The organism is Saccharothrix sp. BKS2, from assembly GCF_047689505.1.
In the GTDB taxonomy this organism is placed as follows: domain Bacteria; phylum Actinomycetota; class Actinomycetes; order Mycobacteriales; family Pseudonocardiaceae; genus Actinosynnema; species Actinosynnema lopnurensis.
This window is the reverse complement of the sequence record NZ_JAUQOL010000011.1, coordinates 227,328-284,998: the sequence shown is the minus strand read 5'-3', so window position 1 is coordinate 284,998 and position 57,671 is coordinate 227,328. Positions and strand designations below refer to the sequence as shown.

At 74.5% G+C, this 57,671-nt stretch carries 38 protein-coding genes (2 of these 38 cut by a window edge); 11 read left to right on the top strand and 27 right to left on the bottom strand.

Annotated elements, in window-relative coordinates; translation table 11 throughout:
• Window positions 1-208 carry the 3' end of a B12-binding domain-containing protein gene (locus Q5530_RS24435; protein ID WP_415365083.1) on the top strand. Its footprint begins 821 nt before the window's first position, so the window shows 208 of its 1,029 coding nt (coding positions 822-1,029); its start codon lies beyond the left edge, outside the window; its stop codon occupies window positions 206-208.
• Between the two features lie 54 nt (window positions 209-262).
• Here Q5530_RS24435 and Q5530_RS24430 read toward each other — a convergent pair whose 3' ends face one another.
• Together Q5530_RS24430 and Q5530_RS24425 are read right to left on the bottom strand one after the other, a co-directional pair.
• Window positions 263-679, bottom strand: a complete 417-nt coding sequence (locus Q5530_RS24430; RefSeq protein ID WP_415365082.1) for a VOC family protein — start codon at window positions 677-679, stop codon at window positions 263-265.
• Window positions 680-684: 5 nt separating this feature from the next.
• Window positions 685-1,110 (bottom strand): helix-turn-helix transcriptional regulator, encoded by a 426-nt coding sequence (locus Q5530_RS24425; protein WP_415365081.1) that lies wholly within the window; start codon window positions 1,108-1,110, stop codon window positions 685-687.
• Window positions 1,111-1,206: 96 nt separating this feature from the next.
• Between Q5530_RS24425 and Q5530_RS24420 the strand changes: the two genes are divergently transcribed.
• Entirely contained in the window at window positions 1,207-3,501 is a 2,295-nt protein-coding gene (locus Q5530_RS24420) for a catalase (protein WP_415365080.1), read from the top strand.
• A 116-nt stretch (window positions 3,502-3,617) separates the two neighbouring features.
• Here the strand turns inward: Q5530_RS24420 and Q5530_RS24415 are convergent, their stop codons facing one another.
• The 4 genes from Q5530_RS24415 to Q5530_RS24400 all read right to left on the bottom strand — a co-directional run bounded on the left by Q5530_RS24415 (window position 3,618) and on the right by Q5530_RS24400 (window position 8,314).
• A complete protein-coding gene (locus Q5530_RS24415) occupies window positions 3,618-4,304 on the bottom strand; it encodes a response regulator (RefSeq protein ID WP_415365079.1) in 687 nt (228 codons plus the stop codon).
• Window positions 4,305-4,439: 135 nt separating this feature from the next.
• Window positions 4,440-6,656 (bottom strand): PQQ-dependent sugar dehydrogenase, encoded by a 2,217-nt coding sequence (locus Q5530_RS24410; protein WP_415365078.1) that lies wholly within the window; start codon window positions 6,654-6,656, stop codon window positions 4,440-4,442.
• A 244-nt stretch (window positions 6,657-6,900) separates the two neighbouring features.
• Window positions 6,901-7,782, bottom strand: a complete 882-nt coding sequence (locus Q5530_RS24405) for a bile acid:sodium symporter family protein (protein ID WP_415365077.1) — start codon at window positions 7,780-7,782, stop codon at window positions 6,901-6,903.
• A gap of 136 nt (window positions 7,783-7,918) precedes the next feature.
• Entirely contained in the window at window positions 7,919-8,314 is a 396-nt protein-coding gene (locus Q5530_RS24400; protein ID WP_415365076.1) for a hypothetical protein, read from the bottom strand.
• Window positions 8,315-8,545: 231 nt separating this feature from the next.
• Here Q5530_RS24400 and Q5530_RS24395 point away from each other — a divergent pair, with 231 nt between their 5' ends.
• The 3 genes from Q5530_RS24395 (at window position 8,546) to Q5530_RS24385 (ending at window position 10,270) form a co-directional block, all read left to right on the top strand.
• Entirely contained in the window at window positions 8,546-8,875 is a 330-nt protein-coding gene (locus tag Q5530_RS24395; protein WP_380639182.1) for a ClpX C4-type zinc finger protein, read from the top strand.
• Complete coding sequence (locus Q5530_RS24390; RefSeq protein ID WP_415365075.1) at window positions 8,872-10,053, top strand: MFS transporter; 1,182 nt, start codon at window positions 8,872-8,874, stop codon at window positions 10,051-10,053. The genes Q5530_RS24395 and Q5530_RS24390 overlap by 4 nt, the downstream gene beginning before the upstream one ends.
• 61 nt (window positions 10,054-10,114) lie before the next feature.
• Complete coding sequence (locus Q5530_RS24385; protein ID WP_380639178.1) at window positions 10,115-10,270, top strand: hypothetical protein; 156 nt, start codon at window positions 10,115-10,117, stop codon at window positions 10,268-10,270.
• A 6-nt stretch (window positions 10,271-10,276) separates the two neighbouring features.
• Here Q5530_RS24385 and Q5530_RS24380 read toward each other — a convergent pair whose 3' ends face one another.
• From Q5530_RS24380 to Q5530_RS24335, 10 genes are all read right to left on the bottom strand, one after another.
• The gene (locus Q5530_RS24380; protein WP_415365074.1) at window positions 10,277-11,377 is read right to left on the bottom strand and encodes a calcium:proton antiporter; all 1,101 of its coding nucleotides are present in this window, start codon (window positions 11,375-11,377) and stop codon (window positions 10,277-10,279) included.
• Window positions 11,378-11,476: 99 nt separating this feature from the next.
• A complete protein-coding gene (locus Q5530_RS24375; protein WP_415365073.1) occupies window positions 11,477-12,475 on the bottom strand; it encodes a methyltransferase in 999 nt (332 codons plus the stop codon).
• A gap of 2 nt (window positions 12,476-12,477) precedes the next feature.
• Window positions 12,478-16,893: a non-ribosomal peptide synthetase gene (locus Q5530_RS24370; protein WP_415365072.1), complete on the bottom strand. Its 4,416-nt coding sequence runs from the start codon at window positions 16,891-16,893 to the stop codon at window positions 12,478-12,480.
• On the bottom strand, window positions 16,890-18,227 hold the full coding sequence (locus Q5530_RS24365) for an MFS transporter (protein ID WP_415365071.1): 1,338 nt from the start codon (window positions 18,225-18,227) through the stop codon (window positions 16,890-16,892). The genes Q5530_RS24370 and Q5530_RS24365 overlap by 4 nt, the downstream gene beginning before the upstream one ends.
• The gene (locus Q5530_RS24360; protein ID WP_415365070.1) at window positions 18,224-21,523 is read right to left on the bottom strand and encodes an amino acid adenylation domain-containing protein; all 3,300 of its coding nucleotides are present in this window, start codon (window positions 21,521-21,523) and stop codon (window positions 18,224-18,226) included. Before Q5530_RS24360 ends, Q5530_RS24365 begins: the two co-directional genes overlap by 4 nt.
• A gap of 1 nt (window position 21,524) precedes the next feature.
• Window positions 21,525-22,196: a DUF6875 domain-containing protein gene (locus Q5530_RS24355; protein ID WP_415365069.1), complete on the bottom strand. Its 672-nt coding sequence runs from the start codon at window positions 22,194-22,196 to the stop codon at window positions 21,525-21,527.
• Window positions 22,196-23,599 (bottom strand): FAD-dependent oxidoreductase, encoded by a 1,404-nt coding sequence (locus tag Q5530_RS24350; protein WP_415365068.1) that lies wholly within the window; start codon window positions 23,597-23,599, stop codon window positions 22,196-22,198. The genes Q5530_RS24355 and Q5530_RS24350 overlap by 1 nt, the downstream gene beginning before the upstream one ends.
• Entirely contained in the window at window positions 23,596-26,796 is a 3,201-nt protein-coding gene (locus Q5530_RS24345; RefSeq protein WP_415365067.1) for an amino acid adenylation domain-containing protein, read from the bottom strand. Before Q5530_RS24345 ends, Q5530_RS24350 begins: the two co-directional genes overlap by 4 nt.
• 25 nt (window positions 26,797-26,821) lie before the next feature.
• The gene (locus Q5530_RS24340) at window positions 26,822-32,620 is read right to left on the bottom strand and encodes an amino acid adenylation domain-containing protein (RefSeq protein WP_415365066.1); all 5,799 of its coding nucleotides are present in this window, start codon (window positions 32,618-32,620) and stop codon (window positions 26,822-26,824) included.
• 141 nt (window positions 32,621-32,761) lie between these two features.
• Complete coding sequence (locus Q5530_RS24335; protein WP_415365065.1) at window positions 32,762-32,977, bottom strand: MbtH family protein; 216 nt, start codon at window positions 32,975-32,977, stop codon at window positions 32,762-32,764.
• A 328-nt stretch (window positions 32,978-33,305) separates the two neighbouring features.
• Between Q5530_RS24335 and Q5530_RS24330 the strand changes: the two genes are divergently transcribed.
• Both Q5530_RS24330 and Q5530_RS24325 read left to right on the top strand, forming a co-directional pair.
• Complete coding sequence (locus tag Q5530_RS24330) at window positions 33,306-37,001, top strand: hypothetical protein (protein WP_415365064.1); 3,696 nt, start codon at window positions 33,306-33,308, stop codon at window positions 36,999-37,001.
• A gap of 58 nt (window positions 37,002-37,059) precedes the next feature.
• Window positions 37,060-40,089 (top strand): AfsR/SARP family transcriptional regulator, encoded by a 3,030-nt coding sequence (locus Q5530_RS24325; RefSeq protein ID WP_415365063.1) that lies wholly within the window; start codon window positions 37,060-37,062, stop codon window positions 40,087-40,089.
• Between the two features lie 103 nt (window positions 40,090-40,192).
• Here Q5530_RS24325 and Q5530_RS24320 read toward each other — a convergent pair whose 3' ends face one another.
• From Q5530_RS24320 to Q5530_RS24295, 6 genes are all read right to left on the bottom strand, one after another.
• Window positions 40,193-40,750: an RICIN domain-containing protein gene (locus Q5530_RS24320; RefSeq protein ID WP_415365062.1), complete on the bottom strand. Its 558-nt coding sequence runs from the start codon at window positions 40,748-40,750 to the stop codon at window positions 40,193-40,195.
• An 83-nt stretch (window positions 40,751-40,833) separates the two neighbouring features.
• Entirely contained in the window at window positions 40,834-41,628 is a 795-nt protein-coding gene (locus Q5530_RS24315; RefSeq protein WP_415365061.1) for an SDR family NAD(P)-dependent oxidoreductase, read from the bottom strand.
• A 34-nt stretch (window positions 41,629-41,662) separates the two neighbouring features.
• Window positions 41,663-43,060, bottom strand: coding sequence for a pyridoxal phosphate-dependent decarboxylase family protein (locus Q5530_RS24310; protein ID WP_415365060.1), 1,398 nt, complete (start codon window positions 43,058-43,060; stop codon window positions 41,663-41,665).
• Window positions 43,057-44,322 carry an MFS transporter gene (locus tag Q5530_RS24305; RefSeq protein ID WP_415365059.1) on the bottom strand — a complete coding sequence of 422 codons (1,266 nt, stop codon included), beginning with the start codon at window positions 44,320-44,322 and terminating at the stop codon, window positions 43,057-43,059. The genes Q5530_RS24310 and Q5530_RS24305 overlap by 4 nt, the downstream gene beginning before the upstream one ends.
• Window positions 44,323-44,388: 66 nt before the next feature.
• The gene (locus Q5530_RS24300) at window positions 44,389-45,558 is read right to left on the bottom strand and encodes an RNA polymerase sigma factor (protein ID WP_415365058.1); all 1,170 of its coding nucleotides are present in this window, start codon (window positions 45,556-45,558) and stop codon (window positions 44,389-44,391) included.
• The gene (locus Q5530_RS24295; RefSeq protein WP_415365057.1) at window positions 45,555-45,962 is read right to left on the bottom strand and encodes a YciI family protein; all 408 of its coding nucleotides are present in this window, start codon (window positions 45,960-45,962) and stop codon (window positions 45,555-45,557) included. Before Q5530_RS24295 ends, Q5530_RS24300 begins: the two co-directional genes overlap by 4 nt.
• A gap of 280 nt (window positions 45,963-46,242) precedes the next feature.
• On the opposite strand from Q5530_RS24295, the gene Q5530_RS24290 reads away from it, so the two are divergent.
• The 3 genes from Q5530_RS24290 (at window position 46,243) to Q5530_RS24280 (ending at window position 51,137) form a co-directional block, all read left to right on the top strand.
• Entirely contained in the window at window positions 46,243-48,033 is a 1,791-nt protein-coding gene (locus Q5530_RS24290; protein ID WP_415365056.1) for a DUF6055 domain-containing protein, read from the top strand.
• Window positions 48,034-48,226: 193 nt separating this feature from the next.
• Entirely contained in the window at window positions 48,227-49,093 is an 867-nt protein-coding gene (locus Q5530_RS24285) for an SDR family oxidoreductase (RefSeq protein WP_415365055.1), read from the top strand.
• A gap of 157 nt (window positions 49,094-49,250) precedes the next feature.
• Window positions 49,251-51,137 carry a hypothetical protein gene (locus tag Q5530_RS24280; protein ID WP_415365054.1) on the top strand — a complete coding sequence of 629 codons (1,887 nt, stop codon included), beginning with the start codon at window positions 49,251-49,253 and terminating at the stop codon, window positions 51,135-51,137.
• Between the two features lie 26 nt (window positions 51,138-51,163).
• Here the strand turns inward: Q5530_RS24280 and Q5530_RS24275 are convergent, their stop codons facing one another.
• From Q5530_RS24275 to Q5530_RS24255, 5 genes are read right to left on the bottom strand one after another with little or no spacing between them, the layout of a single operon-like run.
• Window positions 51,164-52,552, bottom strand: coding sequence for a cellulose binding domain-containing protein (locus Q5530_RS24275; protein WP_415365053.1), 1,389 nt, complete (start codon window positions 52,550-52,552; stop codon window positions 51,164-51,166).
• A gap of 16 nt (window positions 52,553-52,568) precedes the next feature.
• Window positions 52,569-54,065, bottom strand: coding sequence for a beta-N-acetylhexosaminidase (locus Q5530_RS24270; RefSeq protein WP_415365052.1), 1,497 nt, complete (start codon window positions 54,063-54,065; stop codon window positions 52,569-52,571).
• Window positions 54,066-54,076: 11 nt separating this feature from the next.
• Window positions 54,077-54,898, bottom strand: coding sequence for a carbohydrate ABC transporter permease (locus tag Q5530_RS24265; protein WP_415365051.1), 822 nt, complete (start codon window positions 54,896-54,898; stop codon window positions 54,077-54,079).
• Window positions 54,895-55,845, bottom strand: a complete 951-nt coding sequence (locus tag Q5530_RS24260) for a carbohydrate ABC transporter permease (protein ID WP_415365050.1) — start codon at window positions 55,843-55,845, stop codon at window positions 54,895-54,897. The genes Q5530_RS24265 and Q5530_RS24260 overlap by 4 nt, the downstream gene beginning before the upstream one ends.
• On the bottom strand, window positions 55,846-57,099 hold the full coding sequence (locus Q5530_RS24255) for an extracellular solute-binding protein (protein WP_415365049.1): 1,254 nt from the start codon (window positions 57,097-57,099) through the stop codon (window positions 55,846-55,848).
• A gap of 194 nt (window positions 57,100-57,293) precedes the next feature.
• Here Q5530_RS24255 and Q5530_RS24250 point away from each other — a divergent pair, with 194 nt between their 5' ends.
• Window positions 57,294-57,671 carry the 5' portion of a GntR family transcriptional regulator gene (locus Q5530_RS24250; protein WP_415365048.1) on the top strand. The gene runs 441 nt beyond the window's last position, so only the first 378 of its 819 coding nucleotides appear in the window; the start codon lies at window positions 57,294-57,296; its stop codon lies off the right edge, out of view.

Here is a 57,671-nt window from a genome sequence, read left to right as displayed (position 1 = left end):
CTTCGACTTCCTCGCCGCGTCGGTCTACGTGGACGACCCCGGGCTGTTCGGCGAGTTCGTCTCGTGGACCGCCGCCGCGCCGGCCGCGCGGCGGCTGCCGCCCGCCGGGACCCGGGTGGTGGTCGACGCCTGGGAACGGGTGCTGGCCGACCACCCCGGCGCCCTGCGGCACCTGGACTGCGGACGCCGGGCCCTGGCGGGGCGGTAGCGCTCCGTCGCAGGTGCCCGGCCGCGCCCGACCCCGTTCGTCAGCCGGTGCGGCTCACCCCTTCTTGGCCTGGTTGAAGCGCAGCATGTTGCCGGACGGGTCGCGGAAGGCGCAGTCGCGGACGCCGTACGGCTGGTCGATCGGCTCCTGCAACACCTCGCCGCCCGCCGCGCTGATGCGCTCGAAGGTGGCGTCGCAGTCGTCGGTGGTGAAGATGACCCCGCGCAGCAGGCCCTTGGCCAGCAGCTGCGCCATGACCTCCTTGTCGGCGGCCGAGGCGTTCGGGTTCGCGAGGGGCGGTTCGAGCACGATGTTCACGTCGGGCTGCGCCGGCGAGCCGACGGTGACCCAGCGCATCCCCTCGAACGCGACGTCGTTGCGCACCTCGAGGCCGAGCACGTCCCGGTAGAAGGCCAGCGCCTCGTCGTGGTCGTCGACGGCGATGAAGCACTGGGAGAGCGTGATTTCCATGGGGATCACGCTACGGGCGGGGTGGCGGACCTGGCTTCTCCGTTCCTGACCGGTCGGGTGAGGATCTTGGCGACGCACGCCGGGATCGCGGCGCCCTCCCGGTGGTCGCGGGCCCGGTACGCGCTCGGGGTCTCGCCGACCAGCTCGGTGAACCGCGAGCTGAACGACCCCAGCGAGGTGCAGCCGACCGCGAAGCAGACCTCCGTGACCGTCAGGTCGCCCCGCCGCAGCAGCGCCTTGGCCCGCTCGATCCGGCGCGTCATCAGGTAGCTGTACGGGGTTTCCCCGAAGGCGGCGCGGAAGCTGCGGGAGAAGTGGCCCGGCGACATCAGGGCGGCGTGGGCCAGCGCGGGCACGTCGAGCGGCTTCGCGTAGTCGCGGTCCACCATGTCGCGGGCGCGGCGCAGCCGGACGAGGTCCTCCAGGTTCACCGGGCCACCCTCTCACGCTTTCGGGTGCACCCGAACGGTGGTCGATTTCCCTTGCGGTGACGGTGTGTAGATCCACCTGGCCCGGGTAGTTGGTGGGTGACTGCCTACGAGGAGGAGCTAGTGGACGCGAGCAAGCCCGCCAAGGTCGTGAAGGACGCGTTGGACAAGGCGGTGGAGAAGGTCGCCGACCTCGTCACCCCGCCCGTACCCGGTGCGCCTGGCAGCAAGCCGCCGCAGCTCGACGAGCCGACGGAGCCGCAGGGCCCGTTGCCGCGCAAGTCCGACCAGGCGTCACCGCAGACCCGGACCGCCACCGGCGCGGAGACCGGTGCCGGGCACGAGGTGCGCGAGCAGCAGGACACCTACCTGACCACGTCCACGGGCCTGCGCCTGCACGACACGGACCACTCGCTCAAGGCGGGGGAGCGCGGACCGACGCTGCTCCAGGACCACCACCTGCGGGAGAAGATCACCCACTTCGACCACGAGCGCATCCCCGAGCGGGTGGTGCACGCGCGCGGCGCCGGCGTGCACGGCGTGTTCGTCGGCTACGGCAACGTCGACCAGGTGTGCAAGTCCGGCTTCCTCCAGCAGGGCGTGACCACGCCGGTGTTCACCCGGTTCTCGACCGTGGTCGGTTCGCGCGGCTCGGCGGACACGGTGCGCGACACCCGCGGGTTCGCCACGAAGTTCTACACGTCCGAGGGCACGTTCGACCTGGTGGCGAACAACATCCCGGTGTTCTTCATCCAGGACGGCATCAAGTTCCCGGACATCATCCACGCCGCCAAGCCGCACCCGGACCGGGAGATCCCGCAGGCGCAGAGCGCGCACGACACGTTCTGGGACTTCGTGTCCCTGCACACCGAGGCCACCCACCACGTCATGTGGCAGATGTCCGACCGGGCCGTGCCGCGCTCGTACCGGATGATGGAGGGCTTCGGCGTCCACACCTTCCGGCTGGTCAACGCCGAGGGCAAGACGTCGCTGGCGAAGTTCCACTGGAAGCCCAAGCTCGGCGTGCACTCCCTGCTGTGGGAGGAGGCGCAGATGATCGCGGGCGTCGACCCGGACTTCCACCGGCGCGACCTGTTCGACGCCATCGAGTCGGGCGCGTTCCCGCAGTGGGAGCTGGGCATCCAGGTGTTCCCGGACACCCCGGAGCAGACCTTCGAGGGCATCGACCTGCTCGACCCCACGAAGATCGTGCCCGAGGAGCTCGCGCCGGTGCAGCCGATCGGCATGCTCACGCTCAACCGCAACACCACCAACTACTTCGCCGAGACCGAGCAGGTCGCGTTCCACGTCGGGCACCTGCCGCCGGGCATCGACGTCACCGACGACCCGCTGCTGCACGCGCGCCTGTTCTCCTACCTCGACACGCAGCTCAGCCGCCTGGGCGGGCCGAACTTCAACCAGATCCCGATCAACCGCCCGCACGCGCCGGTCAACGACATGCTGCGCGACGGGTTCCACCAGCACGCCGTGCACAGCGGCGTGGCGCCGTACAAGCCGAACTCGCTCGACGGCGGCTGCCCGTTCCACGCGGGCGCGGACATGGGCGCGTTCGCGGAGGTGGCCGCGCCGATCGCGGCGGCGGTGAAGGAGCGCCGGTCGCCCGCGTCGTTCTCGGACCACTTCAGCCAGGCGCGCCTGTTCTACCGGAGCCTGAGCCCGGTGGAGCGCGAGCACGTCGTGCGGGCGTTCACCTTCGAGCTGGGCAAGTGCTACGAGCAGGCGATCAAGGAGCGCCAGCTGCTGGTGCTGGCCAACGTGGACGCCGAGCTGTGCGCCCGCGTGGCCGAGGGCCTGGGCCTGCCCGCGCCGGAGCCCACCGCGCCCCCGGCCGAGGTCGCGACCAGCCCGGCGCTGTCGCAGGTCGGCCGGACGTGGCCGGGCGACGGCCGGCTGGTCGGCATCGTGGTGGACGCCGACAACCCGGACAGCCTCGACGGCCTGCACACCCTGCGCCAGGCGATCACCTCGGCCAACATGGTCCCGCTGGTGATCGCCGCCCGCGGTGGGGTGCTGGAGGACGGCCTGGTGGCCCAGCGGACGTTCCTCACCGCGCGCTCGGTGGAGTTCGACGTGGTCCTGCTGGCCGCCGCCCCGCCGCCCGCGCCCGACGCGCTGCCGAGCCGCGACGCGAAGGCCGGCGCGCCCGCGTCCACCGTCGACCCGCGCGTGGTGCTGCTGGTGCAGGAGGCGTACCGGCACGCCAAGGTGATCGGCTCGTGGGGCACCGGCCGGACGGCGCTGGTGGAGGCCGGTTGCACCCCGGGCGAGCCCGGCGTGGTGGTCGGCGAGGACCCGGCGGCCGTGTTCGCGGAGGTCGCCGAGCTGATGGGCGCCCACCGGGTGTGGGAGCGGTTCCCCGTTTCGGTGAGCTGAACGACCCCGCGCTCCGCCCCCGCCGGGATGCCCGGCGGGGGCGGAGCCGTGTTCGGGGCGGTGCCCGACGATCGGCCGGCGTGGACCCGGTGACCGCCCGGGACCGCGGATGAGCGTCACCCGGTCGGTGGGGCGCAGTCCAGCCGGTAGCCCGTGCCGCGCACGGTGACGATCAGGGTGGGCTCGTCGGGGTCGGGTTCGACCTTGCGGCGCAGGCGGCGGATGTGCACGTCGAGCAGGCGGGTGTCGCCGAAGTAGTCGTAGCCCCACACGCGCTGGAGCAGCTGCTCGCGCGTGACGATCCGCCCGGCCGCCGACGCGAGCTCCACCAGCACCCGGAACTCCGTGCTGGTCAGGTGGACCTCCACGTCGTCGCGGCGCACCGTGCCCACCCGGGGGTGGATCTCCAGCGGGCCGCACCGCAGCACCTCGTCCTGGCGGCCGGTGCGGCGCAGCAGGGCGCGGATGCGGGCCGCGAGCACGCTGGCCACCAGCGGTTTGGTCACGTAGTCGTCGGCGCCGGCTTCGAGGCCGGCGATCACGTCGGCGGCGTCGGTGCGGGCGGTCACGATGATGATCGGCAGGTCGCCCCGGGCCCGCAGCGTGCGGCAGACCTCCAGGCCGTCCACGCCGGGCAGCATCAGGTCCAGCAGCACCACGTCCGGCTCGGCCCCGGCCAGCAGCTCCAGCGCCTGCTCACCGGACACCGCGTCCGCGACGGCGAAACCCTCGTCGGCCAGGGCCAGACCGAGGGCCTGCCTGATGTGGGCGTCGTCCTCCACCAACAGCACCGAGGGGTCCATCACCCCCGATCCTGCCAAACCGGGCGGAGATCGCGGAATCGACCACGTGGACGGGTGGGTCGGCCGCGGGCGGAGCCGCCCGCGGCCGACCGGTTCACCTCGGCACCCGCACCTCGAGCGCGGGCACCCGCACCCTCAGCACAGGCACAGCGAGTAGTTCGCCCGGTAGGTGGTCGCCGTCGCGGGCGCGGTGATGTTGTGCGTCTGCGCCCCGCCGTCGGTCCAGCTGGAGTACTGGTACCGGAAGAACAGCGGTCCGGCCTGGGGGCTCGGCGCGCTGATCGAGTTGTTCGACCCGACGATCACCGTGCGGGTGAACGGCGTGGTCTGCGCCGTGCCGCCCACGCTGAGCTGCAACCCGCTCGGGTTGGTGGTGAACGTCAGCTGGACCGTCTGCGGGTCGAGCTTCCGGGTGACGCTGGTGGTGCGCCCGGAGGAGTCCGTGGCGGTCAGCGTCAGGTCCAGGTAGGACGGGTACTCGTGGTCGGGCGCGATGAACGAGCCCGAGGCCACGCCCGACCAGTTCTGCACCACGTGCTCGTGGCACGAGCCGCTGGAGGCGCAGTGCTGGATGCTCAGCCGCCAGCTCAGCGCGGACGCGGGCAGCGCGCCGTCCTGCGGGTCGGTGGCGTGCCCGGTGAACGGCACGTTCTGCCCGACCACCCAGTTCAGCGGCGAGGTCGGGGTGTCGATCACCGGCACCGGGTCCTGCGACACCGGCGCGCCGACGGTGACCGCGACGGTGTCGGTGCCGAACGCGCCCGCCTGGTCGGTCACCCGCAGCCCGACGTTGACCACGGCCTGCGAGGCGTAGGTGCGGGTGGGCGTGGCGGAGGTGGAGTCGTCGTACTGGCCGTCACCGTCCAGGTCCCAGGCGTAGCCGAGCGTGTCGCCGGGGTCCGGGTCGGTGGAGCCGGTGCCGCTGAACTGCACGGTCAGCGGGGCGGCCCCGGACGACGGGGTGGCCGTGGCGACCGCGGTCGGCGCCTGGTTGCCGCTGGAGTAGGTGACCCGCCGCAGCTGGCCCGCGCCCAGGGCGATGTAGAACAGGTCGCCGCCGGGGCCGGTGGTGATCTGCACGGGGACGTTCACGCCGGTCACGAACGGCACCAGCTTGGTCGGGTCGGGCTGGCCGTTGGTGGTCTGCATCGCCCAGATGCAGCCGCGCGAGCTGTCGGAGAAGAACAGCGCGCCGTCGTAGGCCGCGGGGTAGTTGCTGGTCGACTCGAACGCGATGCCGGAGATCGACGACCCGCCGGTGGGGCACGGGTCGGTCGCCACGACCTTCGCGGAGTGGTTGTACGCGTAGTACGGCGCGGTCTGCCCGGCGCCGGTGTACAGCGACTCGCACAGGTCGAGGTTGGCGCCGTCGTAGCCGCCCTGGCGGGCCGAGCCCTCGTAGCAGGGCCAACCGAAGTTCTCCGCCGTCGCGTCGTTCACGTCGGCGATGCGGTTGATCTCTTCCCACGTGTTCCAGCCGACGTCGCCCGCCCACAGCTCCTCGGTGCCGGGCCGGAAGGCGAAGCGGAACTGGTTGCGCATGCCGTGGGCGATGATGCGCTTGGCGTTGGTGTCGGCGTTGGCCGCGAACGGGTTGCCGGCCAGGCCCGCGCCGGTGTCGGGGTCGATGCGCACGATGGAGCCGTCCAGGGACACCGGCTCGCCCGCCGGGCGCCGGATCGACTGGGAGCGCAGCGCGCCACCGCGCGCGGTCGGCGCGGTGAGGTTCGTGCCCGCCGCGCCCGGCGGGTCGGCGCACGGGTTGCCGACCTGGCCGTAGTCGGTGAAGTTGAAGCTCGCGCCGTCACCGCCGCCGACGTAGAGGCCGCCGTCGGGGCCGAAGACGACCGTGCCGATCGAGTGGCTGGGGTACTGCTGGCACCAGTCGGTGACCAGCGGCTGCTCGGCGGTCATGGTGCCGCCGGAGCCCATGGTCAGCTTGGAGACGCGGCCGGTGACCACGCAGCCCTGGTCCGTGGCGCCGGGCGGGGTCGGGCACTGGTCGCCCCAGCGCGGGTGCGTGCCGCCGGGGACGGCGTCGTAGGTGTAGGCGACGTAGACGTACGGGCGGGCGGGGAACTGCGGGTCGACGGCCAGGCCGAGCAGGCCGCGGTCCCAGAAGTCCTGGGTCTGCGGGCGCAGGTCGGCGAACGTGGTGGCGGTGGTGTCGGTGAGCGAGTCGAAGACCTTGACCAGGCCGCTCTTCTCGGCGATGAACACCCTGCCGTCCGGCGCGAAGGAGACGGCCGTGGGCGAGCTGAGGCCGCTGATGGCGACGCTGTCGGTGAACCCGGCCGGCACGGCGGCGACCGCGGCGGTCGGGGTGAGGGCCACCGCGGTGGCCGCGACCACGGCGGTGGTGGCGGCAGCGGCGGTCCAGCGTCTGGTTCGAGGGGAAGGACGTCTGCGGCGGAGTAGACGCATGGTGAACTTTGTTCCCTTCGTGACACTTTGGAGTGGCACGAAAGGGTGACATGGGAGGGCTAGATCACGCTGTGTCTCGCTTTCTGCACTTCGGAATTCCGAGGCATCTCACTCGAACGGCCCAAGGGCGCTATTGGTAAAGTAGTGCGAAAGTGCTGCTGAGGCCGCCTTTTTAGGGGTTGGTGACGGCGTTTCGGGTGGCGTCCGTTCGGGTGATGAGGTACCCGGCCGCGGCGGCCAGCGGGAACATCGCGATCCCGTACACCGCGGCCGGCACCGCCAGCGCCTCGCTGCCCAGCACGCTCACCGCCACCGTGATCGCCAGCGTGCTGTTGTGCACGCCCACCTCGAACGCGGACGCGATCGCCTGCCGCCGCCCCACCCTGGCCAGGCGCGGCACGGCGTAGCCCGCCGCCAGGCTGCACGCGCAGAACAGCACCACCACGAGGCCGACGTCGGCCAGGTAGGTGCCCACGTTCTCCCGCTCGGCGAGGATCGTGCCCGCGATCACCGCCACCAGCACCACGGCCGAGAAGATCCGCACCGGCCGGTCGGCCCGGTCGGCGACCGCGGCCGACCGGCGGCGCACCAGCATCCCGAGCGCCACCGGGACCAGCACGACCGCGAACACCTGGGCGACCTTGCCGAACTCCAGCCCCACCGCGCCCTCGCCCGTCGGTCCGAAGTGGTCCAGGGCGAAGTTCACCACCAGCGGCAACGTGATCACGGCCAGCACCGAGTTCACCGCGGTCAGGGTGATGTTGAGCGCCACGTCGCCGCGGAACAGGTGGCTGAACAGGTTCGCCGTGGTCCCGCCCGGCGAGGCGGCGAGCAGCATCATGCCGACCGCGAGCACCGGGCTCAGCCCCAGCGCCACCACCAGCCCGAAGCACACCAGCGGCAGCAGCACCAGCTGCGTCGCCAGCGCGACCGCCACGGCCCGCGGCTCCCGCGCGATCCGGCTGAAGTCGGCGGTCGTCAGCGACAGGCCGAGGCCGAACATCACCACGGCCAGCGCCACGGGGAGGCCGACTGTCGTCAGGGCGGAATCCATGGCGATCACCTGGGTCTCTCGCGTCGTCGCGGCGGGGAGCGCATCCTCTCCCGGAACCGGACGAACCGGAAGGTCCAGAACCGCTTCGATGGCATTCGGTGATCAACCCGCGCCGGCGCGCGGCGCTCCCGGCGGGTCAGAGCCGGAGGAGCCGGTACTCGTAGCCGGAACCCGAGGTGGAGCAGTTGCTGCCCAGCTGCGAGGCGGTGTAGGTGTAGCCGGACGGGATGGAGCACGCGTACGTGCCGGTGAGGTTGTAGTTCACCGCGTCGAGCAGGTAGTACTCGTAGCGCCAGGCGCACCTCGTGTTGATCCGCACGGACGAGTAGGTGTGCCCGGCCGGGATGTCGCACGCCCAGGCGCGGTGCACGCGCGTGACACCGACGTCCTGCCCGGCGCTCCGGACCTGGTCGCCGGGACCCGCCTCGGCGGCCGAGGCGCCCACCGCGAGCGCCGCCGCGGCGAGGGCCGCCGCAGCGAGGGCCGTCGCCGCCGGCGTCGTGCCGGCGCGTCGGAGCAGCTTCCTGATCATCGTTCCTCCTGGGGCGGTGGGGGCGGTCGGGACCCGGGCGTGCCGGTCCCGGGCCGCCCCGGGGTGTCCAACACGCGAAACGCTGTCACGGCGGTCGTGGCGCGGTCTTCGTGACGGGAGGTGAACCCGAGGCGCCCCCGGCCGGGGGCTTTGCACATCTCCGCAACGCCGGTCCGCACCACCCCCTGCTACGGTTGTCAGGCACTGCCTGACAACTTCGAGGGGAACGCGATGTCCTGCTCGTTCTGCGGCAAGGCGGCCGCCGAGGTGCGGAAGATCATCAGCGGTCCGGGGATCTACATCTGCGACGGCTGCGTGGCCGCCTGCGTGTCGATCCTCGACCACGACGACGGCACGTCGGGCGCGAGCGTGCCCGAGTGGGCCGACATGACCGACGACGAGCTGCTGGCCCACCTGCCGCGCATCGCCGCCACCGCCGAGCAGGTCGAGGGCGGCCTCCGGGCGCGCGTGCTCGACCTGCGCGGGCGCGGCGTCACCTGGGCGCGGGTCGGCGAGGCGCTGGGCATGAGCAGGCAGTCGGCCTGGGAGCGGTTCAGGTGACGCGCGACTTCCGCCTGGTCTGGCTCGGGCAGACCGCGTCCTCGCTGGGCAACGGCGTCACCCAGCTCGCCTACCCGCTGGTCATGCTCGCCCTGACCGGCTCGCCGGCCGCGGCGGGCGCGCTGGCCGCCGTGCGCGCGGTGCCGTACCTGGTGCTGGGCTTACCCGCGGGCGCCCTGGTCGACCGGTGGGACCGCAAGCGGACCATGGTGCTGTGCGACCTGGGGCGGGCGGTGAACGTGGCGACCGTGCCCGTCGCGGTGCTGCTCGACGCGCTGACCCCGGCGCACCTGGTCGTCACCGGCCTGGTGGGCGGCGTGCTGCACGTGTTCTTCTCGGCGGCGGAGAACGCGGTGCTGCCCTCCGTCGTCGCCCGGGACCGGCTGACCTCCGCCGTGTCCGCCACCGAGACCGCCCAGGCCGCGACCGGCGTGGTGGCCGGCCCGCTCGGCGGGGCGCTGCTCCAGCTGGGGCGCGGGGTGCCGTTCCTGGTGGACGCGGTGTCGTTCCTGGTGTCCGCGCTGTGCTTCGCCTCGGTGCGGGCCGACCTCCGGCCCGAACGCGTGGAGCGGAGGTCGCTGCGCGCGGAGGTGGCGGAGGGCGTCCGGTGGCTGTGGCGGCACCGGGGGCTGCGCTCGATCGCGCTGACCGCCGCCGGGCTCCAGGTGGCGATCTCGGGCATCGCGCTGGTCGCGATCGTCTCGGCCGGGGACGCCTCGCCGACCGCGGTCGGCGGCCTGTTCGCCGCCCTGGGCGCCGGGGGAGTGGTGGGCGCGTTCCTCGCCCCCCGGCTCAAGGACCGCCTGGGCCTCAACGGGCTGCTGCTGGGCGTGGTGTGGCTGCACGCCGGGCTGTGGGCGGCCATGGCGCTGGTCGACTCGCTGGTCGCGGTCGGCGTGGTGCTGGCCCTGTTCACCGTCTCCATGCCGTGCTTCGGCGTGGCCGCGCTGAGTTACCAGCTGGAGGTGACGCCGGACCACCTGCTCGGCCGCGTCGGCACCGCGTTCAGCCTGCTGATCTGGGCGGCCACCCCGGTCGGGGCCGCCGCCGCGGGCCTGCTGCTGGACCTCACCACCCCGGGCACGACGTCCCTGGTCTTCGCCGCCTGGGTGGTGCTGCTCGGGGCGGTCCGCTCCCGCGTCGGGCACGGCCGGGTCGCGGCGGGGACCTCGCCCTGACGCCGCACCCCCGCCGCCCACCGCTAGCCTCGGACGGGTCACCCGCGTCCGAGGAGTGCGCATGGCCAAGAAGAAGAAGTCCGGCGGCACGCTGGGGCTGGTGGTGGCGCTGGTCGTGGCGATGTTCATCCTGGTGCCCTCGTTCCGCGTGGTCGTGCTCGACCTGCTGGAACCGGTGCTCGGCGAGCTGCGCGAGGTCAACCCGTTCGGGAGCTGACCCCGGTCAGGGGTTGGTGGCCAGGAACAGGAACGCGGCCAGCAGCACCAGGTGGACGCCGCCCTGGAGCCGGGTGGCCCGGCCGGGCACCACGGTCAGCGCGCTCACCACCACGGTGATCGCGAACAGCACCATCTGGGTGGAGCCGAGGCCGAGCAGCAGCGGCCCGTCCAGCCACACCGAGGCGATGGCGATGACCGGGATGGTCAGGCCGATGCTGGCCATCGCCGACCCGAAGCCCAGGTTGAGGCTGGTCTGGATCCGCCCCCGCAGCGCCGCGCGGCCCGCGGCGATGGTCTCCGGCAGCAGCACCAGCAGCGCGATCACCACGCCCACGAAGGAGTGCGGGAACCCGGCGGCCGCCACCGCCGCCTCGATCGCGGGCGACTCGACCTTCGCCAGCCCCACCACCGCGACCAGCGCCACCAGCAGCAGCACGAGGCTGGTCCCCGCCTCCCGCCCGCTCGGCCGCGGGGCGTGCTCGTCGGTCTCCACCACCTCGCCCTCGGGGGTGAGCGGCAGGAAGAAGTCGCGGTGGCGGACCGTCTGGGTCAGCACGAACATGACGTACAGCGCCAGCGACGCCAGCGCGGCGAAGGCGAGCTGGGGCGCGGTGAACTCGGGCCCCTGCTGGCTGGTGGTGAACGTCGGGAACACCAGGCTCAGCGTGGTGAGCGTCGCCACCGTCGCCAGCGCCGCGCCGCTGCCCTCGGAGTTGAACAGCGTCACCCCGTACTTCAGCGCGCCCAGCAACAGGGACAGGCCGATGATGCCGTTCGTGGTGATCATCACAGCGGCGAACACCGTGTCCCGGGCCAACGTGGCGGTCTCGGGACCGCCGGAGATCATCAGGGTCACGATCAGGGCGACCTCGATCACCGTGACCGCGACCGCCAGCACGAGCGACCCGTACGGCTCGCCCACGCGCAACGCGATCACCTCGGCGTGGTGCACCGCCGCCAGCACCGTGCCGGCCAGCACCAGGGCCGCGATCGCGACGATCACGGGACCGAGGTCGCGGCCCCAGGTCAGCACCAGCGTCACCAGGCCCAGCAGCGGCACGACCAGGGTCCAGGACAGCCTCGAAGGGGCAGAGGCAGCAGTCATGCCGCCCACCCTCGCACGAGGACGACCCCTGCGCCGAACGGCTGATCACGCTCGGCGTGTCCCGCCGCGGTCCCCCGCGGCCGACGTGCCCCCGCGTGATCAGCCCTTCCGCGCCACCACCAGCGACTGCCCCGGCGACGACTCCAGCGGGTGCCGGGACGGCTCGTCGAACCCGGCCGACGCCAGCCAGGACGCGATCTCCCCCTCCGGGTAGACCTGCCCGCCCTGCCCGTGGAACAGGTTGAGGCTGAACACCCGCGCGAAGGCGTCGGCCGCGCGGTCGGGGGAGTGCTCGTCGTGCTCCAGCAGCACCACCGACCCGCCCGGCCGCAGCGCTGCCGCCACCCGCGTGAGCAACGCCTCGTTGGCCGCCGCGGGCCGGCCGTGCACGACGTTGAACAGCAGCGCGGTGTCGAAGCCCGAGCCCAGGTCCAGCACGTCGTAGTCCCCGGGCCGCAACGTGATCCGGTCGCACAGCCGCGCGTCGGTCACCGCGCCCGCGCCCACGGCCAGCGCGTCCGGCAGGTCGACCACGGTCGCGCGCAGGTCCGGGTGCGCGGCGCAGAGCCGGATCGCGTACTTCGCGTGCCCGCCGCCGAGGTCCAGCAGGGAGTCGCCCACCGGCACCACCGAGGCCACCTCGGGCGCGATGGCGTCCGCGTGCCCCGACAGCATCCCCTGGAACCGCCGCAGCACCTCCGGCCGCTCGGCCAGCCACGCGTAGAAGTCGATCGCGGGCTTGCCGGTGCGCACCGACTCCTCCAGGTCGGTCCACGACTCGAAGAGCACCACCGACCAGAATTTCTGCACGTCGGCGTACCCGCTGCCGGTGAGCCAGGCGGCGGTCGCGGCGGTGTTGGCGTAGCCGTCGGGGCCGGGGGCGAGGTAGTCGAACGAGACCAGCGCCTCGCACAGCAGCGCCGTGCCGCGCGGGTCCGTGCCCAGCGCGGCCGCCAGTTCCCCGACGGGCCGGGGTCCGTCGGCGAGGGCGTCGAACACGCCCAGCCGCAGTCCGGCCGCCAGGGCGCGGTACCCGGCGGTGGCGAGCAGGTCGTGGAACGACGGCGGCCCGTCGTCCGGGGGCAGGTGCAGCGGCACGGTCAGGTCCTCTCCGGCATGACCCCCGCCGAGGCGAGGTAGTCGACGTGGCGGGCGATCATCTCGGCGTCGGCGGGCGGGAACTCCACGCCGCACCCGCGGGCGGCCGCCCAGGTGGCCGAGCAGTCGAACACCGGGTGCGCCCGGCTCGTGGCGGTCAGGCCGAACGCCAGCGGGCCGAACGCGCTGTCCGGGCTCTCCAGCATCAGCGCGCGCCAGTCCGCGTACTCCAGCACCCGGGTGGGGTAGCCGCGCTCGGTCAGCACGTCCCCGAGGTCGGGGTAGGTCAGCCCGTCCGACCGGTAGTAGTGGAAGTCCCGCCCGTGGTGCTCGGGCCGGGTGGAGATGCCCGCGATGGCCGCGGCCAGCCGGTCCACCGGCAGCATGTCGATCACGTCCGGGCTGCGCGGCACCGCACCCGCGTGGGCGCAGGTCGCGATCTGGCGGCTCAGGTAGGACTCGGTCTTCGCGGTGCCGGTGCGCACGTCGCCCACGATGGCCGCGATCCGGTGGATGGACACCGGCACGCCCCGGTCGCGGGCCAGCACGCCCATCATGTCGGCCACCCACTTGGTGGTGTGGTAGCCGGTGTCCAGGCCGGTCGGGTCCTCGGGGCGGTCGGCCTCGCTGACGGGGCGCTGGTCGTAGTTGGACCCCAGGAAGACGCCCAGCGTGGACATCAGGTGCAGCGGTTTGGTGGCGTACCGGGTGGCCAGCCGCAGCACGTCGACCGTGCTGCCCACGTGCGGCGGCATCATCCACCGGTAGGTGAGCACGAAGTTCATCACCGCGCCGTTGTGGTAGACGGCGTCCACGCTCTCGGCGAGCCGGTCGAACTCCTTCTCCGGCAGGCCCAGCAGCGGGCGGGACATGTCGCCGACCACCGGCACCACCCGGGCCAGCCGCTCCTCGGGCACGTCGAGGTGGGCGCGGCGCAGGTTGGCCCGGATGCGCGCGAGCGCCACGGCCTCCGTCTCGGCCCGCACCAGGCAGTGGACCTCGGCGTCGGTGCGCTCCAGCACCTCGCTGAGCAGGTGCGCGCCGAGGAACCCGGTCGCGCCGGTCAGCAGCACGCGCTCCGGCGGTCCCTGCCGCAGCGGGTGGTGGGGCGCGATGTCGTCCGGCGGCACCGCGTCGAGCCGCATCTCCGGCACGGTCGGCAGCCCGGACCGGTAGTGCTTGGCGAAGGTGTGGTCGGACGCGGCGGCCTGCTCCACGACCTCGGCCAGCTCGGCGAGGTCGGCGGTGGCGAACAGCGCGCGCAGCGGCACCGTCACACCCAGCAGGGCCCGCACCTTCGCCAGCACCGCGGCCGCGATCAGCGAGTGCCCGCCCAGGCCGAAGAAGCTGTCCCGCCGCCCGACCAGCGGCGCCTCCAGCACCTCCGACCAGATCTCGGCGAGCGTCCGCTCGACCGGGGTCCGCGGCGGCTCGTACGGGGTGGTGCGGGCGGCCGGGTCCGGGTCGGGCAGCGCGGCGGGGTCGACCTTGCCGTGCCGGGTGAGCGGCAGCTCGGCCAGCTCCACCCGCGCGCCCGGCAGCATCGCGTCGGGCAGCCGCTCGGCGCAGAACGCCCGCAGCTCGTCCAGCTCGGGCGCGCTCTCACCGGGACGCGGCACCACGTAGGCCACCAGCAGGTCGCCGCGCACGGCCACGGCCGCCTCGGCGACCCCGGGGTGGGCCAGCAGCGCCGCCCGCACCTCGCCCGGTTCGATCCGGTGGCCGCGCAGCTTGACCTGCTCGTCCACCCGGCCCAGGAACTCCAGCTCCCCGTCGGGCAGCAGCCGCACCAGGTCGCCGGTCCGGTACATGCGCCCGCCGACCACGGTCGGGTCGGGCAGGTAGGCGGCGGCGGTGCGCGCCGCGTCGCCCCGGTAGCCGCGCGCGGGCGCGAGCCCGCCGATGTGCAGCTGGCCGGGCACGCCGACGGGCGTGGGCCGCAGGTCGGCGTCCAGCACGTAGACCCGCACCGCGGGCAGCGGCCGCCCGATCGGCAGCGTCGCCGCGCGCGGGTCGACCTCGGAGGCGTCCACCGTGGCGAACGCGGTGGCGCACACCGTGGTCTCGGTCGGCCCGTAGTGGTTGACCAGCCTGACCTTCCCGCCGGTCAGCTCGGCCCACTCGGCGGCGGTCGGGGTCGGCACCGCCTCGCCGCCGAACATCACCAGCGACAGCGGGCCCGGGTCCACGGTGAGCCCGGCCAGGTCGGCGACCCACCGCTTGAACAGGGCGGCCGCGGTGTCCACGGCGGTGATGCCGTGGTCGGCGCACAGCTTGAGCAGGTCGGGGCCGCTGATGGAGGCGGGCTCCGGGTGCACCGCGACCGCCGCGCCCGAGCACCACGCCGGGAACACGTCGCCCACCGAGGCGTCGAAGCTCAGCGGCGGCACCATCAGCACCCGCTGCCCCGGGCCGAACCCGTGCAGGTCGATGAACGCGCCGGTCAGGTTGGCCAGGGTGTCGTGCTGCACCTGCACGCCCTTGGGCACGCCGGTCGAGCCGGACGTGTAGACCACGTAGGCCAGGCCGTCCTCGGTGGGGTGCACCGCGGGCGGTTCGTCGGCCTCCCCGGTGAACGCGTCGTCGGAGGTGTCCAGCAGCGCGCCGCGGAACCCGCCGAACCGGTCGCGGCTGCCCGGCGCGGTGATCACCACCGGCGCGCCGCAGTCCGCGAGCAGCCCGGCGAGCCGGGCGGGCGGGTGCCCCGGGTCGAGCGGCACGTACGCGCCACCCGCCTTGAGCACGGCCAGCAGGCCCACCAGCGCGTCGGGGCCGGCCTTGAGCGCCAGGCCCACCGGCGTCTCCGGGCCGACGCCCCACTCCGCGAGCAGGTGCGCGACCCGGTTGGCGCGCCGGTCGAGCTGCGCGAACGTCAGCTCCGCGCCGTCGGCCAGGTCGAGCACCGCGGTCGCCCCGGGGTGCGCGGCGACCTGCTCGGCGAGGCGCCGCAGCACCGGCGCGTGCCGCAGCGACAGCCCGGGGTCCAGGCCGTCGTCCGGCTCGCCGTTCACCGCGGCGGCCGCCGCCCGGTCGGCGGCGGTCGTGGTGTCCAACCCGGACAGCCGGGTCGCCGGGTGCCCGACGAGCGCGGTGAGCACGGCGATCAGGTGGTCGGCCATCCGCGCGACGGTGTCGGGCTCGAACAGGTCCGCGCTGTAGTCCAGGTTGGCGGGCCAGTCGCCGTCGGTCTCCCGCACGTGCAGGGTCAGGTCGAACCGGCTGGTGCCCCGGTCGACCGGCAGCGGCGTGGCGGGCAGCCCGGCCCACCGGTCGCCCTCGCCGCCCCGGTTGAGCACCAGCATCACCTGGAACAGCGGGTGGTGCGCCAGGTCGCGGCGGGGCGCGATCCGGGCGGCGACCTCGTCGAAGCTGACCTCCGCGTGGTCCAGCGCGTCGATCGCGATCGCGCGGGCCCGGCCGAGCAGCTCGGCCGGGGTGGGGTCGCCGGACAGGTCCAGGCGCAGCGCGGTGGTGGTGACGAACATGCCGACCGAGCGCTCCAGGTCGGGGAACGGCCGGTGGGTGGTCGGCGACCCGATCACCACGTCGTCCACGCCGGACCGCCGCGACAGCAGCACCCCGAACGCGGCCAGCAGGCCGGCGAACGTGGTGCAGCCGTGCGCGCGGGTCAGCTCGACCAGCCCGCCGGCCAGCGCGGCCGGGACGGTGAACCGGTGGCTGCCGCCCGCGACCGTGCGGTGGGGCGTGCGCGGCCGGTCCGGCGCCAGGTCCAGCACGTCGGGCGCGCCCGCGAGCCGGTCGTGCCAGTGGTCCAGCTGTCGCTGCCGCTCGCCGTCGGCCAGCCGGTCGGCCTGCCGGTGGGCGTAGTCGGGGAACTGCGCCGCGACCGGTCCCGGGTCGGCGCCCGCGTAGACCAGGCCGACCTCGTCCGCCACCACGCCCAGCGACAGGTCGTCGCAGATGATGTGGTGCGCGCTGAACACGAGCGCGGTGCCGGCGCCGATCCGCACCGCCCGCACCCGCAGCAGCGGCGCGGCGCCCAGGTCGAACGGGGTGTCCACTTCGGACACCAGGAACGCGCGCAGCTCCTCCTCGTCCGCCACCGCGGAGAACACCACGTCCTCGGCCACCTCGTCGAGCACCTGCTGCTCGGGCGCGCCGTCGGTGTCCACGACCCGGGTGCGCAGCGCCTCGTGCCGCGCCATCACCGCCCGCACGGCCGCGCGCAGCCGCGCCTCGTCCAGCTCGCCCGCCACGCGCAGGGTCGCGAACATGACGTACGCGCCCGCGTCCAGGCCCAGCCGCTCGGTCAGCCACAGGCCGCGCTGGTTGCCGGTCAGCGGCACCACCGCGCCGTCGGGCCGGCGGGGCACGCCGGCGGGTGCGGCGGGCGCCAGCCCGCGCGCGGCCAGCAGCTTGGCCAGCAGTCGTTCGCGGTGGTCGGAGATCTCGGTCACGGGGTGGTCCTCTCAGGCGTGGGGACCTCGTCGGCCACCGCGTCGGGCAGGTCGTCGACGGCGCGCAGCCGCGGCCTGGTCCAGGCCCAGGCGGTGAGGGCGAGCATCAGCACGCCGACGACCAGGAAGATCAGGGCGATGCCGCGGCCCTCGCCGGTGCCGATCAGCGTGCCGACGCTCGGCGCCAGCGCGCCGTCGGCCGCCATCAGCGGTTCGGCCACGCCGTCGGTCAGCGGGCCGATCAGCAGGAACGCGACGGGCATCGCGGCGGTGCTCAGCACCCGGACCACGGCCAGCACCCGGCCGAGCACGGCCGGGTCCACCTTGGTCTGGAGCAGGGTCACGCAGCAGGTGTTCATCAGCGGCAGGGTGAACAGGAAGGCGGGCGCGGCGAACCCGATCAGCCACGGCGAGGGCGCCAGCGAGTGCAGCACCAGGAACACCCCGCCCAGGGCCAACCCGAGGTAGACGCCCAGGACCCGGCGCTTCGGCCCGCCCCACACGCCCATCACCAGGCCGCCGACGAACAGCCCGCTGCCGCCCGCGGCCATCAGCACGCCCAGGGTCGCGGGGCCGGAGAAGGACAGGATCAGCGGCTGCACCAACCCGCCCGCGATGGCGAACAGGAAGTTCCACACCCCGAACACCGCGCACAGCGCGAACAGGCCGGGCGCGCCGCGCAGCCAGGCCAGCCCGGCCCCGACGCCCTCGCGCCCGCCGCCGGTCGCGCCGACGGGCCGCACGGCCTCCTCCGGCAGGCGCGCCACCAGCAGCGCGCCGACCGCGACCACCATCGACACCGCGTCGATCAGCAGCACGCCCCGCAGCCCCACCACGGCCAGCAGCGCGCCGGCCACCAGCGGCGCGGCGATCTGCACGCCCTGGGTGATCTGCATCAGCCCGTTGACCCGGCCCAGGTGCTCCTTGGGCACCAGGGCGGGCACCAGCGCCGTGTAGGCGATGACGTGGAAGGTGTTCAGCGTGGCGGCCAGGGCGGTGGCGACGTAGACCTGCCACACGGCGAGCCCGCCGCTGGAGGTGGCGACCAGCAGCAGCGCGGTCACCACGCCGCCGCCGGTGTCCGCGACCAGCATGACGCGCCGCCGGTCGTACCGGTCGGCGACCACGCCCGCGTACGGCGCGAGCAGGATGCCCGGCACCACCGCGCAGAACTGGATCAGCACGAACTGGGTCACCGAGCCGGTGCCGGTGTAGACCCACACGCCGAGCACGAACGCGGTCAGCGCGGAGCCGATCACCGACACCAGCTGGCCGCCCCAGACCAGCGAGAACCGCCGCAGGCCGGCGGCGCCGCCTCCCGTGGACCCGGTCATCGGGCCGCCTCCCCGAGCATCGCCTCGACCTCCTCGGTCGACATGCCGGCCAGTTGCACGCGCAGTTCCGCGACCGCGGCCACCCGCCCCGGCTCGCCCTCCAGGGCCACCAGCGCCTCGGCCACGCCCGCCACCGTCGGCGCGGCGAACATCCGGCCGATCGGCACCGCCACCGAGAACGCGCCGTGCACGCGGGCCAGCGCCTTCGCCGCCAGCAGCGAGTGGCCGCCGAGGGCGAAGAAGTCGTCGTGCACGCCCACCTCGGGCACCTCCAGCACCTCGGCCCAGATGCCCGCCAGCACCCGCTCCACGTCGTCGCGCGGCTCGACCCGCTCGACCCCCGCGTCCCAGACGGGCGCGGGCAGCGCGTTGCGGTCGGTCTTGCCGTTGGGCGTCAGCGGGAACGCGTCCAGCACCACCGCGGTGGCGGGCAGCATGTAGTCGGGCAGCCGCTCGGCCAGCCGCGCGCGCAGCCGGGGCCACAGCCCGTCCGCGCCGACGCCGCCGGGCACCACGTAGGCGACCAGGCGCTCGTCGACGGCCAGCACCACCGCCTCGCGCATCTCGCCGGTGGCCAGCAGCGCCGCCTCGACCTCGCCCGGCTCGATGCGGAACCCGCGCACCTTCACCTGGTGGTCGGCCCGGCCCAGGAACTCCAGGGAGCCGTCGGACCGGTGGCGCACCAGGTCGCCGGTCGCGTACAGCCGCTGCCCGGGTCGCCTCGCGAACGGGTCGGGCACGAACCGCGCCCCGGTCAGGCCGGGCCGGGCGCGGTAGCCGCGCGCCACGCCCGCGCCGCCGATGTGCAGCTCGCCGACCACACCCGGCGGCACCGGCTCCAGCCCCGGGCCCAGCACGTAGAGCCGGGTGTTGCCGATCGGGGGTCCGAGCACCACCGGCGCGGGCGAGGGCTCCACGAGCCCGGCCGACGACCACACCGTGGTCTCGGTGGGCCCGTAGGCGTTCCACAGCAGCCCGTCGCCGTCCAGCAGGTCGTCGGCCAGGTCGCGGGGCAGCGCCTCGCCGCCGCAGACCCGCGTCACCACGCCGGTCGGGACGCCGCCCGCCGCGTGCAGCAGCCGCCACGTCGCCGGGGTGGCCTGGAGCGCGGTGACGCCGCGCTCGACCAGCAGCCGCCGCAGCGCCGCGCCGTCGCCCGCCACCTCGGTGGGCACGACCAGCACCTCCGCGCCGGCGGTCAGCGGCAGCAGCAGCTCCAGCACGGAGATGTCGAACGACAGCGTGGTCACCGCGGCCAGCCGGTCCGCCGGGGACAGCGCGAACAGCTCCTGGAACGACACCAGCAGGTTCACCACCGCCCGGTGCGGCACCTCCACGCCCTTCGGCGTGCCGGTCGAACCGGACGTGTAGATCACGTAGGCCAGGTCCTCGCCGGACGCGGGGCAGGGCGAGTCGTCCGGCTCGCGGCCGTCCGCGTCGGCCGGGCGCAGCACGGTCCCGTCGAAGGCCGGGCGCCGCTCCCCGTCGGCGACCAGGACGGCCGCGCCCGAGTCGGCGAGCATCAGCGCCAGCCGGTCCGCGGGCCAGCCGGGGTCCAGCGGCACGTAGGCCGCGCCCGCCCGCCACACGCCGAGCACGGCGGCCACCAGGTCCGGGGTGCGGGGCAGGCACAGCGCCACCGCCGACCCCCGGGTCACGCCGTGCGCCCGCAGCAGGGCCGCGTACCGCCGGGCCCGCACGTCCAGCTCCGCGTAGGTCAGCCGGTCGTCCACACCGGACACGGCGGTGCCGTCGCCGGTGACCAGGTCGAGCGCGGTGGCGGCCGGCGGCAGCGCCAGGTCCGTGGCGTTGTGCCCCTCCAGCACCTCCCAGCGCCCCACGCCGGTGAGCGCGTCCAGCTCGCTGATCCGCTTGCCCGGCTCCCGCGCCGCCGCGGCCAGCAGCGCCACCAGCCGGTCGGTGAACCCGGTGATCGTGGCGGCGTCGAACAGGTCGGTGCTGTACTCCACCCCGAGGCCGAGCGCGTCGCCCTGCCGGTCGGCGGCCAGCGTGAGGTCGAACTTCGACACCCCCGGGTCGGGCACCAGCGCCCGCACGTCCAGGCCGCTCATCGCCAGGGTCAGCGGCGGGGTGTTGGTGAGGATCAGCTGGGCCTGGTAGATCGGGGAGTGGCCGGTGCTGCGCCGCGGGCGCAGGTGCTCCACCAGCCGCTCGAACGGCAGGTCGGCGTGCGCCAGGCCGTCCAGCGCGACGTCGCGGACCCGCGCCAGCAGCTCGGAGAACGTCGGGTCGCCACCCACGTGCGCGCGCAGCGCCAGCGTGTTGACGAAGAACCCGACCAGGCGCTCAAGGTCCGGGTGGGAGCGCCCGGCGACCGGCGTGCCGACCACCACGTCGTCCTGCCCGGCCAGCCGCCCCAGCCGGGCGGCGAACCCGGCCAGCAGCACCATGAACAGCGTGGCCCCGTGCTCGCGGGCCAGCCGCTCCAGCGCGGCGAGCTCGGGCGCCTCGATCCACGCCTCGTGCAGCGCGCCCCGGTAGCCGACCTCGGCGGGCCGGGGCCGGTCGGTGGGCAGGGTCAGCAGCTCCGGCGCGCCGGCCAGGTGCCGGGCCCAGTACGCCAGGTGCTCGGCGGTCGCCTCGCCCGCCACCTGGTCGCGCTGCCACACCGCGAAGTCCTGGTACTGGAGCCGCAGCGGCGGCAGGTCCGGCTCCTCGCCGAGCAGCGCCGCGTCGTAGGCCGCGCCCAGCTCGCCCAGCAGCACCGACAGCGACCAGGCGTCGGAGGTGATGTGGTGCAGCACCAGGACCAGCACGTGGTCGTCGTCGGCCAGCCGGCCGAGGTGGGCGGCGAACAGCGGTCCCCGGTGCAGGTCGAACCCGACGCCGGCGCGCTCGTCGGCGAACCGCTTGGCGACCGCGTCCCGGTCCCCGGCGGCGACGGCGCCGGCCCTGGTGCCGGTGCCGGTGTCGGTGCCGGTGTCGGTGCCGGTGTCGGTGTCGGCGAGGTCCCGCACCACCAGGGTGAGCGAGCCGGTGGGCGCGACCAGCTGCACCGGTTCCCCGCCCGAGTCGGGGAACGTGGTGCGCAGCGCGGCGTGCCGGTTCACCAGGAGGTCCAGCGCCCGCCGCAGCGCCGCGGTGTCGAGCACGCCGCGCAGCCGCAGCCCGACCGGCACGTTGTAGACCGCGCCGCCGGGGGAGAACTTGTCCAGGAACCACAGCCGCTGCTGCCCGAACGACAGCGGGTAGGCGGTCGGCGCGGCCGCCCGCGCGCGCAGCCGCCGCGCCAGCAGCTCCCGCTTGCGGGCGGACGCCCCGGGATCGGTCGTCATCTCAGCTCCCGGAGGTGGTGAGTCGGGCGGCCGCGGCCTGCACGTGCTCGCGCAGGTGCGCGGGCACGCGGTCGCCGAACCGCTGGAGGTAGGCGGCGACGGTGCTGTCGTCGTCGCGCAGGAACGGGAAGTCGGTCGGCACCATGTGCCGGACCGCCAGCAGCGGCACCGGGCTGTGCAGCGGCCGGAACGCCGGGTTCCACAGGCCGGCCTTCTCCGGCGGGCCGGGGTGGAACTCGCCCAGCATCAGCCCGTCCCGGGTGTACTCGGGCTTGAGCTCCTGCTGGGCCCGGTCGACCACCCCGAAGTCGGTCAGGTCCGGGAACAGCACCAGGATCGTCTTGAACTGCGCGGAGGGCCCGGTCCGGGGCTCCAGCTCGGTGAACCAGTCCCGGTAGTGCAGCAGCAGGGCGGCCAGCTCGTCGGGGTCGCCGGGGCTGCCGGGGTGCACCGACAGGTAGAACAGGCCCCGCTGGAGCGAGGTGTCGGTGAACGGGCACACCGCGCCCCGCCTGCCCAGGTCGGGGTGCGGGCCGCACAGGTAGTCGTTGGCCCACCGGAACACGGTGCGCAGCCGGGCCTCGTGCGCCGCGACCTCCAGGGGCAGGGTCGGCGCGGCGAAGTCCGAGGGCTCCACCAGCGGGTGGGCCCGGTGCTCGGGGTGGATCAGCATCAGCTCGCCCGCCTCCCGCCGCGGGTACGTCGGGTCAGCCCCGCCAGCGCCGCGCCGGTGAGCGCGGCGGCGAGGCCGCCGAGCAGGCGGTCCTGCTTCCGGGCCCGGTCCAGCGCCTCGCCGTAGGGGACGGTGGTGTGCGCGATGAGCGTGTAGAGCGGCACCCACGCGTCGGGGAACAGCCGGTGCAGCGCCAGGTCCACCTTCTTGCGGACCAGGAACAGCGGCGAGCGCAGCTTGTCGCGCAGCTCCACGAAGTTGCGCTTGGACAGCTCCGCGAGCACGTCGGTGTGCGGACGGCGGGCCGCCTCGAACGCGGCCAGCGCGCCCGGCAGGTCGTCCGGGTGCCCGGCCAGGCAGCGGTCGAGCACCGAGCAGTCCTCGAACGCGGCGTTCATGCCCTGCCCGAAGAACGGGTAGACCGCGTGCGCCGCGTCCCCGATCAGCACCACGCCGCGGCCCTCGTCGGTGGTGGTGTGCCACGGCGCGGTGCGCACGGTGACCAGGCTCGCCGCCTCGTGGTCGAGGAACTGCTCGACCACGTCGGGGATCAGGGTGAGCGTGTCGGGGAAGCGGCGGGCGAAGAACTCCCGCACCCGCGCGGGCTCGGTGAGCCCGGCGAACCCGTGCTCGCCCGCGAACGGCAGGAACACCGTCGCGGTCAGCGAGCCGTCGGCGTTGGGGTGGGCCACGATCAGGCCGTCGTCGCCGGGCCACACGTGCAGCGCGCGCAGCTCGGTGCGCGGCCGCCCGTCGTCGCCGACCGGGATCAGCAGCTCCTTGTAGCCCCACTCCAGGAACTCCTGGTGCAGGTCCACCCGCAGGCCCCGGCCCAGGTGGGCGCGCACCGCGGAGAACGCGCCGTCCGCGCCGACCACGAGGTCCGCGGTGTGCACCTCCTCGCCGTGCGGGCCGGCGGTGGTGACCGCGGGCTTGGCCCGGTCCACGGCGGTGACCCGGTGGCCCCAGTCGAACCCCACGCCCAGCCGCTCGGCCTCGTCGACCAGCGCGACGTTGAGGTCGTGGCGCAGCACGGAGTGCAGGATCTGGTCCTCGGCCAGGCCGTAGGGCTGGAAGCGCAGCCCGTCGGGCAGGTGCACGACGCGGCCGCGCATCGGCACGGTGAGCGGGGCCAGCCGCTCCAGCAGGCCCACCTCCCGCAGCGCCACGATGCCGCGCTGCGAGAGGCCCAGGTTGATCGAGCGGCCCTCCTCGCGGACGCCGGGCGTGCGCGGGTCGCCGCGCCGCTCCAGCACCCGCACCCGGAAGCCGCGCCGGGCCAGGTAGACCGCCGTCAGCGAGCCGGCCAGGCCCGCGCCGACGACCAGCGCGTGCCGGTCCGGGGCGTGCCCGTTCGGGGTCTGCCGACCGGGGCTTGACCCGTTCGGGGTGCGCCGGTTCACGTCAGGTCCCCGTCGTCGCCGAAGTCGTCGTCGAGCGTGCCCAGCAGGCGGTCGATCTCGTCGTCGGACAGGTCGTCCAGCTGGTCGATCAGCGGCACGGGGCCGCGCACCGCGGTCCGGGCGCCGCTGAGGCCGCCGCACAGCTCGGCGATCGTGGGCGCGGCGAACAGCGTGGCCAGCGGCAGGTCCGCGTCGAACGCGGCGCGGACCCGGGCGAGCATCTGGGTGGCGGTCAGCGAGTGGCCGCCCAGGGCGAAGAAGTTGTCGTGCACGCCCAGCGGGGCCTCCGCGGGCACCGACAGCACCTCGCGCCAGATCTGCGCCATGCGCCGCTCGGCGTCGTCGCGCGGCTCGACCCGCTCGACGTCCTCGGTGGTCCACACCGGGGCCGGCAGCGCGTCCCGGTCGATCTTCCCGGTCCCGGTGCGCGGCAGCGCGTCGAGCACCACGACGGTGGCCGGGAGCATGTACTCGGGCAGGCTCGCGGCCAGGTGCGGCCGCACCCGCCGGCGCAGCTCGTCCTCGGGCAGCGCCGGGTCGGCGGGCACCGCGTAGGCGACCAGCCGCACGTCCGCCGCGTGCGCGGACCACGCCACCACCACGGCCTGGGCCACGTCCTCGTGCGCCCGCAGCACCGCCTCGACCTCGCCGGGCTCGATGCGGTAGCCGCGGATCTTGAGCTGCCGGTCGGCGCGGCCCAGGAACTCCAGCCGCCCGTCGGCGTGCCGCCGGACCAGGTCGCCCGAGGCGTAGAGCCGCCCGCCCGGGACGGCGCCGAACGGGTCGGGCCGGAACCGGTCGGCGGTCTGGGCGGGCAGGCCGTGGTAGCCGCGCGCCACGCCCGCGCCGCCGATGTGCAGCTCGCCGATGACGCCCGGTGGCACCGGCCGCATCAGCGGGTCCAGCACGTGCAGCGAGGTGCCCCGCACCGCGGGGCCCAGCCGCACCGGGGCCGGGGCGTGCGCCACGACGCCGGCCGCCGAGTACACCGTGGTCTCGGTGGGCCCGTAGCCGTCGACGAGCACCGCGCCGTCGTGCTGGAGGTCGTCGGCCAGGTCGCGGGTCATCGCCTCGCCGCCGCTGATCCGCAGCCGCACGTGCGCGGGCACCCCGCCCGCCGCCACGACCATGCGCCAGCTGGCGGGCCCGCCCTGCACGACGGTCGCCCGCGTCTCCGCGAGGCGTTCGCGCAGCAGCGCGCCGTCGGCCACGTCGTCGGCGGGCAGCACCACCAGCGTCGCCCCGGCGACCAGCGGGGCGAGCATCTCCACCGTGGACACGTCGAACGCGGGCGTGGTGATGGACGCGAGCCGGTCCGCCGGGCCCAGCCCGGTCAGCTCGACCATGGCGCGCAGCAGCGCGTGCAGGCCGCCCTGGGTGCACCGCACGCCCTTGGGCCTGCCGGTGGAGCCGGAGGTGTGGATGACGTAGGCCAGGCTGCCGGGGTGCTGCGGCGCGGCGGCCGGCGGGGTGTCCGGGTGGGCGGCCGGGTCGGCGGTGTCGAGGTCGACCTCGGTCCACGGACCGGCCAGCGGGCCGGTGACCGCGCGGGCCGCCCCGTCGGTGACCAGCACGGTCACCCCGGAGCCCTCGGCCATCGCGGTGAGCCGCGCGGCGGGCCACGACGGGTCCAGCGGCAGGTAGCCCGCGCCCGCCTTCCAGGCGGCGAGGATGCCGGTCACCATCGCCGGGCCCCGGTCCAGGCACAGCGCCACCGGCTGGTCCGGTTCGACGCCCGCCGCCAGCAGCGCGTGCGCCAGCCGGTTCGCCGCCCGGTCCAGCTCGCCCCGGGTCAGCGCGCCCTCGACGGCCACCCCGTCCGGGTCCTCCGCGAGCGCGGCGAGCACCAGCTCGGCCGCCGTCCCCGCGGGCACCTCCGCGGCGTGCTCGCCGAAGTCGCCGTCGGTGAGGGGCAGCTCCGCGACCAGGTCGGCGGGCCGGGCGCGCACGGCGGCGGCGAACACCGCGTGCAGGGCCTCGACCGACGCCTCCCCGAACAGCTCGGCGTCGTACTGCCAGCGCGCGAACCACCGGTCGCCGGCCCGCTCGACGGTCAGCGACAGGTCGAACTTCGCGCCGCCGTTGTGCACCGCCCCGGGTCGGAGGGTGACCGGTCCGGCCTGCCGCGCGGGCGGCTCCGGCTCGACCGCGAACAGCACCTGCACCAGGGGCGCGTGCGCCAGCGTCCGCTGCGGCGCGACCAGGTCCACCAGCTGCTCGAACGGCAGGTCCTGGTGCGCCAGCGCGGCCACGGTCGCCGCCTCGGCCGCCGCGACGACCTCGCCGAACGTGGTGCCCGGCGTGAACGTCGCGCGCAGCGGCAGGGTGTTGGCCACGAAGCCCACCAGGCCCTCGGTCTCCGGCCGGGTGCGGGCCGCGACCGGCGTTGCGACCAGGAAGTCCGCCTGCCCGGTGACCCGGTGCAGCACGCACTGGAACACCGCCAGCAGCCGGGCGAACGACCCGTCCTCGACCTCCAGCCCCACCCGCAGCTCCCCGCCGCGCCCGGTCGGCACGGCGGGCCGCGCGGAGTCGGTGGGCAGCACCAGCACGGTCGGCACGCCCTCCAGCGCCCGCCGCCAGTGCTCGGCGTCGGCGGCGAACGCGCCGCCGTCGGCCTGCTCCCGCTGCCACACCGCGTAGTCCGGGTACTGCACGGGCAGCTCGGGCAGGTCGGCGGACGGGCCGCCCACCTCGGCCGCGTAGAGCACCGCCAGCTCGTCGAACAGCACCGCGCACGACCAGCCGTCGGCGATCGAGTGGTGCAGCACGAGCACCAGCACGTCCTCGCCGACGGGGTTGCCGCCGACGGGGTCGCCGTCCACCAGGGTGGCGCGCAGCAGCGGCCCGTCGTGCAGCGCGAACGGCCGCCGCACCTCCTCGCGCACCGCCGCCTCGACGTCCTCGGCCCGCACCCGCCGCAGCGGCACGGTCAGCGAGGCGGGCACGACCTGCACCGGCACGCCGTCCTCGGCGGCGAACCTGGTGCGCAGCGCCTCGTGCCGCGCGACCAGCAGGTTCAGCGCCCGCTCCAGCGCGCCGCGGTCCAGCGGGCCGTCGATCCCGACCCGCCAGCCGATGTTGTAGACGGGGCTCGCGGGCAGCAGCTGGTCCACCAGCCACAGCCTGCGCTGGCCCGACGACGCCGGGAACAGGAACACCTCGTCCGCCCGACCCTCCGGTATCACCGCGCTCACCGCGGCCCTCCCTCTGCTCCGGCGTTCATCGCTGTGCCTCCCCCTTCTCCGGCCGGCCGCGCCGGTCCACCGCCACGACCCGGAACTCCGCGGTGTGCCGCGCGCCGTGCACGTCGGTCAGCCACAGCTGGTCCGGGCCGGGCAGCATCTCGCCGATCCCCATCGGGGACCCCGGCTTCTCGCGGTCGAGCGCGCGCACCGCGTGCGCGAACAGCTCGACCGAAGGTTGGCTCTCCAGGTCCACGTAGAACGGTTTGTGCTCCACCGGGCTCTTGACGAACACGAACCTCGGCAGGCCGTGCTCCCGGCGCCACGCCTGCGCCCGCAGGTACCGCGTCGGCTCGTCGGCGGCGGAGGCGAACCCGCACTTCGAGGTCGGCAGCCGCCAGCCCTCGCGGGCCACCACGAGCCGGTCCAGGCTCACCCGCGGGGTGTGCTCCCCGGCGGGCAGCAGCCGGAAGTGCTGCACCAGCTGGGCCATCACCTGCTCGTTGAGCAGCTCGACGAGGTCCAGGTCCACCCCGCCGTCGCGGCCGCGGGCCAGCAGCCGGCCGCCGACCTCGACCACGTCGCACGCGCCGACCGGCACCGCGCCGCGCAGGCCGGGCCCGCAGGCGTCGTGGCCGAACACGATCTTCAGGTCCTCGGGCAGCACCAGGGCGTCCGCGAGGCGCTGCGGCGTGCCGCCCTCCTCGCGGGTGGTGGCCAGCACGACCCGCGGCCCGTTCATGTCCCGCCGCATCGCCTCGCGCAGCTGCCCGGGATCGGGGTGCTGGGAGACGAACAGGGCCGAGCGCATGGTGTTCACGCCCGGGTGCACCTCGCCCAGCACCCAGCGGTAGTCGCCGTCCCGGATGGCCTGCTCGTCGCGGGCGGAGATGAGCACGTCCGGGCTGTGCTGGACGGCGCCGCGCCAGCCGGGGCGCGGCGCGGCGAACGCCTTGAGCACCGCCTCCCGCACGTCGGCGACGCGGTGGTGGACGTCGCGGGCACCCGGCTCGTGGCCGCCCAGCGCCGTCGCCCAGCGGTCCTGCAACGCCCGGACCAGGCGGCTGATCAGCCGCTCGTCGAGCCGGAAGATGGTGTCGTTGGCCCACAACCAGAAGTCCGCGAGGTTCACGTGGTCGTCGCCGGTGGCGGCGACGCGCTGCCGGTAGACCTCGCGCAGCGCCCGCCCGTACAGCGCCGCCCCGGCCGAGGTGAACCAGCGCGCCGCCTCCAGCACCAGCGACAGCGGCGACCACAGCGTCTCCAGCAGCGCGGGGGACAGGGTGACGTCGAGGTCGCGGCGGCACTCCTCGTGCACCACGGTGCGCCCGGCGTAGAACAGCCCGGGTCGGCGCACCGCGGCGGCGCCGGTGACGGCGGTGAACCGCTCGTGCAGGTCCTCGATCGCCCGCACCAGCCGGTCCGGGTCGCCCACGGCGTCGCGCACGGCGTCACGACCGGCCTCGATCCCGGCGAGCTGCCGCTCGGCGCCGGCCCGCGCCTCGTCGTCGCCGATGGCCGCGACCTGCTCCCGCAGCGACTCCTCGGGCACCAGCGCCTCCGGCGGCACCTCCAGCGTCCAGGCGATGCGCTTGGCCAGGCGCAACCGCTCCAGGACCGCCAGCACCTCCTCGCCCGGCAGCCCGAGGCGCTCGGCGATCCCCCCGGCCCGGGTCAGCCCGTCGCACGCGGCCAGCACCGCGGCCTCCACCGGGGGCAGCCGCACCGGCCCGGTCATCGGCACGCGCAGCACCTCGCCCTCGACGTGCACGAACGGCATCCGCCTCGGCACAGCCCAGGGCCGCACCGCGTCCGTGGTCAGCGCCTCGGCCACCTGCTGCACGGCCCAGTTCTCCAGGTAGACCGTGCGCGAGGCGATCAGGTCCGGCCCGGGTCGCGCGGTGATCGCGGCCGGGGCGTCGTCCTCGACGCGCGCCCACCCCACGGGCCCGAAGAAGCCGATGGTGTCGTTCTTCGCGCAGTACCGCTGGAGGTAGCTGACGACGGTGTGCTCCCAGCGGCGGTAGTCCACGTTGCGCGCGGCGGACCGGTCGCCGGACAGGGCCCGGTGCAGCGCGTCCACCGCGGTCTGCAACGCCCGGGGGTTCTGCCAGGCGACGGCCTCGCGGAACCTCGGGTCACCGCTGACCCCGCGCAGCACCTCGGCCGCGGCCCGGCGGCCCTCCTCGAACCGGTCGGCGTACGCGGCCACCAGCTGCTCGTGCCGGGCGGCCGCCTCGACCGCCGCGACCAGCGCCGCGTCCACCCCGGACCGCGGCAGCACCAGCTGCACCTCGGCGGTGCCGGTGACGGTGGGGACGGCGGCGGGCGTCGACGGCGCCTCCGCGACCGCGCCCAGGCCGACCACCTCGGGCACCGCGGCGAGCGCCGCCCGCGCCTCCTCGAACCGGCCCTTGCGCACCAGCCGCCCGATGCGCCGCAGCGCCGACCGCTGCTCGCCCCGCGCCCGGTCCTCGACCTCGCGCAGCACCCGGAACGCCGACCACCTGGCCTCGCCCAGGGCGTCCTCGGCGGCCAGCGCCTCCTCCGCCGCGCGCGCCGCGCCCGGACTGGCCACCGCCAGCAGCGGTTCGATGCCGAAACCCGTGCCGCGCAGCTCGACCCACCGCCACGCCGCCCAGTCGCCGCCACCGGTGGGCACCACCAGGTGGTCGGCCACGGGCTGCTCGACGGGGCGCGTCGCGGGCACCCGGTACGCCGAGCGGTCCCGGCGCGTGATGCCGGCCGACGGCCCCGGGCCGGCCGGCGCGGCCGCGTCGAGCACCGCCGCGCACGCGGTCAGCGTCCGCGCCCGGTGCAGCCGCGCCACCGGCACCTCCACGCCGAACTCCTCCCGCACCCGGAAGGCCAGCCGCACGGCCAGCAGCGAGTTGCCGCCGACGGCGAAGAAGTCGTCCTCGGCCCACACCTCCGGCACGTCCAGCAGCTGCCGCCACAGCCGCGCCAACCGCTGCTGGGTGGCCGTCGCCGGAGGTGTCCGGTCCGCGCCCCGCGCGCCCGGCGCGCGGACCGAACGCAGCGCCGCCCGGTCCACCTTGCCGCTGCGGTTGAGCGGCAGCTCCGGCAGCGGCACGTACCGCGCCGGGCACAGGTAGGCGGGCAGCCGTTCCGCGACGTGCGCCCGCACCCGGTCCACGTCCAGCGGACCGGCGGTCACCACGTAGGCGACCAGGTGCCGGGCGTCCCCGTCGCCGACCGGCAACACGGCCGCCGCGCCGATCCCGGGGTGCTCCCGCAGCACCGCCTCCACCTCGGCCGGCTCGACCAGGAACCCGCGCACCTTCACCTGCTGGTCCGCGCGGCCCAGGAACTCCAGCACGCCGTCCGGCCGCCACCGCGCCAGGTCGCCGGTCCGGTACAGCCGTCCACCGGGCCGTTCGGCGAACGGGTCGGGCACGAACTTCGCCGCGGTCGCCGCGGGCGCGGCCCAGTAGCCGCGTGCCACCCCGTCGCCGCCGGTGTACAGCTCGCCGGTCACCCCGACCGGCACCGGCCGCATGTCCTCGTCCAGGACGTGCGCGGTGCTGGACTGCACCGGCGCGCCGATCGGCACGGTCGCGCCGACCTGGTCGGCGGAGGTCATCACGTGGCAGGAGGTGAAGGTGGTGTTCTCCGTCGGCCCATACCCGTTGACCACCGGCTTGCCGCCGCGGGCCCGCAGCGCCGCGCGCACCGCGTCGGGCGCGAGCACGTCGCCGCCGGCCAGCAGCTGCCCGACGTCCGCGAGCAGGGCCGGGTCCAGCGCGTGGAACAGCCCGGCGGTCAACCACAGCACGCTCACCCGGTGGGTGCGCAGCAGGTCGCTCAGCACGGCCGGTTCGACCGGGCCCTCCGGCGCGGCCACCACCCGGCCCCCGGTCAGCAGCGCGCCCCACACCTCCAGGGTGGTCAGGTCGAACGCGGTCGCCGACAGGTGCAGGAAGGTCTCACCGGGGCCGAACCGCGCGAACGACGGCCGGGTCACCAGCCGCACCACGCCCCGGTGCGGCACCGCGACGCCCTTGGGCCTGCCGGTGGAACCGGAGGTGTAGTTGACGTAGGCGACGCCCAGCGGGTGCGCCGGGACCGCGTCGAACACCGGGGGCCGCGCGCCGAGGTCCACTTCGGACAGCACCACGCCTGCCACCCCGGCGGGCAGCGGTCGCGGCCGGTCGGTCACCACCAGCGGCGTGCCCGACTCCCGCAGCGCGACCTCGTCCCGCGCCGCCGGGTTGGCCGGGTCCAGCGGCAGGTACGCCGCGCCGGTCTTGAGCACCGCGAGCATCGCGGTGACCAGCTCCGCACCGCGCGGCAGCGCCAACCCGACGGGCCGGTCCGCCACGGCGCCGCGCTCGACCAGCACGTGCGCCAACCGGTTCGACCGCTCGTCCAGCTCCGCGTAGCTCAGCCACCGCTCGCCGTCGAACACCGCGTCCGCGCCCGGCCGCGCCCGCACCTGCCCGGCGAACAGCGCGGGCACGGTCGCGCCCGCGTCCAGGTCGACCGCGGTGTCGTTCCACTCGTCCAGCAGGCGGCGCAGCTCGTCGCCGCGGGGCCCGGTCAGCTCCCGCACGGCGCGGCCCGGGTCCTCGGCCATGCCCGCGAGCAGGTCGCGCACCCGCGCCAGCAGCGCGTCGGCCGCCCAGTCGGGGAAGCGTCCGGTGTCGTGGATGAGCTGGAGGCTCAGGCGCGGTTCGGCGAAGGCGTACAGGGTCATGGCGTAGCCCGGGGTGCGCAGGATGCGCACGTGCCTGCCGGCCGGCGAGGCGGGCCGCGCGGCCAGCACGGTGTTGATCTCCTGGTGCTCGAACAGCACCAGGCTGCTCATCAGCGCCGCGTCGTGGCCGGCGGCGCGCTGGATGTCCGGCAGCGGGCACAGCTGGTGGTCCCGCGCCGCGACCGAGCGCTCCCGCACCGACCGCAGCCAGTCGGCCACCGACGCGTCCCGGTCGACCGGCAGCCGCAGCGGCACGGTGGCCAGCAGCAGGCCCAGCATGTCCCGCGCGCCCTCGGCGGTGCCGTGCCGGGCGGCCCGGGTCACGCCGAACACCGCCTCGTCGCGGCGGGCGTGCACGGCCAGCAGCAGCCCCCACGCGGCGAGCACGACGGTGTTCACCGTGACGCCCGCGCCGTCGGCCAGCGCGCGCACCGCCCGCGTCTCCGCGTCGGTCAGGTCGGCGCCCGCCGTGGCCATCACCGGCGTGCCCGGCCCGGCGTGCTCCAGCGGCAGCGGCCCGGGTTCGGGCAGCCCGGCCAGCTCCGTCGCCCAGAACCGCTGCTCGGCGGTGCGGGCGGACGCGGGCCGGGCGTCGTACCAGCGGGCGTAGTCGGCGAAGTCCGGGCGCTCCGGGAACCCCACCACCCGGCCCGCGCGGCGAGCCGCGTAGTCGTCGTCGACCTCGCCCAGCAGCATGGCCAGCGACCGCCCGTCGAGGATCGCGTGGTGGAAGGTCGCCACCACCACGTTCCCGGGCAGCGCCACCACCCGCAGCGGCGGACCCGACACCGGGTCGACCCCCGCGCGCCGGTCGGCGGCCAGGAACGCGTCGAGGTCGGTTCCCGACCCGTCGACCCGCACCGGCACGTCCTCGGCGGGACCGGCCCATTGCTCCAACTCCCCGTCGGCGCGCCAGGCGAACCGGGTGCGCAACACCGGGTGGCGTTCCACCGCCGCCCGCCACGCCGAGAGGTAGGCGTCGGTGTCGAGGCCGTTCGGCCAGTGCTGCACGCACTGGATCACATCCGTCCCGGCCGACGGGTCCCGCAGCCCGGCCGCGATCATCCCGCTCTGCAACGGCAGGGCGGGCGCGAGCCGCGCCAACGATTCCGTGTACACCAATGCCTCCCCGGCTGATGTGTTTCCCGCGCACGCCGGAAGGGGCCACCGGGAAATCCCGGCAGCCGAATCAGCGCACGGCGGCATGAGCCCCGTTCGCGTGTGCGGGGGTGAATTTCCAGAGGGTGTTCGCGAGCGCCGTCAGCCGGACTGGGCGGCGAGGTGCTCGCGGACGCTGCGCGGACGCATGTCGGTCCAGACCTGGTCGATGTGGGCCAGGCACTCGTCCCGGGGGCCCCTCTTGCCCTCGGCTCGCCACCCCAGCGGGAGGTCCCGGTCGGCGAACCAGATCGAGTACTGGTCTTCGTCGTTGACGACGACGAGGAATTCTCGGTAATCGGTTTTGTCGGTACTCATGGTGGTACTCCTGCCCTTGGCGGAAGTGGGCGGGTTGGTGTGGGGAGCAACGCTACGCGTCCAAGGATGCCCTATGAAATCCTCTGAACGGTCGAACCGCTCATAGGGGATGACCCGCGTGGGTTATCAATGGTTCCTATAGTTCGTCGCGGGGCGTGTTCGAGTGGTTACTGTTCTCTTTGCCGTGCCCGCCAGGAAACTTTTGCAACCGATGGTGTCGGCTGAAAGTACCCACTTTCGTTGGGCCATCCAGATCGGCTGAATCGATTTCTGCTGTCTCTGCGGTTGGTCGTGCACGCACGGTGACGCGGGCGCTAAGGTCGCCGCCGTGCGCGGTGGTGACGAGGTCCACAACGAGATCAGCGGCGTGGTGGGGGACGGGTCCGTGGTCCAGGCTCACTCCATCGGCTCGGTCAACTACTTCCGGTCACCGCCGGTGCCCGATGAGCCCACCGACCCGTGGATGCTGGCGGTCGCGAGGTCGGCGGCGTGGGACCACGTGCGGTTGCCGGGCGAGATGCGCGACCGGGCGGTGGTGGTGGCGGGCCGGTTGGCCGCACTGCGCCCCGGGACCACCTCGGACCCCTGGCACGACGCCGGGCTCGCGGAACGTTTCGCCAAGCGCGTCGGCTGGCTGCTCAGGCACCGGCTCCGGGACGCCCTGGTGCTCGACCCGGCCGAAGCCGCGCTGCTGGCCCTGGTGCCGCTGCTGCACCAGGTGCTGTGGGACCGGGCCGCCACCTCGCTCCACGGCGTCGACCCGACGCGCCTAGAGCAGTCCGGAGCGCCGGACAGCGACCGCGCCTCCTACGAGAAGCACCTCCGCGACCACCCGCGCCTGGTCGAACGCGCCCTGCAACCCGAGTTGCCCGACCGCCCCGACGCCCGGACGGACATCGGGTGGTGGCTGTTCCACCGCTGGGTCGCGCAGCGGGCGGAGGTCGTCAAGCGCAAGTCCGTCGTGGACCTGCTCGCCGAGGTCGACCCGGGCCCGCTGCGCGAGGTGCTGGACGTGGACCGCGTCCGGGAACTGCTCTACGGCCTGCGCCTGGAGCCCCAGGCGCTGTGCGACCCCGAACGCCTGGGCGGGTTCGCGCCCCACGACACCCTCTACGGCGGAGAACCCGACGAGCAACGGGTCAGGGTCCCGCTGCTGGGCCTGCTGCTCGGCGTCGCCCACGCGGCCACCACCCCGGTCGTGGACCTCTCCGACACGGTGGTCCGGCACCTCGGCATCCCGGCCCCGGTGGACCTGGCGCACCTGCACGACACGCTGGCGACGGCGACGTGGGAGACGCAGGCGGACGGCTTGGTGCTCAAGGCCGCCTGTCGGCACGCGGCCGTGATCGAAGCGCTGCGGGAGCAGGCGGCCCGCATGGACACTCTTCTACACGCGGTCCGGCGCGCGGCGGAGAAGCACGGCGGCTTGGAGGTCCTGGGCCGGTTACCGGTCCGGGCGTCGGCCGACCAGGTCGTGGCCGCCCGCGACCCGGACGGCGCGCCCGAGTTCAGCGGCTGGAGCCGGTTCACCCTCGACGAGCAGCGCGTGCGCGAACTGCTGATGGGGGAGCAGCTCTACCGCGACCGCGACCTGGCGATCCGCGAGCTGTACCAGAACGCCCTGGACGCCTGCCGCTACCAGCGAGCGCGGGAGCAGTACGTCGAGCGCACCACCGATCGCCGCTCCTCCTGGGAGGGGCGCGTCACCTTCACCCAAGGGGTCGACGAGCACGGGCGGGCCTACCTCGACTGCGTCGACAACGGGGTGGGCATGGGGGAGGCGGAGCTCCAGGGCGTCTTCTCCCGCGCGGGCGTCCGCTTCGCGGACCTCACCGGGTTCCGCGACGAGCTGGCGGACTGGCGCGCCGTTGATCCCCCGGTCGAGCTGTACCCGAACAGCCGGTTCGGCATCGGGGTGCTGAGCTACTTCATGCTGGCCGACGAGATCACCGTGACCACGTGCCGCACGGCGCGGGACGGCACCCGTCCCGGTCGGACCCTGCGGGCCACCATCTCCGGACCGGGTCACCTGTTCCAGATCCACCCGGTGGCGGAGCGCCGCACGCCGGGCACGACGGTCCGGCTCTACCTCCGCCCCGGCGTCACGACCTCCTGCGTGCAGGTGCTGCGCCGGGTGTTGGGCATCGCCGAGTTCCACACCACCGCCCGGCACGGGCCGGAGCACGAGGAGTGGGAACCTGGTGTGTTCCACCCCCGGAAGAGGCCCGCGTGGAAGTCGGAGGGGCTGAACGCCCACGGGGTGCTCGTCCCGGCCATCGGCGGGCAGGTCGTCTGGTGCGAGCACGGCGGGGCCGTCCTGGTCGACGGCCTGCACGCCGAACCCGAGCACCTGCACGGCGTCCTCGCCGCTCCCGAACCCGACCGGACGTTCACGGGTGCGGTGGTGAACCTGACCGGCGACCTCGTCCCCCGGCTGTCCGTGGACCGGACGAAGATCGTCGACGACGTGGCGGACCGCGTCGAGGGTCTCCTGGTCCGGGGGATCGGGGAGCTGGACGCCTCCGCGCTCCCGTCCCTGGAGTGGGTCAGCGAGGTGGCCTGGGCCACGCCCCGGTTGGCGGACCTGGCCGTCACCCTGGGCACCTCCGCCCGGACAACCGCGAGCTTCCCCCCGGACGTGAACATCGTCGGCGAGACCCGGCACCGGCCCGGGTTCGTCCCCGAGTCGGTGCCGAACCTGCTGCGACCGGGGCGGGGCGACGACTTGGCCGACCACATCTACCTGTGGCGCCTGGTGGCGAACCGTCCGAACCGGACCCTCGACACCTTCACCGGCCTGGTCCCCGAACTGACCCGCGTCGGCCCGGTCCTGCCTGCCGTGCCGTCCGACAGCGCGCTGCTCGCCGTGGTCACGACACACTCGTTCATGTGGCGTGGGCCCTGGCCCTTGAGCCCTCGTACAGTTGTGACGACAGCTCAGGAGACCGGGGCCACACCCCGGGAGATAGCCCTGCGGGCCGCTGCACTGCACATCGACTGCCCGGAGGCCGACCGGTTCCCCGACAGCCGGGTGCCCGAACCTGTCGACATCGCACTGCTGGAGAACTCGACCGGCAGCCTGTTCGGCTACGGGAAGCACTCGAATCGCGCCTCCTTCGGCCAGATCCTCCACGGGCACTTCCAGTTGGGTTTGGCGCTGCCCGAGGTACGGCGGCGGCTGGAGCGCTACGGGTTCGACATCGGTTCGGTCGACCGCCTTCCCGAGTCGGTGGAGGAGTCGGACATCCTGTTGTTGAGCAGGTTCCCCGGCCAGATCAACGAGGGGTGGTTGGCGGAGGACAGCCCCGTTCCCCCGGCACAGGTGGTGGTGGTAGGTCAGGCGTTGGACCTCCCGACCGACGCGGTGCGCGAGCGGTTGGCGCGCTACGGGTTTGTCATGCTCGACGGCCCGATTCCTCGCGACCACGTCGACCTCGTGCTGCTCAGTTGGAACCTGAACGCGGTGAGTCCCTGGCTGCACCCGGATGTGCCGGTGCCTCCGGGGCGCCTGGTGCAGGCGGCGTCGCAACTGGACATTTCGCTGGAGGAGGTGGTCGGGAGGCTCGCCGATCAGGGCTTCGCCTGCCGGGCTCCGGGCGTGCGGCGACCGACCAAGGACGACGAGCTGCTGTTGTCGCGCGATCTCGACGGGAGTGCGCCGTGGCTGGAGGTGGGTCGACCGGTGCCGCCGTACCACGTCGGGCTGTTCTGCCGGTTGCGCGGAACCTCCCAGGAGGGGGCCGTGCGCCGGTTGCGCGCCTACGGCCTGGAAGTGGCGGTCGGCGACCCGGTGCCCGACCTGAGCGGGGAACAGCTGCGGTTGCTGTCGGTGAACTTCGACGGCGAGGACCCGTGGCTGGGTCGCGAAGAGCCCGTCACCCTCGCCCACCTGGTCGAGGCGGCGGCGAAGTTCTCGATGACCCTCACCGAGGTGGTCGACCACCTGCGCCGCCTCGGGGTGAACGCACCCGACCCGGCCACCGCGATCCGCGCCGCGATCCCGCGGATCCCCCTGGCCCGATGACCCGCGAACCACCGATCCCACCCCCGACCCACCGTGTACGGTGCCCCGGGGGTGAGAGGTGGTCGACTTCGGGATCCTGGGCCCGTTCGAGGACGGGCGGCCCCGGGACGCGGCGCCGCTGAGCGGCAGGCAACGGCTGGTGCTGGCGGTCCTGCTGGTCAACGCGGGCCACCCGGTATCGGCCTCACGGCTGGTCGACCTGCTGTGGTCCGACCCGCCCGGCACGGCCAAGGCCCAGCTGCACAACGCGGTGAGCGCGGTGCGCGCCGCCTACGGAGCCGTCGCCGCCGACCTCGTCACCACCCGCCCCGCCGGCTACGTGCTGGACCTCGACGGGCACCGGTTGGACCTGGTGGAGTTCCGCGCGCTGGTGACCGAGGCGCGGGACGCCACCGCACGGGGCGACGACGACCGGGCGGTCACCGCTCTGACCGGGGCGCTGGAGCTGTGGCGCGGACCCGCGCTCGCCGACGTGCCAGGGGACTGGGCCTCCGCGCTGGGCCGGTCCCTGGGCGAGGAGAAGACCGGGGCGGCCCAGGCGCGCCTGGAGGCGATGCTCGCGCTCGGGCGGTTCGACGCGGTGGTGCGGGACGTCGCCGCCGCGCTCGCCGAGGACCCCTACCGCGAGCGGCTGCACGAGGTCCACCTGCTCGCCCTGGCCTCCGCGGGCCGCAAGGCCGACGCGCTGGCGGCCTACCGCGAGACCTTCCGCCGGTTCGTCGACGAGTTGGGCATCGAGCCCGGCCGGGCCCTGCGGGACGTGGAGGGGCGGGTGCTGCGGGACGAGGTGCCCGTCGCGGTCAGCCCCGCCGTGCGCGCGCCGCGCCAGCTGCCGCCCCGGGCCGCGCAGCTGACCGGCCGGGACGCCCTCGTCGCGGGGATCGCCGACTCGCTGCGGCGAACGGCGGACGCGCCGCCGGGAACACCGTCGACCGCGCCCCCGGACGCGCCGCCCGTCGCGGTGCTCGTCGGACCCGGCGGCGTCGGCAAGACCGCGCTCGCCGTCGCGGTCGGCCACGCCGTCTCCGGGCTGTTCCCGGACGGGCAGGTCTTCGTCGACCTGCGCGGCGCGCACCCCGACCCCGCCGACCCGCACACCGTCACGGGCAACGTCCTGCGCGCCCTCGGCGTCGACGGGACGACCCTGCCCGCGGACCGCGCCGAGCGCACCGCGATGTACCGCAGCCACCTCGCGGACCGGGCGGTGCTGCTGGTCCTGGACGACGCGGCGAGCGAGGAGCAGGTCCGGCCGCTGCTGCCCGGCACCGGTCGGTCCGCCACGGCGGTGACCTCGCGCCGGCAGCTCGGGGCGCTGCTGGGCGCGGCGCGGTACCCGGTGCCGCTGCTCGACCGGGACGACGCACTCGCGCTGCTGACGCGCATCGCCGGCGAGGAACGCGCCGCCGCCGAGCCGGACGCGGCGCGCGAGGTGGTGCGGCTCTGCGGGAACCTGCCGCTGGCCGTGTGCATCGCGGCGGCCCGGCTCGCCATCAACCCGCACTGGACCTTCGACGGGTTCCGCGAGCGGCTGGCCGGCGAACGCGCCCGCCTGGACGAACTCGTCGTCGGTGACCTGGACGTCCGGGCCGGCATCGCGCTCGGCTACCGCGCCCTCACCCCCGGCGCGCGGCGGCTGCTGCGCGGGCTCGGGCTGGTGACGGCCCCGGACTGGCCGCGGTGGGTGGCCGAGGAACTGGTCGGGGAACCCCTGCGCGGGCTGCTGGACCAGCTCACCGAGGCGCACCTGGTCGACACCACCGGCAAGGACGCCGTCGGCCAGGTCCGCTACCGGCTGCACGACCTGGTGGCCGACTTCGCCCGGGAACGGGCGGCGGAGGAGGACGACGCGGGGTCGCGCGACCAGGCGGTGACCAGGGTGGTGTCGGGCTGGCTCGCGCTGGCGGCCACCGCCGACGGGCTCCTCCCGCACGGCACCCGCTACTCGGCTGGCCTCCCCGTGCCGCGGCCGCCGCGCGCCGCGCCGGGGATCGCCGGGGACCTCGCCGCCGAGTGGTTCGAGGCCGAGCGGCACAGCGTCGGGGCGGCGGTCGACGAGGCCCTGCGGCTGGGGCGGGCGGACCTCGCCGCCCGGCTGGCGCTGCACATGTCGGGCTTCCTCACCCTGCGCGCGCACGACCACCAGCGCGAGGACCTGTTCCGCCGGGTGGTCGCCCGGGTCCGGGGGCAGGGGCTGGAACCGCTGCTCGTCCGGCTGCTGCCCGCGTTCTACGAGGCGCTCAGCCAGCTCGACCGGCTCGCCGAACTGCCCGCCGTCGCGGCCGAGCACCTGGAGCTGGCCAGGGCGCTGGACGACCTGGACGCGGAGGTGATGGCCCTGTGGCAGGCCGGCCGCGCGGCGCGGTGGCTGGGCCGGTCCGCCGAGGCGCTGCACTGGCTGGAGCGGGCCGAGCGGCGGTCGCGGGAACCGGGGGTCGACCCGTTCCTGGTGGCCAGCGCCCTGGCCGGGCTCGCCAACGCCCACCTCGACACCGGGCGCCCGGAGCGGGCGCTGCCGTTCCTGGAGGAGGCGGTGGCGCTGGCGCGCAAGTCCGGCAGGTCCCGGGAGGTGGCGCTCAAGCTGCACAACCACGCCACCGCCCTGGCCGAGCTGGACCGGCTGGCCGAGGCCGACGAGGTGCTGGCCGAGATGCTCGACATCACCGGGGAGATCGGCGACGACACGGGCACCGCGTACGCGCGGGCGGTGTCGGCGCGGGTGGCCCTCCGCCGGGGCGACCCGACCGCGGCGGCCGCGCACGTCGAGGCCGCCGCGCGCGCCGGGGAGCTGCTGCACAACGACCACCTGCTCGCGGAAGCCGAGCGCCTGCGCGGTGACCTGCACGCGGCGCGGGGGCGGTGGCGGGAGGCGGTCCCGCCGCTGGTCGGGTCGCTGGAGCTGTGGCGGCGGATCGACATGCCGGTGGAGGTGGCGCGCACGCTCGCCCGGCTGCACGTCGTCCACGACGCGCTCGGCGAGACCGGGACCGGCGCGCGCTACCGCGAGGAGTGCCGGCGGGCGCTGGACGCGCTGTCCCTGGACGTGGACGGCCTGGGGCTCCCACCGCACCTGGCCTCCCGGTGCCGGTGACCGGCGCTCGGGTACGGCTCCCCGGCACCGGGCGCGGACCCCTCGCGCCGCGCCCGGCGAGTCGGCGCGGGACCGCGGTCCCGCGCCGACGACCGCGATCGGGTCAGTACAGGCGCCACTTCTGCGCCGCGCTGTCCCCGCAGCCCCACTGGATGATCTTGACCCCGGGGGAGGTCCACCCGGCGTAGACCGACAGGCACTGGTTCGTCTTGACGTTCCGCAGGCGCGACGCCTTGTCCCACGCCCACATCTGGTCGCTGTTGCCGGAGCAGTCGAACTGCGCGACCGCCGCGCCCTCGGTGGTGGAGCCGCCCGGCACGCCGAGGCACAGGGGCCGGTCGCTGAAGAAGCTCTCGTAGGGCGACAGGCCGATCACCGGGTTGCCGTAGCCGTCGGTGTACCAGTCCAGGATGACGAACTGCTTGGCAGCGGTGTCGGGTTCGCAGTCGAACTGCGTGGCCTGCACGCCGACGGTCCGGGAACCACCCGGGATCGACAGGCACAGCCCGCTGTTGTCGTTCCGGAACCGGAACCCGGCGTCGGACTGGTCGCCGGCCCGGTCGGGGGCCGCGTTCGCGGTGGCCGTCGTACCCGTGACCGCCAGGACGACCGCGGCGAGGGCCGCCGCGCAGGACCGCAGGAACTGGACTCGACTCGGCATGGTTCTCCTCCGCGCTGTTCTGAAGACGCCGAGATCGTCCGCCGAGCTTCTAACAACCCCCTAACCACGCGACCCGGGGCGCCCTACGGCACGATCGAGTCCACGTACCCGCCGTCCACCCGCACCGCCGCCCCGGTGGTCGCCGACGCCTGCGGCGAGGCCAGGTACACGCACAGGTTCGCGATCTCCTCCGGCTCGATCAACCGCCCCAGCAGCGACTGCGGCCGGTGCAGGCGCATGAACTCCCGCTGCGCCTCCTCCCACGGCACCGACCGGTCCACCAGCTCGTACACGAAGTCCTCGACCCCGCCCGTGTGGGTGGGCCCGGCGAGCACGCAGTTCACCGTCACCCCGCTGCCCGCCGCCTCCTTGGCGAACCCGCGCGACACCCCCAGCAGCGCCGTCTTCGACACGCCGTAGTGGATCATCTCCGCCGGGATCACCACGGCCGAGTCGCTGGCGATGTACTGCACCCGCCCCCAGCCGCGCTCCCGCATCCCCGGCAGGTACGTCCTGGTCAGCCGCACGGCCGCCAGCACGTTCACCTCGAAGTACCGCCGCCACTCGTCGTCGGTGATGTCGAGGGCCGGGCGCGAGCCGAAGATGCCCACGTTGTTGACCAGCACGTCCACCACCGGCAGCGCGTCGAACAGGGCCGACGCGCCCTCGGCGGTCGACACGTCACCGGGCGCGGCCACCACGTCGGCCCCCGGCACGGCCTCGCGCAGCCGCGCCACCGCCTCCCGCACCGCGTCCGGCCTGCGCCCGTTGACCGCCGTCCGCGCGCCGGCCCGCGCCAGGCCCACCGCGATGGCCTCGCCGATGCCCTGCGTCGACCCGGTGACCAGTGCCGTCCTGCCGCTCAGATCAAGGTGCACACCACCATGATCGCGCAAACGGCCCAGCGCCGCCTCAGGAGGAGTACAGCGCGCCCAGGAACTCCACCAGCAGCCGCTCGCGCAGCGCGGGCGACGCCGCCGCCAGCAGCGTGTTCACCACCGCCATGCGCTCCGGCAACCCGTCCCCGCCGCCCATCCCGGCCGCCGCGAGGAGCCCGGCGAACTCGGCGGGGGTCAGCGCGGCGGGGTCGAGCGAGCCGACGAACGCCAGGACCTCCGGCGCCACCTCCACCGGCCCGGCCTCGACCGCCGCCGCCACCGAGGCGCGCAGGTCGTCCAGCAGTTCCCGCTCGTGCCCGGCGTTGGCGGCCGTCACGGTCAGGTGCAGGTTGGCGGGGGAGGGGCCGAAGGCGAACTGCGGCTGCACGTACCAGTTCCGCGCCTTCATCTCGTCGGCCACGGTGAACACGTCGAGGTCGTCCCGGGACGCGGCCACGGCCAGCAGCGTGGCGTCCGGCGAGCCGAGCACCCGGAGCCCGTCGATCCCCTCGACCCCGGCGCGCAGCACCCGCGTGCTCTCCAGCGCCCGCCGCGCCAGCTCCCGGTACCCGTCGTCACCGATGTGCCGCAGGACCGCCCACGCGGCGGCCAGAGGACCACCCGACCGGGTGGACTGCGTGGTGGAGTTCACCATCGTGTACCCAGGCCAGGCGGCGCTGGCGAAGTACTGCGCCCGGCGCAGGTCGGCGTTGGCGTGCAGCAGGACCGACGTGCCCTTCGGGCAGTACGCGTACTTGTGCAGGTCCACCGAGATGCTGGTGACCCCGGGCACCGAGAAGTCGAACGGCGCCACCCCGTCGGCGTGCGGCAGCACCCACCCGCCGATGCACGCGTCCACGTGGCAGCGCACCCCGCGCGCGGAGGCCGCCGCCGCGATCTCCGCCACCGGGTCGACCACGCCGTGCGCGTAGGACGGCGCGCTGGCCACCACCAGCACGGTGGAGGGGTCGATCGCCGCGGCCACCGCCGCCGGGTCGGCCCGGAACGTCACCGGGTCCACCGGCACCGGCACGGCCCGCACCCCGAAGTAGTGCGCCGCCTTGTGGAACGCCGCGTGCGCGGTCTCGGGCAGCACCACCGACGGCGAGGCGACCCCCGGCCGCGAGTCCCGCGCCGCGACCACCGTCAGCAGGCACGACTCGGTGCCGCCCGAGGTGACCGTGCCGACGGTCTCCGGGGAACCGCCCAGCAGCCGGGCCGCGGTGCGCACCACGTCGTTCTCCAGCCGCAGCAGGCTGGGGAACGCGGTCGGGTCGAGCCCGTTCACCGACGCCGCCAGCGCGTGCGCGGACGCCGCCAGCTCGTCGAGGCCCGGCAGCGCGCTGTCGTAGACGTAGGCCAGCGTGCGCCCGCCGTGCGTGGGCAGGTCGCCCGCCCGCAACGCGCGCAGCTCGGCCAGGACGTCGGTCATCGGGGGATCTCCTCACGCAGCAGGGGCAGGGCGACCACCGCCAGCACCGCGGGCACGGCGGTGAAACCGAGCAGCGCGGCGGTCACCGCGCCGGAGCTCTGCACGGCCGAGCCGTCGGTGCTCGCGACGTACCCGCCCAGCGCCAGCACCAGCCCGTACACGCCGGGACCCAGCGCCAGCCCGAGCGTCTCGCCGGCCGTCCACACGCCGGAGAACAGGCCCGCGCGCGTCGCGCCGGCCCGCTCCTCCTCGGCGGTGATCACGTCCGGCAGCATCGCCAGCGGGAACACCTGCATCCCCGCGTACCCGACACCGATCACCGCCATCAGGGCGAGCACCACGCCGACCGGCAGCACCGGCGAGGCCAGCAGCCCCACCACGGCCACCGCGAACAGCAGGGACGCCGCGACCAGGCCGAACCGCTTGCCGCGCCGCCGACCCACCCGCTGCCACAGCGGCATGACCAGCAGCGCGGGCCCGACGAACCCGGCGAACAGCGCCGGCTGCCACGACCGGTCGCCCAGCACCAGCCGGGCGAAGTAGTCGACGCCCGCGAGCATCGTGCCCAGCCCCACGGCCTGCACCACGAACACCGCCAGCAGCGACCGGAACGGCCGCGACCCGCGCACCGCCGCCAGCAGCTCGCGCGGTGACGCGGCCGCCGACACCCGCCGCGCCGCGGGCACCCCGCGCGTGCCGGCCACGACCACCGCGGTGCCCAGCACCATCACCGCCGCGACCGCCGCGCCCATGCCCGGGTAGCCGACGAGGTCGCGCACCGCGGGCGCGCCGGCCCCGCTGAGCAGGATGGCCAGCGCCAGGAACGCCATCCGCCACGCCATCAGCCGGGTGCGCTCGTCGTAGTCGTCGGTGATCTCCGCGGCCATGGCCACGTACGGCACCTGGAAGAACGCGTACGCCGTCGCGCAGGCCAGGAACACCAGCGCCACGTACACCGCCGCGCCGGCCCCGGTGAACGGCCCGGCGAACAGCAGCGCGAACAGCGCCGCCGTGGCCAGGCCGCCGCGCAGCAGGAACGGCCGCCGCACGCCCGCCCGGTCGCTGATCCGGCCCGCCACGGGGTTGAACAGCACGTCCCACGCCTTCGGCGCGAGCACCAGCAGCCCGGCGACCGCGGCGGGCACCGCCAGGCCATCGGTCAGGTAGGGCAGCAGGAGCAGGCCGGGCACGGTGCCGAACGCGCCGGTGACGAACGACCCGGCCGCGTAACCCGCCCGAACCCCGTGGGGAATTCTCGGCATAGGCGGAAGATCTTCGCATTCGCGGTCGGCCGGCGGCCAGGGACGGTTCGGGCGGTGGCGCGGCGGCTACGGACCGTCAGGGGTGCGGCGGCGGGCGTTGAGCCGGGCGGCCTGGCGCGTCAGGTGGTCGCGCTCGGCGAGGTTGGTCGCCTTGCGGGCCGCCTCCGCGTACAGCCGCGCCGCCCCCGCCAGGTCGCCGTCGCGCTCCCGGAGGTACGCCGACACCGCGGCGTGGCGGGGCAGCGAGGCGTCCAGCCCCGCGAGCGCGGCCAGGCCCGCGCGCGGACCGTCGGCCTCGCCGACGGCCACCGCGCGGTTGAGCCGGACCACCGGGCTGTCGACCAGGAGCAGCAGCTCGTCGTACCACTCGACGACCTGCACCCAGTCGGTCTCCGCCGCGGTGCGCGCGTCGGCGTGGAGCGCCGCGATGGCGGCCTGGGCCTGGAACTCGCCCAGCCGGTCCCGGGCCAGGGCCGCCTGGAGGATCCCGACCCCCTCGGCGATCAACCGGGTGTCCCACAGGCCGCGGTCCTGCTCCGCGAGCGGCACCAGGCCGCCGTCGGGCGAGGTCCGGGCGGCGCGCCGGGCGTGGTGGAGCAGCATGAGGGCGAGCAGCCCCGCCACCTCCGGGTGGTCGATCGCGGCCGCGAGCTGCCGGGTCAGCCGGATGGCCTCCACCGCGAGGTCGACGTCGCCGGAGTACCCCTCGTTGAAGACCAGGTAGAGCACGCGCAGCACGGTGGCCACGTCGCCGGGCCGGTCGAACCGCACGCCGGCGACGGTGCGCTTGGCCCGGCTGATGCGCTGCGCCATGGTCGCCTCGGGCACCAGGTAGGCGCGGGCGATCTGGCGGGTGGTCAGGCCGCCGACGGCGCGCAGCGTGAGCGCGACCGCCGACGACGGCGTGAGCGACGGGTGGGCGCACAGGAAGTACAGCTGGAGCGTGTCGTCCACCGCGGGCGCCGGTCCGGGCGCCGGCTCCTCGTCGACCAGGTCCTCCCGCCGCCGGCGGGAGTCCTCCGCCCTGGTCGCGTCGAGGAACCGGCGCCAGGCCACGGCGACCAGCCAGCCCTTCGGTTCGCGCGGGGGGTCGGCGGGCCAGGAGCGGACCGCCTCGACCAGCGCGTCCTGCACGGCGTCCTCGGCCGCCGCGAAGTCGGCTCCGCGACGGACGAGGATGCCGAGGACGTTCGGCGTGAGGCCCCGGAGCAGGGCCTCGTCCAGGTGCCGGGTCATTCGGTGATGGTGGGCGGCGCGTGCAGGAACGGGCGCAGCTCCAGCCACTCGTGGATCGGCTCGCCACCCGCCCCGGGCGCGGCCGACAGCTCACCGGCCAGCTCCACGGCGCGCTCGTGGCTGTCGACGTCGATCACCATCCAGCTGGCGATGAGGTCCTTGGTCTCGGGGAACGGGCCGTCGGTGACGGGCGGGCGGCCCTCGCCGTCGTACCGGACGAACGTGCCCTCGGGCGCGAGCGCCTGGCCGTCGACGAACTCGCCGGTCTTCTCCAGGCGGGCGGCGAAGTCGTTCATGTACCGGACGTGGTCCGAGATCTCCTCCGGCGTCCACTGGTCCATCGGCACGTCGTTGACCGCCGCCGGGGCGCCGCGGTAGTGCTTGAGCAGCAGGTACTTGGCCATGGTGCGTCTCCTCCGAGCCTCGCCCGACCCATTGTGGCCGGCGTTCGCAGCAGGGACGGAGCCGGTCCCGGGTTCTCGACACCGCCGGCCGAAATTTTTCCGGCGGTCGCGTCGAACGCGCGGCACGCGTCGAGTCGAACAGGTCGCGCTGTTCGACAACGCGCTGGTGGGGCTTGCCGAAAACCTTTTCGGAGCCCATCCTGGCCCGACACCCGGATCCCGGTGCGAAGCCGCCGTCATTCGCGCCCACACGCCGTTCGACGAAAGGTGTTGTCGCACGATGACGTACGACCTGCACGGCAGACGACCGTCGGGTGCGCGGGCGGTGGTCGCGGCCCTGATCGTGGGTGTGCTCACCGCGGTGCTCGCGCCGCCTCCCGCCTCCGCCTCCTCCCTCTCCGCCTCCACCGATGTCGTCGCCGCCGCGAAAACCGTCTACATCCCCGCCCGGTGGACCCAGACCGGCGAGGTGCCGTGGGCCCCCGAGCGCACGCGCGAATCCACCAACTTCATCCTGCTGTGGGGTGAGCGGTCCGGGACGAACCCGGTGTCCGCGCCCTCGCCGTACAACTTCGACCCCAACAGCGTCATCACGCAGTTGGAGAACCTGTACTCGTTCTACGTGAACACGATGCGGTTCACCCCGGAGACGGGGCTGCTGGCCCAGCACAAGATCATCGTCATCATCACCCGCACGTGGAACCGCACCGCGCTGGACGCGTGGGCCACGGGCGGCTCGGTGGACGGGCGGGTCGGCATCATCAACGTCGCGCCCGGCGCGGCGCTGCCCGGGTCGTGGGGCCTGGCGCACGAGCTGGGCCACGTGTTCCAGGCGTACACCACCATGGGGCGCCCCGGGTACGGCTTCACCGCCCCGTACGCGGGCACGTTCTGGGAGACCGGCGCCGAGTTCATGGCGATGCAGGCCCTGCCCACGACCGCGGCGGGCGACCTGACGCGCTGGCTGCGGTCGGAGAACCTGTACTGGAGCTCCAGCCGCCACCACTACGGCAACTGGATGCTCATGCAGTACATCAAGGACCGCGACGGCCTGGCGATGTTCAACCGGCTGTGGAACGAGGCGCGCGGCGACGAGCACCCGCTGGAGGTCTACCGGCGCCTGGCCGGCATCACCCAGGCCGAGCTGAACCGGCGGATCGGCGAGTACGCCACCCGCAACGTCACCTACGACTACGGCAACCGCGCCACCCTGATGCCGTTCATCGACACCGTGTACGGCTCGGGCTTCCTCAAGGCGTACAACGGCGGCCTGGTCGAGCCGGTCGACGCGGCGGCGGGCCACTTCCGGGTGAACACCCGCGCCGCGCCCTCCGACTACGGCTTCAACAAGGTCAAGCTGGTGGCCGCCTCCGACGGCGCGCTGGTGCGGGTCCGGGTGAAGGGGCACGCCGAGACCGGCGCGACCGGCTGGGCGTTCGGCCTGGTCGCGGTGCGCAACGGCGTGCCGCGCTACTCGCCGGTGACGGTCGGGACCGACGGCCGGATCACCTTCCAGCTCCAGTCCGGCGAACGCGAGGTGTGGCTCGTGGTCACCGGCGCGCCGACCGCCGTGCCGCGCTACGCCTTCCTCGACGGCTACGACAAGGCGCGCCGCCACCCCTACGAGTTCCGGGTCTCCGGCGCCACCCCGTCCGGTTTCGAGCCGGGCCACGTCAAGCCCGCCCCGACCGGCGGCGGCCGCTGGCACGCCAACGGCGGCGGCTGGGTGGCCAACACCGCCACGGTCGCGGCGACCGCGTACGTCGGCCCCAAGGCCGCCGTCCACGGCCGTGCGACGGTCCGGGACAACGCCCGCGTCGAGGGCCTGGGCTGGGTCAACGGCGGTGTGGTCGCCGGCAACGCCGTGGTCAAGGACAACGCCCTGGTCCAGGACGGCGCCAACCTCTCGGGCAACGTCGTGGTGGGCGGTGACGCGGAGTTCGCCATCGCCTGCTCCTCGGGCACCTACCTGGCGTTCAACCCCGACCGGCGCTGCGACGGCCGCGGCGGCGAGGCGGACGTCAACCCCGCTCACGGCACCTTCCCGACCTCGGACCTCGCGCTGAGCTGACCGGTGCGGGCGGGCACCGGCCGACGGGCAGCGGCCGGTGCCCGCGGAGCCGGGCGGCCGGTGGGCACCTGCCCACCGGCCTCGGACCCGCCCGTAGGTTCCCTCCCCGGCCCGCGTTCTTCCCCGGACTCGCGGCCAGGCCACGTGCGCGACATGATCCGCACGTACCGCACGCCGCCCGGAGGGAACCGCCGTGACCGACCCGCACCACCCCGCCTCCACCCCCGCCGTCGCGGTCACCGGCGCCACCGGCCGCCTCGGCGGGCGCGTCGCCCACCGCCTGGCCGCCGCCGGCGTCCCCCAGCGGCTGCTCGTGCGCGACCCGGCCCGCGCCCCGCGCCTGCCCGGCGCGACCACCGCCGTCGCCCCCTTCCCCGACCGGGACGCTGTGCGCGAGGCCCTGACCGGCGTGGACCGCGTGCTCATGGTCTCGGCCTCGGAGACCGCGGACCGCGTCGACCAGCACCGCGCGTTCGTCGACGCCGCCGCCGAGGCCGGCGTGGGCCACCTCGTCTACATCTCCTTCTGCGGCGCGGCCCCCGACGCGACCTTCACCCTCGCCCGCGACCACCACGCCACCGAGGAGCACATCCGCGCCACCGGCATGCCGCACACCTTCCTGCGCGACAACCTCTACGCCGACTTCACCCCGATGCTGGTCGGCGAGGACGGCGCGATCCGGGGCCCGGCGGGGGAGGGGCGGGCGGCCGTGGTGGCGCAGGACGACATCGCCGACGCCGCCACCGCAGTGCTCCTGGCCGCCCCCGACCACGCCGGCGCGACCTACGACCTCACCGGTCCGGAAGCGCTGGGCCTGGACGACATCGCCGGCGTGATCACCGAGGCCACCGGCCGTCCCACCACCTACCGGCCGGAGACCGTGGCGGAGGCGTACCTCTCGCGCGCCTCGTACAGCGCCCCGGACTGGCAACTGGACGCGTGGGTCTCCACCTACACCGCCATCGCCAACGGCGAACTGGCCGACGTCACAGACCACGTCGAACGCCTCACCGGCCACCCGGCCACGTCGTTGGCGGAGGTGCTGCGGAAGGGGTGGTGACCGCTGGCACACTGACCGGGTGCCCGACCCCGCCGTGCCGCCGGACGTGACGAACGCCCTTGCCGCGAGCGTGTCCGGCCTCGTTGCGCAAGCAGGCGTGATCCAGGGTGAGGTTCACATCCACCGCTGCTCGGGGGATCGCGCGGACGAGCGACGGGTGCGGGTCGGCCGCCCGATCGCCGAGGTCTCGCCCGCAGACCTGGAGGTCCACCGCGCGACCCTGCCCGGCGTGGAGGCGTTGACCGACTACGTCGTGCGTGAGCATGACGACCGGTTGGCGGACCTGGTGGCCGCCGCCCTCGGTCCGACGCCACGATCCGGCCTCGCCGTGCTGGTCAGCGAGTCGACCTCGGGTAAGACCCGTGCCCTGTTCGAAGCCCTGCGTCGCCGCGTCCACCTCGGCTCGGGAGCGGTGACGAGCCTGCTCGAAGTCGGGTGGTGGGTGTGGCCGGGCATCGCCCCGGCGCCCGCGAGGCGCTTCCTCGCCGAACTGGGCTCCGTCGAACCCCGGACCGTGATCTGGCTCGACGAGGCACAGCGGTACCTCGTCGACCCCGATCACGAGGTCGCCTCCGCGATCGCCTCCGCGCTGCGGGAGCTGGTGGCGGATCCCGGTCGCGCGCCGGTGCTGGTGCTGGGCACGCTGTGGCCCCAGTACCTGAAACTCATCGCGGGCCGGTCCCGACCGGGCCGACCCGACCGGTTCGCCGACGCCCGCCTGCTCCTCGCCGGGCGCACGCGGCCGGTGCCCGGCGCTTTCACCGGTGCGGACCTGGAGGCCGCGCGCCGTAGCCGGGACATCCACGTGTGCCGTGCGGTGGAGGTCGAGGACGCCGCCGCCGGTGTAGCGGGACGAGCCACCCGGGTCGAGTTGACCCAGGTGATCGCCGGTGTGCCTGTTCTGTTGGACCTGTGCAACACCGCCTCGGCGACCGAGCGCGCGGTGCTGCGTGCCGCGATGGACGCCCGTCGCCTCGGGCACGGGGAGTGGCTCCCGGTCGAGTTGCTCCACCACGCCGCTCCGGCGTACCTCACCGAGGCCGAGCAGCGCCGCTTCCTCAGCCGTCCCGATTGGTTCGCCGAGGCGCTCGACGTGCTGACCACCGAGTTGGCGGGTTCGGCGCGGGCGTTGGAGAAACCTCCGGTGCTCGCCGGCCGACCACCGCAGCCCGCGGTCCGCCTGCACGACTACCTGGACCAGCTCGGCCTGCGGACGCGTGCCCACGTCGTGCCGTCCCAGCGGTTCTGGGACGCGGTGCTCGACCACGCCGCCGGCCCCGACGATCGGCACCGGCTCGGCACCTCCGCGCACCGACGGCACCGGGTGCGCATCGCCCACGGCCTGTGGTGCCGCGCCGCAGCGGCCGGGGTCGTCGCTGCCTGGGGTGAGCTGTCGTACTCCTACCTGCTCAGGGACAGGTTCGAGGAAGCGGGGTACTGCGCGCGCCGTGCCGCGGACCGCGGTGACCTCGTGCCCGCGGTGCTGTTGGCCGAGTTCAGGTCGACGGGTGTCGCCGCCGGTCCCCTGTCCCGCGATGTCGAGGACCTGATCCGGCGCGCCGAGGAGGGTCGCTCCGAGGACGCGGCCCGCACGGCGCACCGCGCCGGCGAGATCGAGGCCAGGCGCGGAATGCTCGGCCCGGGAGCTTGGTCCGTGATGGAGGAAATCCTGTCCTCGAGCGGAGTGCACATCTTCACACCCGGATGTTGGGCCCACCGGACCTCGACGTGCGATCTGAAGGGGTGCCCCAACGAGGTCGACGAGCACCTGCGCCGGGCTGCGGACATCGGCGGGAGCATCGAGGAGTTGTTCGCCAAGCAGGGCCTCCACCGGCATGAGGGCTCGACGGCACCGGACACCGGCGCGGAACTGGTCCGCCGCCGCGTCCTGAGCGGCGACCCGAACACCCTCCGTCTCGCCACTCGGTTCGGTCTGGAGGCGGACGGCACGGTGGCGCGCCCTTGGGACGACCACTTCGACCCGGAACCCCGGCGCCGACAGTTCCCCGACCCGCCCGAGAGCGGGCCGGGGAACGAGACTTGAGCCGTCGAGACTCGAGCCGTCGAGACCTAAGCCGCCGGCACCGTGTCCACGTGGGCCACGCCCGAGGACCGGTAACCCGACACCTTCGACGTCACCTGCGCCGGGCTCAGCACCTGGTCCTTGGCGAAGTACACCCAGTCCACGTGCTGCTGGTACGTCCGGTCACCCGACGAGCCGACCAGCCCGCCCGCGATGAACCACAGGTTGAAGTTGATCGACATCGGCGTCTCCGGGTAGTACTTGTCCCCGTGGTCGGCGACCTGGGCCCCGTCCACGAAGTACTTCACCCGGCCACCCGACACCTGGACCACCAGGTCGTGCCAGCCCGCGTAGCTCTGCCGCTGCGCGGTGTGGGTGTTGTCGGCCAGCCACGGGTCGTTGCGGTAGGTCTCCCACGTCGTCTCGTACAGGATGTTCGACGTTTCGCCCCACCCGCCGTTGGGCAGGTACTCGAAGTCGATCTCCCCGTAGTCCGGGTCGAGGTCGGAGCGCAGCGGCGTGATGGTGAAGAACGTCTGCACCACGTGGTCGCCGTCGGGGCCGGACACCGGCGCGTCGGAGAACTTCACCCGCGCCGCGTACGTGCCCTCGAAGAACTTCCGCTGGTGGAACAGCTCGGTCTGCCGCGCCGCCGAGCCGTTGTTCCACGACTCCAGCCGCATCGACTGCTGCCCGTCCACGGTCGGGAACGTGATCCGCGTCGGGTCCCACTCGGCACCCGGCACACCCGGACCACCGCCACCGGAGCGGACCGTCCAGCCGCGCTGGGAGATGCGCGAATCAGACGAGTTGGTGTAGGAGAAGTCGTCGAACAGCGCCGGGCCGTTGGGGTTCGGCGGGGTCGACGTGGTGGTCGTGGTGGTCGGCGGCGTGCCGCCCGGCGGGGTGCCGTACAGCAGCGTCCCGCCCCGGTAGACGGCCACCCTCGGCCACGCCGAGTAGCTGCTCGACGCCCGGAACGAGTAGTCGTCCGACTGGGTGATGCGGCCCCAGTCGGACCGGTAGAAGCGCAGCTGGAGGTCACCGGTGTCCGCGCCGGGCGCGAGCGTGCCCGACGTGAAGCCGACCTCCAGGTACCGGTCGGCGACGCCGCCGGTCAGCGTGCCGAACGAGCCGGTCACGATGCCGCAGCCCCGCACCGCCCACGAGCAGGCGAAGCGGTAGCCGATCGACGGGCTGTCGGCGGTGAAGTAGTAGCGGACCTTCAACTCGGCCAGCGGCAGGGACGTGGTGCCGGTGTTGACCAGCTTGAACCAGGGTTCGACCTGGTCGGTCGCCGCCGCGGTGGCGCTGGTGCGGTACTGGGCGGTGACGGCGTCGGCGGCCAGCGCGGCGGGCGCCGTCAGCAGGCCGGTCACCAGGGCGCCCACCGCCGCCGCGGCCGCGCCGGCCACGGCGATCTTCCGTGTGGACAAGGCAGTTCTCCTCGGGTCAGCAGGGTTGAGCAGGGGAGCGGTCTTCGTCCTCCTCCCTGGTCGTCAGCGGTCCGTGGGGCACCGACAGCGCGGCCAGGCGGCCGGCGTGCCCGCGCATCCGGTCGGTGAAGTCGGCCCACGAGGGTCGTCGGGTCCACAGCGCGTCGGCCAGCGCCGCGAGCCGGGGGAACGCCAGTCGTTCCAGGTGCCGCGCGGTGGGCACGTACTCGGTCCACAGCGCGCACTGGGCGCCGAGGACCCCCGCGGGCAGGGGCACGTGGTAGACGTCGTGCGCGGTGACCACCAGGCCGGGCTGCCCGGCGGGCTCGTCCGGGTCGGCCGACTGCGGGTAGTCCAGGTAGGTCGAGCGGTGCGGGGCCATGACCACGTCGTGGCCGCGGTCCAGCGCGAGGTGGGCGTCCGCCGCGTCCCGCCACGGCATGACCACCGCGCCGGGGTGCCCGATCGGCTCCCACGACACCGGCCTGCGCCCGCGCGACACCAGGTGCTCGGCGACCTGGCGGAGGAACCAGCCGTGCAGCTCGTGCGGCCCGGCCAGCCCCTCGCGGGCGATCCGCGCCAGCGCGGTCGGGCTGGTCTCCCACTCGGTGGTCGGGCACTCGTCGCCCCCGATGTGCACGTGCGGGTCGGGGAAGACGTCCACCACCTCGTCCAGCACGTCCCGGCAGAACCCCAGGGCGGCGTCGTGCACGCCGAACACCGCGTCGCTGATGCCCCACCGCGTCCACACCGGCAGCCGCCGCTCCGGCACGTTGCCCAGGTGCGGGTACGCGGCCAGGGCGGCCCGCGCGTGGCCGGGCATCTCGACCTCCGGCACGACCCGCACCCCGCGCTCGGCGGCGTGCGCGACGAGCCCGGCCAGCTCCGCGCGGGTGTACCAGCCGCCGTGCGGCACGCCGTCGCCGTCGCTGCCCGCGCGCCAGGCCCCGACCTCGGTCAACCGCGGGTGGCCCGGCACGGGCAGCCGCCAGCCCTGGTCGTCGGTGAGGTGCAGGTGCAGCACGTTGAGCTTGTGCAGCGCCATCAGGTCGACGAACCGGCGCAGCACGGACACCGGCTGGAAGCGCCGGGCCACGTCCAGCATCACCCCGCGCCACGGCAGGCGCGGCGTGTCCCGGACGTCCACGCCGGGCAGCGTCCAGACCACGCCGGGCGCCGGGCGCGGACCGAGGGCCTCGACCGGCAGCAGCTGCCGGATGGTCTGCACGCCGTGCGCCAGCCCCTGCCGGGTCGCCGCCCGCAGCACCACGGCGTGCTCGGTGACGCTCAGCGCGTAGCCCTCGTCGCCGAGGCCCACCAGCCGCTCGTCGAGCGCGATGACCACCCGCCCGTCCTCGTGCGGCGGCAGCGGCAGCCCGGTGGCGGGGCGCAGCGACGCGCGCAGCAGCCGGGCCGCGCCCTCCGCGCCGGGGGTGACGCGGACGGCGGTGTCGGGGGAGAGGGTGAACCCGCCGTGGCGGCGGACCAGCCTGGTCGGACGTGGCACGAGCACCGCGGACCCCCTCAGCCCTTCACCGCGCCACCGACGATGCCGGTGGTCACGCGTCCCTGGAGCACGAGGAACACCAGCAGCACCGGCAGCATGAACAGGGTGGAGGCGGCCATGGTGGCGCCCCAGTCGGTGCCGAAGGTGTTGTTGAACGACGACAGCCAGACCGGCAGCGTGCGGTCGTCCTGGTCCTTGATGATCAGCACGTTGGCGAAGGCGAACTCGTTCCAGGCGGTGATGAACCCGAACAGCGAGGTCGCCAGCAGGCCCGGGGCGAGCAGCGGGAACACCACCCGCCGGAACGCCTGGGCGCGCGAGCAGCCGTCCACCAGGGCGGCCTCCTCCAGGTCCGCGGGGATCGCGGCGAGGAAGCCGCGCAGGGTGACGATCGTGAACGGCAGCGTGATCATGAAGTAGACGAGCGTGAGCATCCACAGCGTGTCGAGCGTCCCGGTGTCGCGGGCGATGACGTAGACCGGGATGAGCAGCGCCTCCCACGGCGTCATCTGCGCGATGAACACCATCAGGATGAAGCCGCGCCTGCCCCGCCACCGCAGGCGCGCCACCGCGAACGCCGCCAGCAGCGCGACCGTGAGCGCCAGCAGCACCGCCCCGCCGGCCACCAGGGCGCTGTTGCGCCAGAACGACCAGAACCCGCGCGCCGCGACCGCCGTGCCGAAGTGCTCGAAGGTCACCGACAGCGGCAGGAACGACGGCGTCGCGGCCTGGATGTCGCGGGTGGGCTTGAAGGCCGTCAGCACCATCCAGTAGACGGGGAACACCGACACCACGAACACGACGATCGCGGCCGCGCCGCGCAGCACCCGTCCGGTCATGACTCGCCCTCCTGCCGGTAGAGCTGCCGGAAGTAGGTCAGCAGCGCGAGCACCAGCAGCAGCACCATCAGCATCGACACCGCCGCGCCCAGGTCGTAGCGCTGCAACGACTGCGCGACCTGGAACGCGTAGACCGGCAGCGTGGTGGTGGCCTGCCCCGGCCCGCCCTGGCTGATGACCCAGATCTGCACGAACGCCTTGACCACCCAGATCACCTCCAGGCAGGTGATCAGGCCGAACATCGCGCGCAGCACGGGCAGGGTGATGGTGGTGAACGACCGCCACGCGCCCGCGCCGTCGATGCGCGCCGCCTCGTACAGCTCGGCCGGGACGGTCACCATCGCGGCGTACAGCGACAGCGCGGCGAACGGGATGGACTGCCACACGATCAGCACCACGAGGATGGCGAAGGTGGCGGGCCCGTCGGCGAACCACGTGTAGTCGCGGAAGCCCTCGAACCCCAGTTGCACCAGCGCCCAGTTCACCACCCCCAGCCGTGACTGGAACAGCCACTGGAACACGGTGGTCGCCGCGATCACCGGGGTGGCCCACACCAGCACCAGCCCGGACATCACCAGCAGCCGCAGGACCCGGCCCAACCGCACCAGCAGCAGGGCGACCAACGTGGACAGCACCATGATGAGCACGACGTTGATCGCGGTGAACAGCAGCGTGCGCCGCACCACCGCCCAGAACTCCGGGTCGGACAGCACCCGGCCGTAGTTCGCCAGGCCGACGAACCGGGCGTCGCCGCGCACCAGCTGCGGCAGGCGGAACTCCTGGAGGGAGATCACCACGTTGCGCGCCAACGGGTAGAGCAGGAGGTAGCCGGTGGCCAGCAGCGTGGGCGAGATCAGCAGGTAGGGCCAGAACGAGCGGCGTCGCCGCCGGGGCGCGGGGGAGGGGCTGGGCCGGTGCCCGACCGGCCGCGCCAGCGTGGTCGCCACCTACTCGTCCGAGTTGAGCGCCCGGGTGATCACCCGGTCCGCCTCGGCGGCCGCGGCGCCCGGGTCGGACCCGGTCAGCACCTCGGTGAGGAACTCCTTGATCGGGTTGCGCGCCTCCACCGCCGCCCAGTTCGGCGAGTTGGGCGTGGCGTGCCCGTTGACCGCGGCCGCCGCCATGGCCGCCGCGCCGGGGTCGTCGCCGACGGCCCCCGCCAGGCCGGTCCGGTTGGGCACGTAGTTCATCGCCTTGGCCAGCTCGACCTGCCAGGTCTCGCCGGTCAGCGCCTCGACCACCTCGTAGGCGCCCTCCTGGCGCGGCGAGGCGAGCGGGATGATCAGGTCGGACCCGCCGGTGAACACCGCGCCGGGCGCGGCCGCGGTCTTGCCGGGGATGGGGAAGAAGCCGAGCTTGCCCGCCAGCTCGGGGTTGGCCTGCTCCACCAGCTTCGCCGCGCCGGGCACGGCGATGAACTGCGCGACCTGCCCGGCGGCCACCACGTCGGTCTGCTGCGGCCGGGACTCGTCGGAGTCCTTCGGCCCGTCGCCGAGGGCCTGGAGCCGCCGGTAGAAGTCGGCCCCGGCCAGCGCCTCGGGCGTGTTCAGGGAGCCGGACCACCGGTCGCCCGAGCGGGTGGCCAGGTCGCCGCCCTCGTCCCAGACGAACCCGGCCAGCACGTACCAGTTCTGGCCGGGCAGGTAGATGCCCTGCGCGTCGCCCCGGTCGAGCTGCTCGGTGGCGGCCAGCCACTCGTCGCGCGTCTTCGGCGGCGTCACCCCGGCGGCCTGGAACAGGTCCGTGCGGTAGATGACCACGCGGTTGGCGGCGTAGAAGGGGATGCCGTACTGCCTGCCGTCGACCGCGCCCGGCTCGGCCAGGCCCGGGATCCAGTCCTCGCCCTTCAGCTCGGCCCTGCGGTCGGTCAGGTCGGTGACGCCCCCGCTGGCCGCGTACTGGGCGACCTGGGTGTTGCCGACCTCGATGACGTCGGGCGGGTCGGTGCCCGCCAGCGCGCTGGTGACCTTCTGGGCGATGCCGTTCCACTCCTGGACCTGGATGTCGAGGTCCAGGTCGGGGTGGTCGTCCTCGAACGAGGTCTCGAACCGGCTGACGAAGTCCTCGGTGGCCGAGTCCTTCATGAGCCAGACGGTGATCTGCTGCCGACCGCCGGCGTCACCGGGGTCGTTCCCGCAGGCCGTGGTGGCCGTCAGGGCGAGTCCCAGCGCGAGGACGAGGGCAAGGGGGCGGTGCGGCACGTCTCACCTCTCAGCTGACCAATTGGTAAACCCAGGGTGGAGCGTGTTGAAGATGGCATAGACCAATCTGGCAGTCAACACCCAGCTCACAGCCATGAGAGCGCTCTCGATCTTGAGCAAGTCACTACTGACCACTGGTCTGCCATACTGGAGCCGCGGCGCGGTCGGAGCAGCGTCGGACGAAGCGAGGCGCCATGGCCGAACCGATCCTCAAGCGCGAACGGGTGCGCGACTACCTGCTGGAGCTGATCGAGACGCACCCGCCGGGCGCGCCGATCCCGGCCGAGCGCACCCTGTGCCGCCAGCTGTCGGTGTCCCGCCCCACGCTGCGGTCGGCGGTGGACGAACTGGTCAACACCGGCCTGCTGATCCGCCAGCACGGCCGGGGCACCTTCGTCGCGCCCGCCAAGATCACCCAGGAACTCGTGTCCGGTGACCGGGCCATGACGGTGCCGCAGGCGAGCGGGGTGTGGACCAGCCGGGTGCTGGAGCACGCCCGCATCCCCGCCGGCGCCCGCGTCGGCCGCAGGCTGCGCGTGTCACCGGCCGCGGAGATCGCCTACACCGCGCGC

Bases quoted from the DNA above. Each gene is read 5' to 3' on its own strand.
- Q5530_RS24430 (WP_415365082.1), bottom strand. From the start codon at position 679: ATGGAAATCACGCTCTCCCAGTGCTTCATCGCCGTCGACGACCACGAC.
- Q5530_RS24415 (WP_415365079.1), bottom strand. From the start codon at position 4,304: ATGGACCCCTCGGTGCTGTTGGTGGAGGACGACGCCCACATCAGGCAG.
- Q5530_RS24405 (WP_415365077.1), bottom strand. From the start codon at position 7,782: ATGGATTCCGCCCTGACGACAGTCGGCCTCCCCGTGGCGCTGGCCGTG.
- Q5530_RS24400 (WP_415365076.1), bottom strand. From the start codon at position 8,314: ATGATCAGGAAGCTGCTCCGACGCGCCGGCACGACGCCGGCGGCGACG.
- Q5530_RS24395 (WP_380639182.1), top strand. From the start codon at position 8,546: ATGTCCTGCTCGTTCTGCGGCAAGGCGGCCGCCGAGGTGCGGAAGATC.
- Q5530_RS24385 (WP_380639178.1), top strand. From the start codon at position 10,115: ATGGCCAAGAAGAAGAAGTCCGGCGGCACGCTGGGGCTGGTGGTGGCG.
- Q5530_RS24380 (WP_415365074.1), bottom strand. From the start codon at position 11,377: ATGACTGCTGCCTCTGCCCCTTCGAGGCTGTCCTGGACCCTGGTCGTG.
- Q5530_RS24365 (WP_415365071.1), bottom strand. From the start codon at position 18,227: ATGACCGGGTCCACGGGAGGCGGCGCCGCCGGCCTGCGGCGGTTCTCG.
- Q5530_RS24360 (WP_415365070.1), bottom strand. From the start codon at position 21,523: ATGACGACCGATCCCGGGGCGTCCGCCCGCAAGCGGGAGCTGCTGGCG.
- Q5530_RS24355 (WP_415365069.1), bottom strand. From the start codon at position 22,196: ATGCTGATCCACCCCGAGCACCGGGCCCACCCGCTGGTGGAGCCCTCG.
- Q5530_RS24335 (WP_415365065.1), bottom strand. From the start codon at position 32,977: ATGAGTACCGACAAAACCGATTACCGAGAATTCCTCGTCGTCGTCAAC.
- Q5530_RS24320 (WP_415365062.1), bottom strand. From the start codon at position 40,750: ATGCCGAGTCGAGTCCAGTTCCTGCGGTCCTGCGCGGCGGCCCTCGCC.
- Q5530_RS24310 (WP_415365060.1), bottom strand. From the start codon at position 43,060: ATGACCGACGTCCTGGCCGAGCTGCGCGCGTTGCGGGCGGGCGACCTG.
- Q5530_RS24305 (WP_415365059.1), bottom strand. From the start codon at position 44,322: ATGCCGAGAATTCCCCACGGGGTTCGGGCGGGTTACGCGGCCGGGTCG.
- Q5530_RS24300 (WP_415365058.1), bottom strand. From the start codon at position 45,558: ATGACCCGGCACCTGGACGAGGCCCTGCTCCGGGGCCTCACGCCGAAC.
- Q5530_RS24295 (WP_415365057.1), bottom strand. From the start codon at position 45,962: ATGGCCAAGTACCTGCTGCTCAAGCACTACCGCGGCGCCCCGGCGGCG.
- Q5530_RS24290 (WP_415365056.1), top strand. From the start codon at position 46,243: ATGACGTACGACCTGCACGGCAGACGACCGTCGGGTGCGCGGGCGGTG.
- Q5530_RS24265 (WP_415365051.1), bottom strand. From the start codon at position 54,898: ATGACCGGACGGGTGCTGCGCGGCGCGGCCGCGATCGTCGTGTTCGTG.